The organism is Streptomyces sp. NRRL S-87, from assembly GCF_000719335.1.
GTDB lineage: Bacteria > Actinomycetota > Actinomycetes > Streptomycetales > Streptomycetaceae > Streptomyces.
Genome location: NZ_JOGB01000027.1, coordinates 55,544 through 112,543, shown reverse-complemented (window position 1 = coordinate 112,543; position 57,000 = coordinate 55,544). Strand labels below are relative to the sequence as shown.

The 57,000-nt window shown below is 72.9% G+C and carries 52 protein-coding genes (2 of these 52 only partly in view); 35 read left to right on the top strand and 17 right to left on the bottom strand.

The window, feature by feature from the left end; all coding sequences use genetic code 11:
* On the bottom strand, positions 1-271 hold the 5' portion of the coding sequence (locus IF43_RS0118995) for a GNAT family N-acetyltransferase (RefSeq protein WP_030201813.1). The gene continues 233 nt to the left of window position 1, outside the view; 271 of the gene's 504 nt are visible here — the first part of the coding sequence; the start codon lies at positions 269-271; its stop codon lies off the left edge, out of view.
* A 101-nt stretch (positions 272-372) separates the two neighbouring features.
* On the opposite strand from IF43_RS0118995, the gene IF43_RS0118990 reads away from it, so the two are divergent.
* Positions 373-1,656 (top strand): geranylgeranyl reductase family protein, encoded by a 1,284-nt coding sequence (locus IF43_RS0118990; protein ID WP_030201810.1) that lies wholly within the window; start codon positions 373-375, stop codon positions 1,654-1,656.
* A 348-nt stretch (positions 1,657-2,004) separates the two neighbouring features.
* Here the strand turns inward: IF43_RS0118990 and IF43_RS0118985 are convergent, their stop codons facing one another.
* The 4 genes from IF43_RS0118985 to IF43_RS41695 are packed head-to-tail and all read right to left on the bottom strand — an operon-like array spanning position 2,005 to position 5,976.
* Positions 2,005-3,285 (bottom strand): ABC transporter permease, encoded by a 1,281-nt coding sequence (locus tag IF43_RS0118985; RefSeq protein WP_030201806.1) that lies wholly within the window; start codon positions 3,283-3,285, stop codon positions 2,005-2,007.
* On the bottom strand, positions 3,282-3,998 hold the full coding sequence (locus tag IF43_RS0118980) for an ABC transporter ATP-binding protein (RefSeq protein WP_051795615.1): 717 nt from the start codon (positions 3,996-3,998) through the stop codon (positions 3,282-3,284). The genes IF43_RS0118985 and IF43_RS0118980 overlap by 4 nt, the downstream gene beginning before the upstream one ends.
* The gene (locus IF43_RS43510; RefSeq protein WP_037889114.1) at positions 3,995-5,524 is read right to left on the bottom strand and encodes a hypothetical protein; all 1,530 of its coding nucleotides are present in this window, start codon (positions 5,522-5,524) and stop codon (positions 3,995-3,997) included. The genes IF43_RS0118980 and IF43_RS43510 overlap by 4 nt, the downstream gene beginning before the upstream one ends.
* Positions 5,521-5,976 (bottom strand): hypothetical protein, encoded by a 456-nt coding sequence (locus IF43_RS41695; protein ID WP_158939397.1) that lies wholly within the window; start codon positions 5,974-5,976, stop codon positions 5,521-5,523. Before IF43_RS41695 ends, IF43_RS43510 begins: the two co-directional genes overlap by 4 nt.
* 213 nt (positions 5,977-6,189) lie before the next feature.
* Between IF43_RS41695 and IF43_RS0118960 the strand changes: the two genes are divergently transcribed.
* Positions 6,190-6,603: a peptidase inhibitor family I36 protein gene (locus IF43_RS0118960; RefSeq protein ID WP_051795613.1), complete on the top strand. Its 414-nt coding sequence runs from the start codon at positions 6,190-6,192 to the stop codon at positions 6,601-6,603.
* Between the two features lie 23 nt (positions 6,604-6,626).
* Positions 6,627-7,637 (top strand): hypothetical protein, encoded by a 1,011-nt coding sequence (locus tag IF43_RS38155; RefSeq protein ID WP_051795611.1) that lies wholly within the window; start codon positions 6,627-6,629, stop codon positions 7,635-7,637.
* Between the two features lie 115 nt (positions 7,638-7,752).
* On the opposite strand, the gene IF43_RS0118950 is transcribed toward IF43_RS38155, so the two are convergent.
* Positions 7,753-8,601: a C40 family peptidase gene (locus IF43_RS0118950; protein ID WP_030201787.1), complete on the bottom strand. Its 849-nt coding sequence runs from the start codon at positions 8,599-8,601 to the stop codon at positions 7,753-7,755.
* 952 nt (positions 8,602-9,553) lie between these two features.
* Here IF43_RS0118950 and IF43_RS0118945 point away from each other — a divergent pair.
* Genes IF43_RS0118945 through nuoN form a run of 14 tightly spaced genes read left to right on the top strand, consistent with a single transcriptional unit; the run spans position 9,554 to position 25,506 of the window.
* Entirely contained in the window at positions 9,554-9,913 is a 360-nt protein-coding gene (locus IF43_RS0118945; protein WP_030201784.1) for an NADH-quinone oxidoreductase subunit A, read from the top strand.
* 10 nt (positions 9,914-9,923) lie between these two features.
* Positions 9,924-10,478, top strand: coding sequence for an NADH-quinone oxidoreductase subunit B family protein (locus tag IF43_RS0118940; protein WP_030201780.1), 555 nt, complete (start codon positions 9,924-9,926; stop codon positions 10,476-10,478).
* Positions 10,475-11,200, top strand: coding sequence for an NADH-quinone oxidoreductase subunit C (locus IF43_RS0118935; RefSeq protein WP_030201777.1), 726 nt, complete (start codon positions 10,475-10,477; stop codon positions 11,198-11,200). The genes IF43_RS0118940 and IF43_RS0118935 overlap by 4 nt, the downstream gene beginning before the upstream one ends.
* Positions 11,200-12,561 (top strand): NADH-quinone oxidoreductase subunit D, encoded by a 1,362-nt coding sequence (locus IF43_RS0118930; RefSeq protein WP_030201773.1) that lies wholly within the window; start codon positions 11,200-11,202, stop codon positions 12,559-12,561. Before IF43_RS0118935 ends, IF43_RS0118930 begins: the two co-directional genes overlap by 1 nt.
* Complete coding sequence (gene nuoE, locus IF43_RS0118925) at positions 12,558-13,298, top strand: NADH-quinone oxidoreductase subunit NuoE (RefSeq protein WP_030201772.1); 741 nt, start codon at positions 12,558-12,560, stop codon at positions 13,296-13,298. Before IF43_RS0118930 ends, nuoE begins: the two co-directional genes overlap by 4 nt.
* A complete protein-coding gene (gene nuoF, locus IF43_RS0118920; RefSeq protein ID WP_030201769.1) occupies positions 13,298-14,665 on the top strand; it encodes an NADH-quinone oxidoreductase subunit NuoF in 1,368 nt (455 codons plus the stop codon). Before nuoE ends, nuoF begins: the two co-directional genes overlap by 1 nt.
* The gene (locus IF43_RS0118915) at positions 14,662-17,172 is read left to right on the top strand and encodes an NADH-quinone oxidoreductase subunit G (protein ID WP_030201766.1); all 2,511 of its coding nucleotides are present in this window, start codon (positions 14,662-14,664) and stop codon (positions 17,170-17,172) included. The genes nuoF and IF43_RS0118915 overlap by 4 nt, the downstream gene beginning before the upstream one ends.
* Entirely contained in the window at positions 17,169-18,536 is a 1,368-nt protein-coding gene (gene nuoH / locus IF43_RS0118910) for an NADH-quinone oxidoreductase subunit NuoH (protein WP_030201763.1), read from the top strand. Before IF43_RS0118915 ends, nuoH begins: the two co-directional genes overlap by 4 nt.
* Complete coding sequence (nuoI, locus tag IF43_RS0118905) at positions 18,529-19,152, top strand: NADH-quinone oxidoreductase subunit NuoI (RefSeq protein ID WP_030201760.1); 624 nt, start codon at positions 18,529-18,531, stop codon at positions 19,150-19,152. Before nuoH ends, nuoI begins: the two co-directional genes overlap by 8 nt.
* Entirely contained in the window at positions 19,149-19,994 is an 846-nt protein-coding gene (locus IF43_RS0118900) for an NADH-quinone oxidoreductase subunit J (RefSeq protein WP_030201757.1), read from the top strand. The genes nuoI and IF43_RS0118900 overlap by 4 nt, the downstream gene beginning before the upstream one ends.
* Positions 19,991-20,290: an NADH-quinone oxidoreductase subunit NuoK gene (gene nuoK, locus IF43_RS0118895; RefSeq protein ID WP_030201756.1), complete on the top strand. Its 300-nt coding sequence runs from the start codon at positions 19,991-19,993 to the stop codon at positions 20,288-20,290. Before IF43_RS0118900 ends, nuoK (IF43_RS0118895) begins: the two co-directional genes overlap by 4 nt.
* A 14-nt stretch (positions 20,291-20,304) precedes the next feature.
* The gene (nuoL, locus tag IF43_RS0118890; RefSeq protein WP_030201753.1) at positions 20,305-22,245 is read left to right on the top strand and encodes an NADH-quinone oxidoreductase subunit L; all 1,941 of its coding nucleotides are present in this window, start codon (positions 20,305-20,307) and stop codon (positions 22,243-22,245) included.
* 1 nt (position 22,246) lies between these two features.
* Positions 22,247-23,818: an NADH-quinone oxidoreductase subunit M gene (locus tag IF43_RS0118885; protein ID WP_030201750.1), complete on the top strand. Its 1,572-nt coding sequence runs from the start codon at positions 22,247-22,249 to the stop codon at positions 23,816-23,818.
* Positions 23,819-23,871: 53 nt separating this feature from the next.
* Positions 23,872-25,506 carry an NADH-quinone oxidoreductase subunit NuoN gene (gene nuoN / locus IF43_RS0118880; RefSeq protein ID WP_030201748.1) on the top strand — a complete coding sequence of 545 codons (1,635 nt, stop codon included), beginning with the start codon at positions 23,872-23,874 and terminating at the stop codon, positions 25,504-25,506.
* A 167-nt stretch (positions 25,507-25,673) separates the two neighbouring features.
* Here the strand turns inward: nuoN and IF43_RS0118875 are convergent, their stop codons facing one another.
* Positions 25,674-26,291 (bottom strand): hypothetical protein, encoded by a 618-nt coding sequence (locus IF43_RS0118875; protein WP_063753363.1) that lies wholly within the window; start codon positions 26,289-26,291, stop codon positions 25,674-25,676.
* A gap of 391 nt (positions 26,292-26,682) precedes the next feature.
* Positions 26,683-27,903, bottom strand: coding sequence for a fumarylacetoacetase (gene fahA, locus IF43_RS0118870; protein WP_030201741.1), 1,221 nt, complete (start codon positions 27,901-27,903; stop codon positions 26,683-26,685).
* A 161-nt stretch (positions 27,904-28,064) separates the two neighbouring features.
* On the opposite strand from fahA, the gene IF43_RS0118865 reads away from it, so the two are divergent.
* A complete protein-coding gene (locus tag IF43_RS0118865) occupies positions 28,065-28,871 on the top strand; it encodes an HAD family hydrolase (RefSeq protein WP_030201738.1) in 807 nt (268 codons plus the stop codon).
* On the opposite strand, the gene IF43_RS0118860 is transcribed toward IF43_RS0118865, so the two are convergent.
* Positions 28,872-30,908: a CocE/NonD family hydrolase gene (locus tag IF43_RS0118860; RefSeq protein ID WP_234332314.1), complete on the bottom strand. Its 2,037-nt coding sequence runs from the start codon at positions 30,906-30,908 to the stop codon at positions 28,872-28,874.
* Positions 30,909-31,086: 178 nt separating this feature from the next.
* On the opposite strand from IF43_RS0118860, the gene IF43_RS0118855 reads away from it, so the two are divergent.
* The 4 genes from IF43_RS0118855 (at position 31,087) to IF43_RS0118840 (ending at position 34,366) form a co-directional block, all read left to right on the top strand.
* On the top strand, positions 31,087-32,097 hold the full coding sequence (locus IF43_RS0118855) for a polyprenyl synthetase family protein (protein WP_030201733.1): 1,011 nt from the start codon (positions 31,087-31,089) through the stop codon (positions 32,095-32,097).
* A 205-nt stretch (positions 32,098-32,302) separates the two neighbouring features.
* Entirely contained in the window at positions 32,303-33,637 is a 1,335-nt protein-coding gene (locus IF43_RS0118850) for a membrane protein (RefSeq protein ID WP_030201732.1), read from the top strand.
* 148 nt (positions 33,638-33,785) lie between these two features.
* Positions 33,786-33,989, top strand: coding sequence for a hypothetical protein (locus IF43_RS0118845; protein WP_107048526.1), 204 nt, complete (start codon positions 33,786-33,788; stop codon positions 33,987-33,989).
* Positions 33,986-34,366, top strand: a complete 381-nt coding sequence (locus tag IF43_RS0118840; protein ID WP_234332309.1) for a hypothetical protein — start codon at positions 33,986-33,988, stop codon at positions 34,364-34,366. The genes IF43_RS0118845 and IF43_RS0118840 overlap by 4 nt, the downstream gene beginning before the upstream one ends.
* A gap of 29 nt (positions 34,367-34,395) precedes the next feature.
* Here IF43_RS0118840 and IF43_RS0118835 read toward each other — a convergent pair whose 3' ends face one another.
* Both IF43_RS0118835 and rarD read right to left on the bottom strand, forming a co-directional pair.
* Positions 34,396-35,715: a M28 family metallopeptidase gene (locus IF43_RS0118835; RefSeq protein ID WP_030201723.1), complete on the bottom strand. Its 1,320-nt coding sequence runs from the start codon at positions 35,713-35,715 to the stop codon at positions 34,396-34,398.
* 289 nt (positions 35,716-36,004) lie between these two features.
* The gene (gene rarD, locus IF43_RS0118830; RefSeq protein WP_030201720.1) at positions 36,005-37,039 is read right to left on the bottom strand and encodes an EamA family transporter RarD; all 1,035 of its coding nucleotides are present in this window, start codon (positions 37,037-37,039) and stop codon (positions 36,005-36,007) included.
* A 200-nt stretch (positions 37,040-37,239) separates the two neighbouring features.
* Between rarD and IF43_RS0118825 the strand changes: the two genes are divergently transcribed.
* Entirely contained in the window at positions 37,240-38,094 is an 855-nt protein-coding gene (locus IF43_RS0118825) for an NAD(P)H-binding protein (RefSeq protein WP_030201717.1), read from the top strand.
* A gap of 117 nt (positions 38,095-38,211) precedes the next feature.
* On the opposite strand, the gene IF43_RS0118820 is transcribed toward IF43_RS0118825, so the two are convergent.
* The 5 genes from IF43_RS0118820 to IF43_RS0118800 all read right to left on the bottom strand — a co-directional run bounded on the left by IF43_RS0118820 (position 38,212) and on the right by IF43_RS0118800 (position 44,957).
* Positions 38,212-39,294, bottom strand: a complete 1,083-nt coding sequence (locus IF43_RS0118820; protein ID WP_030201714.1) for a 2-oxoacid:ferredoxin oxidoreductase subunit beta — start codon at positions 39,292-39,294, stop codon at positions 38,212-38,214.
* Positions 39,287-41,242, bottom strand: a complete 1,956-nt coding sequence (locus tag IF43_RS0118815) for a 2-oxoacid:acceptor oxidoreductase subunit alpha (protein WP_030201711.1) — start codon at positions 41,240-41,242, stop codon at positions 39,287-39,289. The genes IF43_RS0118820 and IF43_RS0118815 overlap by 8 nt, the downstream gene beginning before the upstream one ends.
* 172 nt (positions 41,243-41,414) lie before the next feature.
* Positions 41,415-42,074, bottom strand: a complete 660-nt coding sequence (locus tag IF43_RS0118810; protein ID WP_030201708.1) for a response regulator transcription factor — start codon at positions 42,072-42,074, stop codon at positions 41,415-41,417.
* Between the two features lie 230 nt (positions 42,075-42,304).
* On the bottom strand, positions 42,305-43,549 hold the full coding sequence (locus IF43_RS38150) for a sensor histidine kinase (protein ID WP_051795628.1): 1,245 nt from the start codon (positions 43,547-43,549) through the stop codon (positions 42,305-42,307).
* Positions 43,550-43,784: 235 nt separating this feature from the next.
* Positions 43,785-44,957 carry a sensor histidine kinase gene (locus IF43_RS0118800; protein ID WP_030201702.1) on the bottom strand — a complete coding sequence of 391 codons (1,173 nt, stop codon included), beginning with the start codon at positions 44,955-44,957 and terminating at the stop codon, positions 43,785-43,787.
* A 147-nt stretch (positions 44,958-45,104) separates the two neighbouring features.
* Here IF43_RS0118800 and IF43_RS0118795 point away from each other — a divergent pair, with 147 nt between their 5' ends.
* From IF43_RS0118795 to IF43_RS0118740, 12 genes are all read left to right on the top strand, one after another.
* Positions 45,105-45,512, top strand: coding sequence for an NADH-quinone oxidoreductase subunit A (locus IF43_RS0118795; protein ID WP_030201698.1), 408 nt, complete (start codon positions 45,105-45,107; stop codon positions 45,510-45,512).
* Complete coding sequence (locus IF43_RS0118790) at positions 45,503-46,183, top strand: NADH-quinone oxidoreductase subunit B (RefSeq protein ID WP_030201696.1); 681 nt, start codon at positions 45,503-45,505, stop codon at positions 46,181-46,183. The genes IF43_RS0118795 and IF43_RS0118790 overlap by 10 nt, the downstream gene beginning before the upstream one ends.
* Positions 46,180-47,439 (top strand): NADH-quinone oxidoreductase subunit C, encoded by a 1,260-nt coding sequence (locus IF43_RS0118785; RefSeq protein WP_030201691.1) that lies wholly within the window; start codon positions 46,180-46,182, stop codon positions 47,437-47,439. The genes IF43_RS0118790 and IF43_RS0118785 overlap by 4 nt, the downstream gene beginning before the upstream one ends.
* Positions 47,436-48,395 carry a complex I subunit 1 family protein gene (locus tag IF43_RS0118780; protein ID WP_030201688.1) on the top strand — a complete coding sequence of 320 codons (960 nt, stop codon included), beginning with the start codon at positions 47,436-47,438 and terminating at the stop codon, positions 48,393-48,395. Before IF43_RS0118785 ends, IF43_RS0118780 begins: the two co-directional genes overlap by 4 nt.
* A gap of 128 nt (positions 48,396-48,523) precedes the next feature.
* Positions 48,524-49,042 (top strand): 4Fe-4S binding protein, encoded by a 519-nt coding sequence (locus IF43_RS0118775; protein WP_051795626.1) that lies wholly within the window; start codon positions 48,524-48,526, stop codon positions 49,040-49,042.
* Entirely contained in the window at positions 49,039-49,653 is a 615-nt protein-coding gene (locus tag IF43_RS0118770) for an NADH-quinone oxidoreductase subunit J (protein WP_030201684.1), read from the top strand. Before IF43_RS0118775 ends, IF43_RS0118770 begins: the two co-directional genes overlap by 4 nt.
* Positions 49,653-50,030 (top strand): NADH-quinone oxidoreductase subunit NuoK, encoded by a 378-nt coding sequence (nuoK, locus tag IF43_RS0118765; protein ID WP_030201682.1) that lies wholly within the window; start codon positions 49,653-49,655, stop codon positions 50,028-50,030. Before IF43_RS0118770 ends, nuoK (IF43_RS0118765) begins: the two co-directional genes overlap by 1 nt.
* A complete protein-coding gene (locus tag IF43_RS0118760) occupies positions 50,027-52,048 on the top strand; it encodes an NADH-quinone oxidoreductase subunit L (RefSeq protein ID WP_030201680.1) in 2,022 nt (673 codons plus the stop codon). The genes nuoK (IF43_RS0118765) and IF43_RS0118760 overlap by 4 nt, the downstream gene beginning before the upstream one ends.
* 14 nt (positions 52,049-52,062) lie before the next feature.
* A complete protein-coding gene (locus tag IF43_RS0118755) occupies positions 52,063-53,646 on the top strand; it encodes a NuoM family protein (RefSeq protein WP_078910278.1) in 1,584 nt (527 codons plus the stop codon).
* Positions 53,643-55,151, top strand: coding sequence for an NADH-quinone oxidoreductase subunit N (locus tag IF43_RS0118750; RefSeq protein ID WP_030201674.1), 1,509 nt, complete (start codon positions 53,643-53,645; stop codon positions 55,149-55,151). Before IF43_RS0118755 ends, IF43_RS0118750 begins: the two co-directional genes overlap by 4 nt.
* Before the next feature lie 152 nt (positions 55,152-55,303).
* Positions 55,304-56,167, top strand: coding sequence for a zinc metalloprotease HtpX (htpX, locus tag IF43_RS0118745; RefSeq protein ID WP_030201671.1), 864 nt, complete (start codon positions 55,304-55,306; stop codon positions 56,165-56,167).
* On the top strand, positions 56,164-56,556 hold the full coding sequence (locus IF43_RS0118740) for a YccF domain-containing protein (RefSeq protein WP_030201668.1): 393 nt from the start codon (positions 56,164-56,166) through the stop codon (positions 56,554-56,556). Before htpX ends, IF43_RS0118740 begins: the two co-directional genes overlap by 4 nt.
* 267 nt (positions 56,557-56,823) lie before the next feature.
* On the opposite strand, the gene IF43_RS0118735 is transcribed toward IF43_RS0118740, so the two are convergent.
* Positions 56,824-57,000 carry the end of an APC family permease gene (locus tag IF43_RS0118735; RefSeq protein WP_267884792.1) on the bottom strand. It continues 1,056 nt past the right edge of the window, so the window shows 177 of its 1,233 coding nt (coding positions 1,057-1,233); its start codon lies off the right edge, out of view; the stop codon is at positions 56,824-56,826.

Below are 57,000 nucleotides of genomic sequence, written 5' to 3'. Positions count from 1 at the left end.
CTATGCCGCCCACCGGGCCCCACTCGCGCGGCCACGGCTGCGCACCGGTGAACCCGATGACCTCGCCGGCCTCGTCGAGCATCGTCCAGAAGCAGAAGCCCAGCTGGGCGTCGTGCATCCGCTGGCGCGCGGTCAGCTCCTCGTACACCGAGAGCTCGGCGGGCCCGCCCTGGAAGCGCATCACCTCGGGATCGTTGAACACCCGGTGCCAGGCGTAGGCGTCCTCCTCGGTCGGCACGCGCAACTGGACGTCGGGGAGCAGCTTGGTCATCGGGGCGGCCCTTCTCGGTGGTGATCGCTCGTCGCTGCATAGACTGCCCATGTCCTGTGCCTTCGGCACGCAGAAATTTCGAGTCGTCGGGAGAACCCGCCGTGGCCGAGTCACTCTCCGAGCACACCGCTGATGTGATCGTCGTCGGGGCCGGGCCGGCCGGCTCCGCCACCGCGTACCACCTGGCCAAGGCCGGACTCGACGTCCTGCTCCTGGAGAAGACGGCCTTTCCGCGCGAGAAGGTCTGCGGCGACGGCCTGACCCCGCGCGCGGTCAAGCAGCTCGTGGCCATGGGCATCGACATCTCGGAAGAGGCCGGCTGGCTGCGGAACAAGGGCCTGCGCATCATCGGCGGTGGGGTGCGGCTCCAGCTGGACTGGCCCGATCTTGCGTCGTTCCCCGACTACGGTCTGGTGCGCAAGCGCGACGACTTCGACGAGCAGCTGGCCCGCAACGCGCAGAAGGCGGGCGCGCGGCTCTACGAGCGGTGCAACGTGGGCGAGCCGATCCGCGACCCGCGCACCGGGCACATCACGGGCGTGCACGCGAAGCTGGGCGACGAGAAGACCCCGGTGACCTTCCACGCCCCGCTGGTGGTCGCGGCCGACGGCAACTCCACGCGCCTGTCGCTGGCCATGGGCCTGCACCGGCGCGAGGACCGGCCGATGGGCGTCGCCGTCCGCACGTACTTCGAGTCCCCGCGGCACGACGACGACTACCTGGAGTCCTGGCTGGAGCTGTGGGACCGGCGCGGCCCGCAGGACCGGCTGCTGCCCGGGTACGGCTGGATCTTCGGCATGGGCGACGGCACGTCCAACGTGGGCCTGGGCATCCTCAACTCCTCCAAGGCCTTCCGGGAGCTGGACTGGCGCGAGGTGCTCAAGGCCTGGTGCGCGTCGATGCCGGCGGACTGGGGCTACACGCCGGAGAACATGACGGGCCCGATCCGCGGTGCCGCGCTGCCGATGGCCTTCAACCGCCAGCCGCACTACACCAAGGGCCTGCTGCTGGTCGGCGACGCCGGCGGCCTGGTGAACCCCTTCAACGGCGAGGGCATCGCCTACGCGATGGAGTCGGGCGCGATCGCGGCCGAGGTCGTCGTCCAGGCGCACGCGCGGTCCACCCCGGCGCAGCGCGAGCTGGCGCTGCACCACTACCCGCGGATCCTCAAGGACACCTACGGCGGCTACTACACGCTGGGCCGCGCCTTCGTGAAGCTGATCGGCAACCCGAAGGTGATGCAGATCGCGGCGCAGCGGGGGCTGACGCACCCGATGCTGATGAAGTTCACGCTCAAGATGCTGGCGAACCTGACCGACCCGTCGGGCGGCGACGCGATGGACCGCATCATCAACGGCCTCTCGAAGGTGGCCCCGAAGGCCTGACGCCGTCCGGGCCACGGCTCCGTCCGCGGGCTCCCGTCCGCCGGGTGCGGGCCGTTGCCCTGCGGGGCCGCTCCCCTACCCGCCCTTTCACCGTTCCCGGGGCTCCGCCCCGGACCCGTTCCGGCGCTCCGCGCCGGTTCGCCTCAAACGCCGGCGGGGCTGGAAATCCAGCCCGCCGGCGTTTGAGGCGCGGGGGTCCGGGGGCGGAGCCCACGGTTTCGGGAAGGGGCGGGGAGGGGAGCCGGCCCCGCAGGGCAACGGCCCGCGGGCGGGCGGCGGGCGGGCGGGCGGCCGGTCGGGCCGGAACCGGCCCGGGACCCGACCGGCCCGGGCCCGGCCCTGGACCGGTCAGCGGCGGAGGGCTTCGGCGGGGGCGACGCGCGCCGCCCGCACCGCGGGGTGCACCCCCGCGAGGAGCCCCACCCCCAGCCCGACCAGCGGCGCGAACCCCACGACGTACCCGGGCACGACGGGGGTCCACGACCGCACGACCGCGACGAGCACCACCGTCACCACCCCCACCGACGTCCCCACCAGCCCCCCCAGCGCACCGAGCACCCCCGACTCCGCCAGGAACTGCGCCGCCACGTGGCGCCCCCGCGCCCCCAGCGCCCGTCGCAGCCCGATCTCCGCGCGCCGCTCCAGCACCGCCACCAGCGTCGTGTTGGCGATCCCGACCGCGCCGATGACCAGGCACACCGAGGCCAGCAGCAGGAACAGCGCCCCCAGGTCCGAGGTCACCGTGGTCCGCAGGGCCCGCGGGTCGGGCGGCGGCACCGCCCGCAGGTACTCGGGGTGGTCGGGCCGCAGCGCGACCGGCGCGAGGGACGCCACCTGCCGCGCCGCGCCCAGCTGCGTGGCGATCAGCATGCGCGCGCTCCCCGGCGCGGGCGGCCCCCACAGCTCCTCGGCGGTGGACCGCGGCACCAGGACGGACAGCAGCGCGTCCGGCTGCCGGCGTACGTCGGCCAGGATCCCGGCCACCAGGAACGGCTCGCCCCCGATGCGCACCGCGGGCCGGGCCGCGAGCGTGGTGATGCCGAGCCGGTCGGCGACCCCGGGGCCGATGACGGCCACCCGCTGCCGGGTCCGCTCGGCGAACCCGTCGTACAGCCGGCCCTCGCGCAGCCGCGGGACGGTCGCCCGGACGGCGCCGGGCGAGGCGGCGAGCACGGGGGCGCTGGCATCGCCGCCGGCCCCGTCGCCCGCGTCGGCGCCCGTTCCGGTGCCGCCCGCACCGTCCCCGCCCGGCCCCGGCAGCCGTACGGGCCACCAGACGCCCGCGTCGCGGATGCCGGCCAGCACGCCGATGCGGCGCTCCGCGTCCGCGGGGAAGCCGGGTCCGGCGAACCCGTCCTGCTGCACGGCCACGTCCTCGACGGTCACCGCGGTGGCGGTGAGCGCGTCGAACCGCCCGTCGATGCGGGCCGCGAGGGTCGCCGTCAGCCCCAGTACCGCCACCAGGCTGCCCACGCCGAGCACCGTCCCGAGCGCGGTGAGCGCCGCGCGGCCGGGCCGGCGCAGGATCCCCGCGAAGGCCTCGCCGAACAGGTCGCGGACGGTCATCCGGGTGCGCTCGGCGCCCCCGGTGTCCCGGTCCGTCCCGGGCCGGGTCGCGGTCGTCGTCATGTCCCCACCCGCCCGTCGCGGATGGTCAGGGTCCGGTCGGCCCGGGCGGCCACGGCCGGGTCGTGGGTGATGACGACCACCGTCATGCCGGCGGCGTGCAGTCCCTCCAGCAGCCCGAGGACGGAGGCCGCGTTGGCGGAGTCGAGGTTGCCGGTCGGCTCGTCGCACAGCAGCAGCGACGGCCGCCCGGCGAGGGCCCGGGCGATGGCGACCCGTTGCTGCTCACCGCCCGAGAGCCGGCCGGGCGGGGCGTCGGTGCGGTGCCCGAGGCCGACGCGGTCGAGGGTGTCGCGGGCGTGCACGAGGCGTTCGGCGCGCGGGAGTCCGGTGTAGAGCCGGGCGAGGGCGACGTTCTCCAGGGCGGTGAGGTGGGGCAGCAGGTGGAAGGCCTGGAACACGAACCCGATGCGCCGGCCCCGCAGCGCGGTGCGCGCGGCGTCGCCGAGCGCGCCGGTGTCGATCCCGTCGAGGAGGTACCGGCCGCGGGTGGGGGAGTCGAGCAGCCCGGCGACGTTGAGGAAGGTCGACTTCCCGGAGCCCGAGGGGCCGACGACCGCCACGAACTCCCCACGCCGGACGGCCAGGTCGCAGTCCGCCAGTGCTTCGACGGGCGGCGGCCCCGGGTACGTGAGGCCGACGCCGCGGAACTCGATGACGGGGGCCCCGGCCGGGGCGGCGGCGCCGGGGGCGGCCCGGCGCCGCAGCAGCCTCATCGGGGCGCTCCCGGGGCGGTGCCGGTGACGACCCGGGTGCCGGGGACGAGGGCGCCCGGCACGGCGGGGGCCACCTCGACGAACCCGTCGCCGGTGGTGCCGGTGCGCACCTCGACCCGGCGCGGGTCGCCGGCGGCGTCGACCGCCGTGACGACCGTACGGCCGTCGGCCCCGGCCGACACGGCGGTGACGGGCACGACCAGGGCGGGCCCCTGGGTGGCGGCGGCCTCGACGGTGAGCCGGACGTCCTGCCCGGCGAACTCGGCGGGCAGCGGGCGGTCCGGGCGGACCACCATCCGGTAGCCGAGGTCGACGGGACCGCCGCCGGCGCCGTCCCCCGGGCCGGTGCCCGCGCCCGGGTCCGCCGCCCCGGCGGCGGACGGGGGCCGGCCCGTGGTCCGCTCGGTGGCGACCAGCCGGACCGTGCCGCGGACGTCCTTGCCGGCGGCCTCCGAGGACACGGTCACGGGCTGCCCGGGCCGCAGCAGCAGCCGCTTGTCGTCCTTGAGGTAGGCCTCGACCACGAGTTCGCCCGCGGAGAGGGTGAGGACCGGACCGGTGGCCGGTGCGCCGACGGCGGCCGCGATCCGGCTGACCCGGGCGGGGAAGGACCGTACGTAGACCACCTCGGCGGCGGGCAGCATCGGCCCGGCGGCCGCCTCGGCCGCCGCCAGCTCGGCCCGCGCGGCGGCGAGCGTCTCGCGCGCCCGGGCCACCTCCCGGCGGAGGCTGCCCTTGGCCCTCCGCTCCGGCGCGCCCGCGCCCGGCCCGGGCGAGCCGGGCGAGCCGCCGGGGCCCGGGGAGCCGGGGGCGGTGGGCCGCCCCGGTCCGGGGACGGTCGGCGCGGGCGTACCCGGGCTGTCCGGCCCCGTGCCACCACCGTCCGGTGCGGCGGCCGCCGCCGCGACGGCCTCGGCGTCCTCCAGGGCCCACCGGGCGTCGCGCACCGCGGTACGGGCGGCCGCCACGGCGGCCCCGCCGTCCGCGACCGCGGGCAGGGGGTCGTAGCCGACGGCCCGGTAGTGCGCCGCCAGGGCGGCCTTCGTGCCGGCGCCGAACACGCCCGCCGGGTCGCCGCCCGTGGGGTGGCCCAGCCCGCGCAGGGCCCGCTGGAGCTGCGCCACGTCGGCGCCCACGGCCCCCGGGCGCAGGTCCCGGTAGCCGGGGAGGGCGCCGGGCAGCGCGCACACGGGCCGGCCCGAGACCTCGGCCACCACCTGCCCGGCCCGCACCGGTGCCCCGGCCGCCACCGGCAGCCGGGTCACCACGGCCCGGCCCTCGCCGCCCTGCGGGGCGACCTGCACCGTCTGCCCCGCCACCACGGTGCCGCGCATGACCACGGTCTCGGCGAGCACCCGGCGCTCCACCTCCGCGAGCAGCGGCCCCTGGGGCGGGGGCCCGGTCTCGGCGGCGAGCTGGGCGGGGGACTTCACGAACGCGGTGGCCAGCAGGCCGCCGGTGGTCATCAGGGCCGCCCCGGCGGCGATGCCGAGTACCGCGCGCCGTCCCCGGACGAGCGTGCTCATCCGCCCAGGACGCCTTCCCCGTCGTCGCTCCCGCCCGGCCGCCGGCACTTGCGCAGCTGCTCGGCGTACGTCGTCTTCAGGCTGTGCACCTGTTCCCGGGTCAGCTTCGTGTCGTCGAACTCGCCCGTGACGGGTTTCGGGTCCGGGTACCAGGTGACGCCCTCGCGGCGCATGCAGGCGGTCTCCTCGCGGGCCGCGGCCATCTCCTCGGGCGGGACCGGCTGGGGGCTGGGCGGCGGGGGCAGGAGGGCGAAGCAGGCCTTCTCGGCGGCCGCGACCTCGTCCGGCGGCTGGGACTTGTCCAGCCGGGGGGCTCCGGAGTCCGTGTGCCAGATTTCCAGCCCCTGCCCTTTCAGACAGTCGTAATACGCGATTTCCTCCGCGGTCGGCGGCGGACCGTCGCTCTCCGCAGGGTCATTCCCACCGGTACACGCGGCGAGCGAAAGGGACATAAGGAGGACGGCAGTCGCAATTCGCGGCCGCATCGGGGCGCTTGGCATGGACGTGAAGGTTATGAGGGGATTCCAGGGTGCCCCAGACGACTATCGGCCAACCTCGAAAGCCCGCTTGTGCGCGGATAGCGCAGCCCGTTTAATCCCGGGGCGGCACTGCCGTGTCACGCGATGCCTGTGAGCCCAAAAACCCCCAACGGTGAGGAATAGGCGATGAATCAGACACTTCGCAGACTGGCTTCCGCTTCGGTCGCGGCCGCCGCCCTCGGCGCCGTCGCGCTCGCCGCCGCGACCCCCGCGGCCGCCTACGCGAAGAACGGCTACCTGGAGGCCGACGAGTTCGGCCTCTATTACGAATCCGGCACCGTCGGCTGCGTATTCGACCTGAGCGGCGCGGACGTGAACTTCACCGACGACGCGTTCCGCGGCCCGTCCGGTTGCCTCGGATACGGGCGCAACGTCAACGACAACACGGAGTCCTACCGGAACCGCGACGTGGTCACGTGGGAGGTCTGGACCGACACGTACTACGACGGAAGTCTGGGCTACATACCCAAGGGGTATAGCGGGGACGCGTCGAGCACGTTCAAGAACCGGATCTCGTCGTCCGTCTACAAGTTCGGTTGATCGGCCGGACGGAAAGCACGCGCATGAGCAGGAATTTCCCGGTCCGCGCCCGCCCCGTCCCGGCGGGCCTCGCGGCCGCCCTCACCGCCGTCCTCGTGCTGACCGGCTGCTCGGGGTCGGGGCCCGGCGACGCGGAGGGGGCGGCCGAGCCGCCGCTGGGCACCGTGGCGGTCAATCCCGCCACCGCCTCGCTCGCCCTCCCCCTGGACGCGTACCAGGACACGGCGGAGGAGAACCGGCGGATGGACGCCGTCCAGGACCGGCTCACGGCGCGCTGCATGGCCCGGTACGGCTTCGGGTACGCGGCACCGCCCGCCCCGCCCGCCCCGCCCGCCCCGCCCGCCCCCGCGGCGGCCGCGGCGGCCGCCGGGGACCGGCACCGGTACCTGTACGGCCTCGCCGATCCGGCGTACGCGGCGGCGCACGGGTACGACAAGGACGCCGGCGCGCCCCGACCGCCCAAGCCGCACGGGCCGCCGCTCGGCGACAGCGCGTACACCGTGATGTACGGCGAACGGCCGGGCGTCCCCGGCACGTCGGGCCCGGACCCGCGCACCCAGGAGGAAGCGGACGAAACGCCCAGCGGGATCACGGTGGGCGGCCGACCGGTGCCGCCGGGCGGCTGCCAGCGCGAGGGGTACCGCAAGCTCTACGCGCCCGCCAAGGACAGCGTGGACCTGCTGTACGCGTTCGGGCTGGCCTCCGAGGCGCACACCCGGGCCGGACGGGACTCGCGGGTGCGGGCCGTGCTCGCGAAGTGGTCGGCGTGCATGGCGCGGGGCGGCTACCCGGACCTGCCGGGCCCGTACGACGTGCAGCGCAGGCTCGGCCTGGCGGCGGACCCGGGCGGACCCCGGGCGGTGCGGGCGGCCGTGCGCGACGTGGCGTGCAAGCGCGAGGTCAACCTGGTCGGCGTGTGGGCGGCGGCCGAAGCGGCCTACCAGCAGCGCCTGATCGAGGAGCACGCCGAGACGCTGGCCCTCTACGCGCGGCAGCGCGAGCAGCGGTTCAGGCTGGCCGCCACGTTCGCCTGAGGGCCGGGCCGCGCCGGACGCGTCCGCGCCGGCACGCCGGAGGCCGCGCCGGACGTGCCGGAGGGCCGGCACTCCGCCCCCGAGCGGGGGAGTGCCGGCCCTTCCGGTCCGTGCGTCAGAGGACGCGCACGGCGCCCGACGGGGCGTCGTAGCTCAGCGAGCGCTCGACGATGCCCGTGCTGGGGTTCTGCGCGCCCACGAACTTGCCGCCGCCGATGTAGACGGCCACGTGGTAGGCGCTGCCCGCGCCGCCCCAGTACAGGATGTCGCCGGCCCGGAGGTTGCTCAGCGAGACCTGGGTGCCGGCCGTGGACTGCTCCTGCGAGGTCCGCGGCAGGGAGATGCCCGCCTGCCGGAACGCGGCCTGGACCAGGCCCGAGCAGTCGTAGGCGGAGGGGCCGGTGGCACCCATCACGTACGCCTTGCCGACCTGGGCCAGTGCGAAGTCGACGATCGCCGCGGCGGAGCCGGTGGCGGTGCTCGACGATCCGGAGTCCGAGGAGCCGGAGTCCGAACCGGAGCCGGAGGAGCCCGAGCCCGAGTTCCCGGTCAGCTTGGTGCGGGTGGAGGTGCGGGAGGCGCGCTCGGCGGCGGCCTTGCGCTCGGCCTCCGCCTTCTTCTCCGCCTCGGCCTCGGCGCGGGCCGCGGCCTTGGCCTTCCTGGCCTCGGCGGCGGCGCTCTTCTCGGCGGCGTGCTCGTGGGCGGTGAGCTCGCCGTCGAGGGCGGCCGCGAAGGTGGCGTCGGCCGACTCGGTCACGGCCGAGGAGACGTCGGCGGCCACGTCCAGCTTGAGGACCGGCATCTCCTGAGTGTCGGTCACCGGCTCGGAGGCCGGGGCCGCGCTCGCCGGCCCCGTCATCGCCAGGGTGCTGAGGACGCCACCGGCAACTCCGGCGCGCACCGCGAGCCTCGCGAGGCGGGGGCGGGGCTTCCGGTGGCTGGGTATGTGAGCGGTATGGGACATGGGGACAACCGCTATCAGCCGTTCGCGGTTCCCTTCAAGAAACGTGGTCTCCGCCACAGTTGGCCGCGCCGTGGCGCGAACCGGGCGTGTCGGATGGCTCATTGACGCCGTAACGGACGAATCGGACAGTCGCCTGCAAGGCTCTGATCTTTGCCTTTGATCAATACGCCCGAATTGCCCCGGCGCCTACCATCCGACGGCACCGATGGCCAAGCCCCCTTTCGCGGAAGCGAATTCCGCGTGGTCGAGCTCACAGGACCGTCACGTTTGCGCCACTGCGGACGAGTTCGGTGCGGGGGTCCGGGCGGGCCGGCGTGCGAGCCGCCCGCCTGCCGCCCGCCGCCTGCCGCCCGCCGCCTGCCGCCCGCCGCCCTCCGCCCGCCGTCGGCCGCCCGTCACCGTCCGCCCGCCTGCCGCCACCCCGCCGCCTGCCGCCGTCGTCCACCCGACGCGCGCTCGTGAACCGGTGCACGCGGTCCCGCTCGCCGTTGCCGCGGATGCCCCGGGGCGCACCGGACCCCGGTGCGCGGTGATCACCGCGGCCCCGACGCATCGGCGTCCACTCGCGTACGCACGGACTCCCCCTGCCGGGCGACGCGGGTTCCTATACCACTGCGGTACCCCGTGGGCCAATTTGCGTGCAGGCTCCATCGTTTGATAGTACGCCCCCACCCCCACCTGCGAAAACACCCTCGGATGTCACCTATGGTGACCACTTGTGTGCTTCCGGTATGAAGATCACCCCTGATCGGGCTTCATGATCCTTCGTCTCGTGGTGGAGATCACAAACTCGGTCCTGTTACCCGTGTCGCAGATCACAGACGGGCGGGCATAAGATGCGCAGCAGTCCGGCTTGTGAACTGCCTCACATGTGCATGATCTTCGCGAGGTGGGACATCCCCGTCGGGCTCAGCGGTCGAACGGTCAAGGACGACTGGAAGGAGCGGGGAGCGTGAATGCGTACGCGCCCATCCTCGTGCTCGGCGCCCTCGGGGCAGGGTTTGCGATCTTCTCCGTGGTCATGGCCACGCTGATCGGCCCCAAGCGCTACAACCGGGCGAAGCTCGAAGCCTACGAGTGCGGCATCGAACCCACCCCGGTTCCGGCCGGCGGGGGCCGCTTCCCCATCAAGTACTACCTGACGGCGATGCTCTTCATCGTCTTCGACATCGAGATCGTCTTCCTCTACCCCTGGGCGGTCACCTTCGACGCCCTGGGGATCTTCGGGCTCGTCGAGATGCTGCTCTTCGTGCTCACCGTCTTCGTCGCGTACGCGTACGTGTGGCGGCGCGGCGGCCTGGAATGGGACTAGGGGCTCACACATGGGACTCGAAGAGAAGCTGCCGAGCGGCTTCCTGCTGACGACGGTCGAGCAGGCCGCGGGCTGGGTGCGCAAGGCCTCCGTCTTCCCGGCCACCTTCGGACTGGCGTGCTGCGCCATCGAGATGATGACCACGGGCGCGGGCCGCTACGACCTCGCCCGCTTCGGCATGGAGGTCTTCCGCGGCTCGCCGCGCCAGGCCGACCTCATGGTCGTGGCGGGCCGGGTGAGCCAGAAGATGGCGCCGGTGCTGCGGCAGGTCTACGACCAGATGCCCAACCCGAAGTGGGTCATCTCCATGGGCGTCTGCGCCTCCTCCGGCGGCATGTTCAACAACTACGCGATCGTCCAGGGCGTGGACCACATCGTCCCGGTCGACATCTACCTGCCCGGCTGCCCGCCCCGCCCCGAGATGCTGATGGACGCGATCCTCAAGCTCCACCACAAGATCCAGACCTCCAAGCTCGGCGTGAACCGGGAAGAGGCGGCCCGCGAGGCGGAGGAGGCGGCCCTCAAGGCCCTCCCCACCATCGAGATGAAGGGGCTGCTCCGGTGAGCGAGACCCACGAGCCGACGCCCGAGAACGGCAACAACGTTCCTGCCCCGCGCGACGCGGGCGGCGAGGTCATCGGCGTCCGCAAGGGCATGTTCGGCGCCCGCGACGGCGGCGACACCTCCGGGTACGGCGGCCTGGTCCGACCGGTCGTGCTGCCCGGCGCTTCCAGCCGGCCGTACGGCGGCTGGTTCGACGAGGTGGCCGACGAGCTGGAGGGGGCGCTGGAGGAGCAGGACCTGCTCCCGGCGAACGCCATCGAGAAGACGGTGGTCGACCGCGGCGAACTGACCTTCCACATCGCCCGCGAGCACCTCGTGCGCGTCGCCCGCACCCTGCGCGACGACCCGGCCCTGCGCTTCGAGCTGTGCACGGGCGTCTCCGGCGTCCACTTCCCCGAGGACAAGGGCCGCGAGCTGCACGCCGTCTACCACCTGCGCTCGATCACCCACAACCGGTTGGTCCGCCTGGAGGTCTCGGCGCCCGACGCCGACCCGCACGTGCCGTCCCTGGTCGAGGTGTACCCGACCAACGACTGGCACGAGCGCGAGACGTACGACTTCTTCGGCCTCGTCTTCGACGGCCACCCGGCGCTGACGCGGATCATGATGCCGGACGACTGGCAGGGCCACCCGCAACGCAAGGACTACCCGCTCGGCGGCATCCCCATCGAGTACAAGGGCGCCCAGATCCCGGCTCCCGACCAGCGGAGGTCGTACAGCTGATGTCCACCTCGAACCACACCTCCGACCACGCGGCCGACGCCGCCGCCGAGAGCGCGGCGGCGCGCGAGACCACCGAGGGCACCGTCTACACGGTCACCGGCGGCGACTGGGACGAGATCGTCGCCTCCGCGGCCAAGGCCGACGACGAGCGCATCGTCGTCAACATGGGCCCCCAGCACCCGTCCACCCACGGCGTCCTCCGCCTCATTCTGGAGATCGAGGGCGAGACCGTCACCGAGGCGCGCTGCGGCATCGGCTACCTGCACACCGGGATCGAGAAGAACCTCGAGTTCCGCAACTGGACGCAGGGCACGACCTTCGTGACGCGCATGGACTACCTGACGCCGTTCTTCAACGAGGCCGCGTACTGCCTCGGCGTGGAGAAGCTCCTGGGCATCACCGACCAGGTCCCCGACCGGGCCTCGGTGATCCGCGTCCTGCTGATGGAGCTCAACCGGATCTCCTCGCACCTGGTCTGCATCGCCACCGGCGGCATGGAGCTGGGCGCGACCACGATCATGATCTACGGCTTCCGCGACCGCGAACTGATCCTCGACGTCTTCGAGCTGATCACCGGCCTGCGGATGAACCACGCGTTCATCCGCCCCGGCGGCCTCGCCCAGGACCTGCCCCCGGGCGCCGTCGACCAGCTCCGCGACTTCGTGAGGACCTTCAAGAAGAACCTGCCGGAGTACGACAAGCTCGCCACCGGCAACCCGATCTTCAAGGCCCGCATGCAGGACGTCGGCTACCTCGACCTGGCCGGCTGCATGGCGCTCGGCGCCACCGGCCCGATCCTGCGCTCCGCGGGCCTGCCGCACGACCTGCGCAAGTCCGACCCGTACTGCGGCTACGAGACCTACGAGTTCGACGTGCCGACCGCCGACAGCTGCGACTCCTACGGGCGGTTCCTGATCCGCCTGGAGGAGATGCGGCAGAGCCTGCGGATCGTCGAGCAGTGCCTGGACCGGCTGGAGCCCGGCCCGGTCATGGTCGCCGACAAGAAGATCGCCTGGCCCGCCCAGCTCGCCCTCGGCCCCGACGGCCTGGGCAACTCGCTCGACCACATCAAGAACATCATGGGCACCTCCATGGAGGCCCTCATCCACCACTTCAAGCTGGTGACCGAGGGCTTCCGCGTGCCGGCCGGCCAGGTGTACACCGCCGTCGAGTCCCCCAAGGGCGAGCTCGGCGTGCACGTGGTCTCCGACGGAGGCACCCGCCCCTACCGGGTCCACTTCCGCGACCCGTCCTTCACCAACCTGCAGGCCATGGCGGCCATGTGCGAGGGCGGCCAGGTCGCCGACGTCATCGTCGCCGTCGCCTCCATCGACCCCGTGATGGGAGGCGTCGACCGATGACAGACGTCAGCCTGGGGATGCCCCAGCTGCCCGCCCCCGACTTCCCGGCCGAGGTCCGCGCCCGGCTGGAGGCCGACGCGGCGGAGGTCGTGGGCCGCTACCCCGACAGCCGCTCCGCGCTGCTGCCGCTGCTGCACCTGGTGCAGTCGGAGGAGGGGTACGTCTCCCGCACCGGCATCCGCTTCTGCGCGGAGGTACTGGGGCTGACCACCGCAGAGGTCACCGCGGTCGCGACCTTCTACACGATGTACCGGCGCAAGCCGTCGGGCGAGTACCAGGTCGGGGTGTGCACCAACACCCTGTGCGCGGTGATGGGCGGCGACGCCATCTTCGAGGAGCTGAAGCAGCACCTCGGGGTGGGCAACAACGGGACCACCGAGGACGGCAAGGTCACGCTGGAGCACATCGAGTGCAACGCGGCCTGCGACTTCGCCCCCGTCGTGATGGTCAACTGGGAGTTCTTCGACAACCAGACCCCGGGGTCCGCGAAGGACCTGGTCGACGACCTGCGCGCGGGCCGCCCGGTGTCGCCGACCCGGGGCGCGCCGCTGTGCACGTACAAGGAGACGGCGCGCATCCTGGCCGGCTTCCCCGACGAGCGCGAGGGCGCCGTCGCGGCGAGCGGCGGCGCGGGCCCCGCCTCCCTGACCGGGCTGCGCCTGGCCCGCGGCGAGGCGGCCCCGCACAGCAAGGTCGTGCACCCGCGCGGCGAGGCCGCGGGCGAGGAGGGGGAGTGATGACCGTGACCGCCGAGTCCAACGACGGGGGAACCTCCCAGCCGGGGGCCGGGAACGCCGACAAGCTGTTGGCGCCCGTGCTCTCCGCGTTCTGGGACGACCCGGAGTCGTGGACGCTCGAGACCTACCGGCGCCACGAGGGCTACGAGGGCCTGCGCAAGGCGCTCGCGATGTCCCCGGACGACCTCATCGCGTACGTGAAGGACTCCGGACTGCGCGGCCGCGGCGGCGCCGGCTTCCCGACCGGGATGAAGTGGCAGTTCATCCCGCAGGGCGACGGCAAGCCGCACTACCTCGTCGTCAACGCCGACGAGTCGGAGCCCGGGACCTGCAAGGACATCCCGCTCCTCTTCGCCAACCCGCACTCCCTCATCGAGGGCATCGTCATCGCCTGCTACGCGATCCGCTCCGAGCACGCCTTCATCTACCTGCGCGGCGAGGTCGTGCCCGTCCTGCGCCGGCTGCACGAGGCGGTGCGCGAGGCGTACGAGGCGGGCTACCTGGGCGAGAACGTCCTCGGCAGCGGCCTGAACCTCCAACTTACGGTGCACGCGGGCGCCGGCGCGTACATCTGCGGTGAGGAGACCGCGCTGCTCGACTCGCTCGAAGGGCGCCGCGGCCAGCCCCGGCTGCGTCCCCCGTTCCCCGCGGTCGAGGGCCTCTACGCGTGCCCCACCGTCGTCAACAACGTCGAGTCCATCGCCTCGGTTCCCGCGATCCTGAACCGGGGCAAGGACTGGTTCAAGTCGATGGGCACGGAGAAGTCCCCGGGCTTCACCCTGTACTCGCTGTCCGGGCACGTGGCCAACCCCGGCCAGTTCGAGGCCCCGCTCGGGATCACCCTGCGCCAGCTGCTCGACATGAGCGGCGGGATGCGGCCCGGGCACCGGCTGAAGTTCTGGACCCCGGGCGGCTCGTCCACCCCCATGTTCACCGACGAGCACCTCGACGTGCCGCTCGACTACGAGGGCGTGGGCGCGGCCGGCTCGATGCTCGGCACCAAGGCCCTGCAGTGCTTCGACGAGACCACCTGCGTGGTCCGCGCGGTCACCCGGTGGACCGAGTTCTACGCCCACGAGTCCTGCGGCAAGTGCACGCCGTGCCGCGAGGGCACGTACTGGCTGGTCCAGCTGCTGCGCGACATCGAGGCCGGCAAGGGCGTGATGTCCGACCTCGACAAGCTGAACGACATCGCCGACAACATCAACGGCAAGTCGTTCTGCGCCCTCGGCGACGGTGCCGCCAGCCCCATCTTCTCCTCGCTCAGGTACTTCCGCGAGGAGTACGAGCAGCACATCACGGGCGGGGGCTGCCCCTTCGACCCGGCGAAGTCGACCCTGTGGGCCGACACGGAGGTGACCGCATGACCGTGACCGGCAACGCCCCGGCCGGAGGGGGCGCCGCGGCGGTCCCGCCGCAGGACCTGGTGTCGCTGACCATCGACGGGGTCCAGGTGTCCGTACCGAAGGGCACCCTCGTCATCCGCGCCGCCGAGCAGATCGGCGTGGAGATCCCGCGGTTCTGCGACCATCCGCTGCTCGACCCGGCCGGCGCCTGCCGCCAGTGCATCGTCGAGGTGGAGGGCCAGCGCAAGCCGATGGCCTCCTGCACGATCACCTGCACCGACGGCATGGTCGTGAAGACCCAGCTCACCTCGCAGGTGGCGGACAAGGCGCAGCGCGGCGTGATGGAGCTGCTGCTGATCAACCACCCGCTGGACTGCCCGGTCTGCGACAAGGGCGGCGAGTGCCCGCTGCAGAACCAGGCGATGTCGCACGGCAACGCCGAGTCCCGCTTCGAGGGGCGGAAGCGGACGTACGAGAAGCCGGTGCCGATCTCCACGCAGGTGCTGCTGGACCGCGAGCGGTGCGTGCTGTGCGCGCGCTGCACCCGCTTCTCCAACCAGGTCGCCGGCGACCCGATGATCGAGCTGCTGGAGCGCGGTGCGCTGCAGCAGGTCGGCACCGGCGAGGGCGACCCGTTCGAGTCGTACTTCTCCGGGAACACCATCCAGATCTGCCCGGTGGGCGCCCTGACCTCGGCGGCGTACCGGTTCCGCTCCCGCCCGTTCGACCTGGTCTCCTCGCCGAGCGTGTGCGAGCACTGCGCGGGCGGCTGCGCCACCCGCACCGACCACCGGCGCGGCAAGGTGCTGCGCAGGCTGGCCGCGGAGGACCCGGAGGTCAACGAGGAGTGGGTGTGCGACAAGGGCCGGTTCGGCTTCCGGTACGCCCAGCGGCCCGACCGGCTGACCACGCCCCTGGTCCGCAACTCCGCGACGGGTGAGCTGGAGCCGGCGAGCTGGCCGGAGGCGCTGGACGCGGCCGCGCGCGGACTGGCGGCCGCGCGCGGCCGGGCGGGCGTGCTGACGGGCGGCCGGCTGACGGTCGAGGACGCGTACGCGTACGCCAAGTTCGCCCGGACCGTGCTGGAGACCAACGACATCGACTTCCGGGCCCGGGTCCACTCGGCGGAGGAGACGGACTTCCTGGCCGCCACCGTCGCCGGGCGCGGCACGGACCTGTCGGGGACCGGTGTCACGTACGCGTCTCTGGAGCAGGCGCCCGCGGTGCTGCTGGCCGGCATCGAGGCCGAGGAGGAGGCCCCCGGGGTCTTCCTGCGGCTGCGCAAGGCCTGGCGCAAGCGCAAGCAGCGGACCTTCGCGCTGGCGCCGTTCGCGACCCGGGGCCTGGAGAAGGCGGGCGGCACGCTGCTGCCGGCCGCCCCCGGCACCGAGCCGGAGTGGCTGGCGGCGCTGGCGTCCCGGACCGGCCTGGAGGCGGGCGGCGAGGAGGCGGCCGAGGCGCTGCGGCGGCCGGGCGCGGTGATCGTGGTCGGCGAGCGGCTGGCGGCCGTGCCGGGCGGGCTGACCGCGGCGGTACGGGCGGCCGCGGCCACCGGCGCCGAGCTGGTGTGGATCCCGCGGCGGGCAGGTGAGCGGGGTGCGGTCGAGGCGGGCGCCCTGCCGTCGCTGCTGCCCGGGGCCCGGCCGGCCACGGACCCGCGGGCCCGCGAGGAGGTCGCGGCCGTCTGGGGCCTGGACGAGCTGCCGCACCGGTACGGGCGCGACACCGGCCAGATCGTGGAGGCCGCGGCCACCGGTGAGCTGGGCGCGCTGCTGGTCGGCGGCGTCGAGGTGGCGGACCTGCCGGACCCGGCGCGGGCGCGCGAGGCGCTGTCGGAGGCGTTCGTGGTGTCGCTGGAGCTGCGGCCGAGCGAGGTCACCGAGCGGGCGGACGTGGTCCTCCCGGTGGCGGCCGCGGCCGAGAAGGCCGGGGCGTACGTCAACTGGGAGGGACGGCTGCGGCCGTTCGAGGCGGCCCTCAAGCCCGACCAGATGACCCGGCCGTCGGCGCCGGCCGACGGCCGGGTGCTGCACATGCTGGCGGACGCGGACGGCCGCGCGCTGGGCCTGCCCGACGTGCACGCGGTGCGCGCGGAGCTGGACCGGCTCGGGCACTGGGCCGGGGAGCGGGCCACCGAGCAGTCCGCGGACACCCGGGCGGTGCCCCGGCCGGCCGCCGGCGAGGCGGTGCTGGCCGGGCACCGGCTGCTGCTGGACCTCGGCCGGCTCCAGGAGGGCGACGAGGCACTGGCGGGCACCCGGCACGAGGCGAGCGCCCGGCTGTCGGCGGCCACCGCGGCCGAGACGGGCGTCAAGGACGGCGACGCCCTGGCGGTCACCGGCCCGGCCGGCACCGTCGAACTGCCGCTGCGGATCACGCAGATGCCGGACCGGGTGGTCTGGCTCCCGCTGAACTCCGCCGGCGGCGGCGTCCTCTCCGACACGGGTGCCCAGCCGGGCTCCCTGGTCCGTATCGGCCCGTCCGTGGCGGACGGTGCCGGCGACACGACGCCGGAGGTGCGCGCGTGAACGCGGTACAACTCGCGGCCGAGGACCTTTCGCTCTTCGGCCGTGACCCCTGGTGGCTGGTCCTGCTGAAGGCGGTCTTCTGCTTCGCCTTCCTGATGGTGACCGTGCTCGTCTCCATCGTCATGGAGCGCAAGGTCGTCGGCTGGATGCAGCTGCGCATCGGCCCGAACCGGCACGGACCGTGGGGCTTCCTGCAGTCGCTGGCGGACGGCATCAAGCTGATGCTGAAGGAAGACCTGATCGTCAAGCGGGCCGACAAGGTCGTCTACGTCCTGGCTCCGGTCATCGCGGCGATCCCCGCGTTCATGGCGATCGCGGTGATCCCGTTCGGGCCCGCGGCCGACGAGGTCTCGATCTTCGGCGTCCGCACGACGATGCAGCTGACCGACCTGCCGATCGCGATGCTGTACGTCCTCGCGGTGGCCTCGGTCGGCATCTACGGCATCGTGCTGGCCGGCTGGTCGTCCGGGTCGACGTACCCGCTGCTCGGCGGCCTGCGCTCGTGCGCGCAGATGATCTCGTACGAGATCGCGATGGGCGCGGCCTTCGCCTCGGTCTTCCTCTACTCCGGCTCGATGTCGACCTCGGCGATCGTGGAGGCGCAGGCGGACCGCTGGTACATCGTGCTGCTGCCGGTGTCCTTCATCATCTACGTCGTCACGATGGTCGGCGAGACGAACCGGGCCCCGTTCGACATGCCGGAGTCCGAGGGCGACCTGGTCGGCGGCTTCAACACCGAGTACTCGTCCATCAAGTTCGCGATGTTCATGCTGGCCGAGTACGTCAACATGGTCACCGTCTCGGCCGTGTCGGTCACCCTCTTCCTGGGCGGCTGGCGGGCCCCGGCGCCGATCTCCACGTACTGGGAGGGCGCCAACCACGGCTGGTGGCCGCTGCTCTGGTTCGTCATCAAGGTGCAGCTGCTGCTGTTCTTCTTCGTCTGGGTGCGCGGCACGCTCCCGCGCGTGCGCTACGACCAGCTGATGAAGCTCGGCTGGAAGGTGCTCATCCCGGTCTCGGTGGTGTGGCTGATGCTCGTCGCCACCGTCCGGGCGCTGCGCAACGAGAACTACGACTTCGGCCGGATCGTGCTCTACGTGGGCAGCGCGGTGATCGTCGTGCTGCTGCTGTCCTTCGTCGCCGACCTCTTCCGCGACCGCAGGTCCAAGGCGGCGGAGGCCAGCGCGAAGGCCGCCCCGCCGGCCGCCTTCGACCCGATGGCGGGCGGGTTCCCCGTACCGCCGCTGCCCGGGCAGACCCTTCCGCCGGTACCGCGCCGACGGCCGCGCAGCGAGCGCGAGCTGATTGTCAGTGGCGGAACCAATACTGACAGTGACCGAGAGGAGGGTGCTGAGAATGTCTGACGAGAAGTGGCAGAACCCGGTGGCCGGCTTCGGCGTGACCTTCAAGGCCATGTTCAAGAAGCGGCTGACCGAGCAGTACCCGGAGCAGCCGAAGACCACCGCCCCGCGGTTCCACGGACGACACCAGCTCAACCGCCACCCCGACGGTCTGGAGAAGTGCATCGGGTGCGAACTGTGCGCCTGGGCCTGCCCCGCCGACGCCATCTACGTCGAGGGCGCGGACAACACGGAGGAGGAGCGCTACTCCCCGGGCGAGCGGTACGGGCGCGTCTACCAGATCAACTACGCCCGCTGCATCCTGTGCGGGCTGTGCGTCGAGGCGTGCCCCACGCGGGCGCTGACGATGACGAACGAGTTCGAACTGGCCGACGCCAGCCGCGAGTCGCTCATCTACACCAAGGAGCAGCTGCTCGCCGGCCTCACCGAGGGCATGGTCGAGGCGCCGCACGCGATGTACCCCGGCACGGACGACCAGGACTACTACCGGGGCCTGGTGACGGGCGCGGCGCCGGGGACCGAGCGGCAGGTGGCCGTCTCCAAGGGCGAGGGCCCGCAGGAGTCCGCCTCCACCTTCGGGCCCTCGGAGCCCGCGTCGGAGAAGGTGGTCGGCCGATGAGCGCGCTCCTGACGACCGCGGCCGGCGCCTCGGTGACCTCCACCGGCGAGGCCGTGCAGTTCTGGGTCCTCGGCACGGTCGCGGTGATCGGCGCACTGGCCACCATCCTGATGAAGAAGGCCGTGCACAGCGCACTGAGCCTCGCTGCGACGATGATCATCCTGGCGGTGTTCTACCTGGCCAACGGGGCGTACTTCCTGGGCGTCGTCCAGGTGATCGTCTACACCGGCGCGATCATGATGCTGTTCCTGTTCGTGGTCATGCTCGTCGGCGTCACCGCCGCGGACTCCCTGAAGGAGACCATCAAGGGTCAGCGGTGGCTGGCCGCCGCGGCCGGTCTGGGCTTCGGCATCCTGCTGATCGCGGGCATCGGGCACGCGGGGCTGACGTCCTTCACGGGCCTGGGCCGGGTCAACTCCGGCGGGCACGTCCAGGCGCTGGCCGAGCTCATCTTCACCAAGTACGTCTTCGCGTTCGAGATCACCGGCGCGCTGCTGATCACGGCGGCCGTCGGCGCGATGGTGCTCACGCACCGGGAGCGCACCGAGCGGGCCGCGACCCAGCGCGAGCTGGCCGAGCAGCGGGTCCGCGAGGGCAAGCAGCTCCCGCCGCTGCCGGCGCCGGGCGTGTACGCGCGGCACAACGCGGTGGACGTCGCGGGCCTGCTGCCCGACGGCACCCCGTCGGAGCTGACCGTCAACAAGACGCTGCGCTCGCGCGGCCAGGTCCGCGACGTCTCGGCGCAGGCGCTCAAGGACCTCAAGACGCTGGAGCAGCGGTCCGCGGAGCGGCTGGGCCGGGAGCTCGGCCAGGGCGCCGGGCGTGAGGAGGCGTCCAAGTGAACCCCGTCAACTACCTCTACCTCTCGGCCCTGCTGTTCACGATCGGCGCGGCCGGGGTGCTGATCCGGCGCAACGCGATCGTGCTGTTCATGTGCGTCGAGCTGATGCTGAACGCCTGCAACCTCGCGTTCGTCACCTTCTCGCGGATGCACGGCAACCTCGACGGCCAGGTCATCGCGTTCTTCACGATGGTCGTCGCCGCCGCGGAGGTCGTGGTCGGCCTCGCGATCATCGTGTCGCTCTTCCGTACCCGCCACTCGGCCTCGGTCGACGACGCCAGCCTGATGAAGCTGTAAGGGGTCGATCAACAGTGGAGAACCTGATTGCGCTGCTGGTAGCGGCGCCCCTGCTCGGAGCGGCGGTGCTGCTCTGCGGCGGCCGCCGGCTCGACCGGGCCGGCCACTGGCTGGGCACCCTGCTCGCGGCCGTCTCGTTCGGCGTCGGACTGGCGCTGTTCGCGGACATGCTGGGCCGCTCCGGCGAGGACCGGACGATGACCCAGCACCTGTACAGCTGGATCGCGGTGGGCGACTTCCGGGCCGACGTCGGCTTCCAGCTCGACCAGCTGTCGATGACCTTCGTCCTGCTGATCACCGGCGTCGGCACGCTCATCCACGTGTACTCGATCGGGTACATGGAGCACGACGAGCGCCGCCGCCGCTTCTTCGGCTACCTCAACCTGTTCCTCGCGGCGATGCTGCTGCTCGTCCTCGCCGACAACTACCTGCTGCTGTACGTCGGCTGGGAGGGCGTGGGCCTCGCCTCGTACCTGCTGATCGGCTTCTGGCAGCACAAGCCCAGCGCGGCCACCGCCGCGAAGAAGGCCTTCCTGGTCAACCGGGTCGGCGACATGGGCCTCTCGATCGCGGTCATGCTGATGTTCACCACCTTCGGCACCTTCGCCTTCGAGCCGGTGCTGAAGGAGGCCGGCGAGGCCACCGAGGGCAAGCTGACGGCCATCGCCCTGATGCTCCTGCTGGCCGCCTGCGGCAAGTCGGCCCAGGTACCGCTGCAGTCCTGGCTCGGCGACGCGATGGAGGGCCCGACCCCGGTCTCGGCCCTCATCCACGCCGCGACGATGGTGACCGCGGGCGTCTACCTGATCGTCCGCTCCGGCGCGATCTTCAACGGGGCTCCCGACGCGCAGCTCGTCACCACCGTGGTCGGCGCCGTCACGCTCCTCTTCGGTGCGATCGTCGGTTGCGCGAAGGACGACATCAAGAAGGCGCTCGCCGGCTCGACCATGTCGCAGATCGGCTACATGGTGCTGGCCGCCGGACTCGGCCCGATCGGCTACGTGTTCGCCATCATGCACCTGGTGACGCACGGCTTCTTCAAGGCCGGGCTGTTCCTCGGCGCGGGCTCCGTCATGCACGGCATGAACGACGAGGTCGACATGCGCAAGTACGGCGGCCTGCGCACGTACATGCCGATCACCTTCGTCACCTTCGGCCTCGGCTACCTCGCCATCATCGGCTTCCCGTTCCTGTCGGGCTTCTTCTCCAAGGACGCCATCATCGAGGCCGCCTTCGCCAAGGGCGGCACCGAGGGCTGGATCCTCGGCGGCGTGACCCTCCTGGGCGCGGCCATCACCGCGTTCTACATGACCCGCGTGATGCTGCTGACGTTCTTCGGCGAGAAGCGCTGGCAGCCGGCCCCCGACGCGGACAAGGCTGCCGGCGTCGAGCCGGCCGCCGAACACCACGCCGGCGAGCTGCCGCACCCGCACGAGTCGCCGAAGGTCATGACGATCCCGATGGTCCTGCTGGCCTTCGGATCCGTCTTCGCGGGCGCGTTCTTCGCGGTCGGCGACCGGTTCCTCACGTGGCTGGAGCCCGTCACCGGGCACGAGCACGGCAACCCGCCGGTCAGCGCGATGACGGTCACGCTCGCGACGATGGTCTGCCTGGTCCTCGGCGTCGCGATCGCCTGGTCGATGTACGGCCGCCGGCCGGTCCCGGTCACCGCCCCGCGCGGCTCGCTGCTCACCCGCGCCGCCCGCCGCGACCTGTTCCAGGACGACTTCAACCACGTCGTGCTGGTGCGCGGCGGCGAGCACCTGACCCGCTCGCTCGTGTACGTCGACCACAGCCTGGTCGACGGGGTCGTCAACACCACGGCCGCCGCGGTCGGCGGCGCCTCCGGCCGGCTGCGCCGGCTGCAGAACGGCTACGCCCGCTCCTACGCGGTCTCGATGTTCGGGGGCGTGGTGGTCCTGATCGCCGCGACCCTGCTGATGAGGGCGGTGTGAAATGAGTTTCCCGCTTCTGACGGCGACGGCCGCGCTCCCCGCGGCCGGCGCGATCCTCACGGCGGCCGTACCGGCGGCCCGCAGGACCGCCGCCAAGTGGCTCGCGCTGCTCTTCTCCCTGGCGACGCTCGCGCTGGCCGCGGTGGTCGCGGTCCGCTTCGAACCGGGCGGCGCGCGCTACCAGCTCACCGAGTCCCACGCCTGGATCGAGGACTTCGGCGTCCGGTACCAACTCGGCGTCGACGGCATCGGGGTGGCGCTGATCGCGCTCACCGCGCTGCTGATCCCGTTCGTGATCGCGGCCGGCTGGCACGACGCCGACCCGCTGGAGACGCAGTCCACCCGCTGGCGGCCGACGCAGGGCTTCTTCGCCCTGATCCTGATGGTCGAGGCGATGGTGATCATCTCCTTCGAGGCCACCGACGTCTTCCTCTTCTACGTCTTCTTCGAAGCCATGCTCATCCCGATGTACTTCCTCATCGGCGGCTTCGGCGACCGCGCGCACAGCGGGACGGACGACAACGCGGCGGCCCAGCGGTCGTACGCGGCGGTCAAGTTCCTGCTCTACAACCTGGTCGGCGGCCTGATCATGCTGGCCGCGGTGATCGGCCTGTACGTGGTCACCCACACCTTCTCCCTCACGGAGATCGCCGACCTGCGCGCCGCCGGCAAGATCGACATGGCTACCAACACCGAGCGGCTGCTGTTCCTCGGCTTCTTCTTCGCCTTCGCGGTGAAGGCCCCCCTGTGGCCGCTGCACACCTGGCTGCCCAACGCGATGGGCGAGGCCACGGCCCCGGTCGCCGTCCTGATCACCGCGGTGGTCGACAAGGTCGGCACCTTCGCGATGCTCCGCTTCTGCCTCCAGCTCTTCCCCGAGGCCAGCAAGTGGGCGACCCCGGTGATCCTGGCGCTCGCCCTGATCAGCATCGTGTACGGCGCGCTCCTCGCGGTCGGGCAGCGCGACATCAAGCGGCTGGTCGCCTACGCGTCGATCTCGCACTTCGGCTTCATCATCCTGGGCATCTTCGCGATGACCACCCAGGGCCAGTCCGGCGCCACGCTCTACATGGTCAACCACGGCCTGTCGACGGCGGCGCTCATGCTGGTGGCCGGCTTCCTGATCTCGCGGCGCGGCTCCCGGCTCATCGCCGACTACGGCGGCGTGCAGAAGGTGGCCCCGGTGCTGGCCGGCACGTTCCTGATCGGTGGTCTGGCGACCCTGTCGCTGCCGGGCCTGGCGCCCTTCGTGAGCGAGTTCCTGGTCCTGGTCGGCACGTTCGCCCGGTATCCGGCGGTCGGCGTGATCGCCACCTTCGGCATCGTGCTCGCGGCGCTGTACACGCTGGTGCTGTACCAGCGCACCATGACCGGTCCGGTCAAGGACGAGGTCCGGGCGATGCCCGACCTGCGCCCGCGCGAACTGCTGGTGGTGGCCCCGCTGATCGCGCTGCTGATCTTCCTGGGCGTCTTCCCGAAGCCGCTCACGGAGATCGTCGACCCGGCCGTCCGCCACACGATGTCCGACGTGCAGCAGCACGACCCCCGGCCCGAGGTGGAGGCGGCCAAGTGAGCACGAGCATGGTGGGCATGGCGGGCATGCTGGACATGGCCGGCAGGGTGGGCATGGCGGGTCATGCGGCCGCGGCCGTCGACCCCGTCGAGCGGATCCCCGCCCCGCACATCGAGTACGCCCAGCTGTCCCCCACTCTGATCGTGGTGGGCGCGGCGGTCATCGGCGTCCTGGTCGAGGCGTTCGTCCCGCGCAAGTACCGCCACTACACGCAGGTGTTCCTGACGATCGCCGCGCTGGCCTCGGCCTTCGCGGCGGTGGTCGGGCTCGCCGCCGCCGGGTACGGCACGACCAAGGCGCACATCGCGGCCATGGGCGCGATCGCCGTGGACGGCCCGGCGCTGTTCCTGCAGGGCACGATCCTGCTGGCCTCGATCGTGGCCGTGTTCACGTTCGCCGAGCGCCGTCTCGATCCGGCCGCGCACGGCAACAAGGTGGACTCCTTCGCCGCCCAGGCGGCCTCGGTCCCGGGCAGCGACAGCGAGAAGGCCGCGGTCCGGGCCGGGTTCACCACCAGCGAGGTCTTCCCGCTGGTCCTGTTCGCGATCGCGGGCATGCTGGTCTTCCCCTCGGCGAACGACCTGCTGACCCTGTTCGTGGCCCTGGAGGTCTTCTCGCTGCCGCTGTACCTGCTGTGCGCCGTGGCCCGCCGCCAGCGGCTCATGTCGCAGGAGGCCGCGGTCAAGTACTTCCTGCTCGGCGCCTTCTCGTCGGCGTTCCTGCTGTTCGGCATCGCCCTGCTGTACGGGTACGCGGGCACCGTCACGTACGCCGGCATCGCCGACGTCGTCGACGGCACGGTGGCGACGATCGACCCGACGCTGGCCGCCACGATGGGCAACGACGCGCTGCTGCTGATCGGCGGTGCGCTGGTGGTGATGGGCCTGCTGTTCAAGGTCGGCGCGGTCCCGTTCCACATGTGGACCCCGGACGTGTACCAGGGCGCCCCGACCCCGGTGACCGGCTTCATGGCCGCCGCCACGAAGGTCGCCGCGTTCGGTGCGCTGCTGCGGCTGCTGTACGTGGTGCTGCCGGGGCTGCGCTGGGACTGGCGGCCGGTGATGTGGGGCGTCGCGATCATCACGATGCTGGCCGGTGCGGTCATCGCGGTCACCCAGACCGACGTCAAGCGCCTGCTGGCCTACTCCTCGATCGCGCACGCCGGGTTCATCCTGGCGGGCGTCATCGCCACGACCCCGGACGGCATCTCCTCGGTGCTGTTCTACCTGGGTGCGTACTCGTTCGTGACGATCGGCGCCTTCGCGGTGGTCACGCTGGTGCGCGACGCGGGCGGCGAGGCCACGCACCTGTCCAAGTGGGCCGGGCTCGGGCGGCGTTCGCCGCTGACGGCGGCGGTCTTCGCGGTCTTCCTGCTGGCCTTCGCGGGCATCCCGCTGACGTCCGGTTTCGCCGGGAAGTTCGCGGTGTTCTCGGCGGCCGCGGAGGGCGGGGCCGGGGTGCTGGTCGTGGTGGGTGTGCTCTCGTCCGCGATCGCCGCGTTCTTCTACATCCGGGTCATCGTGCTGATGTTCTTCAGCGAGCCGAAGGCGGACGGGCCGTCGGTGGCGGTCCCGTCCCCGCTGACGATGACGACGATCGCGGTGGGGGTGGCGGTCACGCTGGTGCTGGGGCTCGCGCCGCAGTACTTCCTGGATCTGGCCAGTCAGGCGAGTGTGTTCGTGCGGTGAGTTTGTTCGTGCGGTGAGTGGGTTCGTGCGGTGAGTGTGTCCGCGCGGTGAGTGGGTGGCGCTGGGAGGTGCAGCGCTGAGCGTGCCGGGGCCCGGTCATCCCGTTGGGGTGGCCGGGCCTCGGTGCGTGGGGGCTGGTGGGTGGGTGGGCTGGGGTGGGTGGGGGCTCAGTGCGGGGTGGTGCTGCCCGGTTTGCAGGCGATCGCTGGGTTCCAGGTCTTGTACATGCCGTCCGGGTTGTCCTTCCACAGCCACACGTGCAGGTCGTAGTGCACCGGCTGGCCGGGCTTGTGGCCGGGCATGGGGCCGTTGAACGGCTGCCCGAAGATCGTGGGGCGGTCCTGCGACGTGGTGAGGTCGCCGTCCTTGTCGGGGACCAGCCACTCGGCGCCGACCAGCTCGCGCTCTCCGGTGCGCGGGTCGTCCTCGTAGAGGAGGGCGGCGGGGCGGCTCGGGTCGGTGGAGCCGATGTTCTCGGGCTTCCAGTAGTGGATGCCCATGGCGCCGCCGCCCTTGGGGTCCGTCATGCAGAAGGTGTCCGGCTGCCAGCCGTCGTTGAGGGCGTAGGGCTCCCAGACGTACCGCTCCGTGGCGGCGTAGGCCTTCGTGAGATCGGCCCAGGCTGCGGGGTCGGGGGGCTCGGAGCCGCCCGGGCCCGCCGCGGCGGCGGGGCCCGCCGTCAGGGCCAGGGATGCGGTGGCCGCGAGGGGGAGCAGGGCGCGGAGGCTGCGGGGGCTGCGGGGGCTGCGGGGGCTGTGGGGGCTGCGGGGCGAACGAGCGGACATGCTTACTCCTCGGGGTCCGCGGTCCTCCTCTGACCGCCACGCAGCAGCATGGCCCGCGGTTCGGTGCGCCGCCACCGGGGGTGGGCCGGCGGGGGGCCTCGGGGGGCCCTCGGGGGGCTCTCGGGGGCGGGCCATCGCGCCGAAGGGTGGGGGCAAGGGGCTTCGCCCTGGCCTGCGGCCACCCCTGGCCCGGGCCTGCCTCCGGTCCAGCCTGCCACCCCTGTCAAGCGCCTCCCCCACACACCACGGGACCCACCAGGCATTGCCAAGGATGTGCCTAGCGGGTCGCACGGGAGGCGTAGGCGCGGACCCGGTGTCCCAGTGGGTGGACGTCCCGCGGCGCGTGGCCGGCCGGGCGGCCCGCCCGCGCCGCGGGGCGTCGGGGAACGGTCTAGCGGGCGGGGGTGATGGTGCCGGTGACCTCGCCGAGGGCGGTGCGGGTGCCGTTCGGGCCCGGGGCCCAGGCGGTGAGGGTGACGGTGTCGCCGTCCTCCAGGAAGGTCCGCTTGCCGTCGGTGAGTTCGAGGGCGTCGCGGCCGTTCCAGGTCAGCTCCAGGAGGGAGCCCCGCTGGGCCGTCTCGGGGCCGCTGACGGTGCCGGAGCCGTAGACGTCGCCGGTGCGCAGGGAGGCGCCGTTGACGGTCATGTGGGCCAGCTGCTGGGCGGCGGTCCAGTACATGGTGGCGAACGGCGGGTGGGCCACCTCCTGGCCGTTGATCGACACCGTGATGTGCAGGTCGTAGCCGGCCGGCTCGGTCTCGGCGTCGTCGAGGTAGGGGAGCAGCGGGAAGTCGCGGGCCGGGGGCGCGATACGGGCGTCCTCCAGGGCGTCCAGCGGGGTGACCCAGGCGGAGACCGAGGTGGCGAAGGACTTGCCGAGGAAGGGGCCGAGCGGCACGTACTCCCAGGCCTGGATGTCGCGCGCGGACCAGTCGTTGAGGAGGAAGAGGCCGAAGACGTGCTCGCGGAAGTCGGCCAGGGCGACGGGCTCGCCGAGTGCGGAGGGGGTGCCGACGACGAAGCCGACCTCGGCCTCGATGTCGAGCTTGACCGACGGGCCGAAGACGGGGGCCGGGTCGGTGGGGGCCTTGCGCTGGCCGGAGGGGCGGACGACGTCGGTGCCGGAGACGACGAGGGTGCCGGAGCGGCCGTGGTAACCGATCGGCAGGTGCTTCCAGTTGGGGGTGAGCGCGTCGCCGTCGGGGCGGAACATGCGGCCCACGTTGGTGGCGTGGTGCTCGCTCGCGTAGAAGTCGACGTAGTCGGCGACCTCGTACGGCAGGTGCATCGTGACGGAGGCGAGGGGGTGCAGGAGCGGCTCGACGGCCTCGCGGTGCTGCGGGTCGGTGACCGCGGAGGTCAGGGTGCGGCGCACCTCGGTCCACACGGTGCGGCCGGCGGCGAGCAGCGGGTTGAGCACGGGCCGGTCGAGCAGGTCGGCGTGCGCGGAGCGCAGGGCGCGGGCTGCCGCCGCCGCGTCGAGGACGTGGTCGCCGAGGCGGACGCCGATGCGGCGGGTGGAGCCGTCGCCGGTGGAGAACACGCCGTAGGGCAGATTGTGCGGACCGAAGGGGTCGCCCTCGGGCAGGTCGAGGGGGCTCTGCTCGGGCATGGGGTGCTGCCTCGCTTTCCGCGCGGTCCGGGGGTGTCCCGGCGTATCACAGTGCGGAGCACACGTTACGTGGGGGACGGGCGGGGCGGGAGGCCGGATTCGGTGTCTCTTTATATGACTTGTCCATAAGGGTCCCGGTAAAGATCCGTATCCTTGACGCCGTGACTTCGGCCCTCCCGTACGCCCTGATCGCCACGGACCTCGACGGCACGCTGCTGCGCGCCGGAGACACCGTCTCACCCCGCTCGTACGCGTCGCTCGCGCGGGCGCGCGCCGCGGGCGCGCGGCACGTGGTCGTCACCGGACGCCCGGTCCCGCAGGTCCGGCACGTGCTCGACGGGCTGGGCTACGCGGGGCTCGCGGTGTGCGGGCAGGGGGCGCAGCTGTACGACGCGGCGGAGGGGCGGATGCTCAGCTCGACGGCCCTGGACCGGGAGCTGGCGGAGGTCGCGCTCGGCAAGATCGAGGCGGAGATCGGCGAGGTCTACGCGGCGGTCGACCGGGACGGGGTCGACGGCGCGATGGTGATGGCGCCGGGCTACCGGATGCAGCACCCGCACCTGCCGGTGGTCCGCGCCCGGGGGCGGGCGGAACTGTGGGCCGAGCCGATCCTCAAGGTGCTGCTGCAGCACCCGCGCCTGGACGACGACGAGCTCACGCGGGTGGCCCGGGAGGTGGTCGGGCACCTGGTGAACGTCACCATGGCGGGGGAGCACACCGTGGAGCTGCAGCCGCCGGGCGTGACCAAGGCGAGCGGGCTCTCCCTGGTCGCGGGGGCGCTCGGGCTGTCGCCGTCCTCGACGATCGCCTTCGGTGACATGCCGAACGACATCCCGATGTTCGCCTGGTCGGGCCACGGCGTCGCCATGGCCAACGCCCACCCCGAACTCCGCGCCGTCGCCGACGAGATCACCCTGTCGAACGAGGCGGACGGCATCGCGGTGGTGCTGGAGAGGCTGTACGCCTAGCTAGCCGGCATCGCGGGGGAGGCGGCGTTCCCAGGTGCGGTGGAAGAGCACCTCCTCGCCCTCCCGGCAGACGACCTCGTTCGAGACGGTGAACGCGGACGAGTCGCAGGACGTGGACGAGCGGGTCTCGATCCGGACGTCCCACGCCTCTTCCGGTCGGTGCAGGCGGATGCGCCACTCGGAGGCGGCACGGGCGGAGAGCGCGTCCGCCGACCGGATCTCGTACACGTCCCGGGCGTCCTCCGTGTACTCCAGCCCGTCCGGGTACGCCCGCGTCCCGGAGGGCGGGGCCACCTCCAGCCGCCAGGACCCGGCGGCCACGTCGCGGACCACGAGCCGCTCGGGCCGCGGCTCGTCGAAGGTCTCGGGGACGGCGACGCCGAGCGGCGGAGCCTGCTCCGGGGGCTCGAAGGCCACCCGGTCCGCCGTGGGGGCCCGTACCGGCAGCGTCAGGGCGCTGGCGGCCGGCCGCACCGTCCAGCCGGCCTCCGATCCCGGCCGGGGCCAGATCCAGGGCCAGTACGCGGAGGACAGCGCGAGCCGGATGCGGTGCCCGGGCGGGAACCGGTACCCGACGGCGTCCAGCTCGAAGGACACGTCCCCCGCCGCCCCGGGGGGCCAGGCCACGGACCGGTCCTGCCCCTCGCGCGCCCCCAGGTTCAGCGCCCCGCGCGCCACCAGCGTCGAGGCCCCGTCGGGCGCGACGTCGCACAGCCGGGCGACGACCTGCCCGTGCGGTACGTCCATCCGCAGCCGGAGCCGGACCGCCGGCGACCCGAGCACCTCGACCGGGGCGGCCCCCACCGCGAACTCGAAGCAGGCCGACTTCGCGTCCTCCTCCCGCTGGTCGGGCGGCAGGTCGGCGGCGCCGCCGCAGGGGCGGAAGCGCCCCGCGTCCAGCCCGGTGTGCTGCGGCGAGGCGACCGCCACCTCCTCGCCCTGGAGGCCGTACACCACGGGGGTGACGTGTGGCGAGGGCCAGGCCGGGTCGCCCACCCAGCGGCCCTCGCTCCGCTCGTACGTGGTGGCCGGCGGCCGGGACGCGCCGATCCACGACCGCAGCAGCGGCTCGGCCATGACGCCGGTGTCCGCGTCCTTGAGCCAGTGGTCCCACCAGCGCAGGGTCTCCTGGAGGAAGCCGATCGCCGGGCCCGGCGGCCGGTCCCCGTCGGGGTACTGGTGCGACCAGGGGCCGACGATCCCGCGCACCCGGTCCGGCGGCAGGGCGGCGACCAGCCGCAGCACGGTGTCCCGGCACGGGTCGTGCCAGCCGCCCACCGCGAGGACCGCGGCGCCCGCGGCGAGGGCCGGGTAGGCCTCCCGGAGGCTGCCGTGCCGCCAGTACGCGTCCCGGGTCTGGTGCGCCAGCCAGCGGTGGGCCGGCGGCTCCACGGACTCCAGCCGGTCCAGCCACTGCTCCCGCCAGCCCTCGCCCGCGTACGCGGGGTCCGGGGGCCGGCAGGCGGCGGCCAGCAGGGCGGCGGCGCGGGCGTGCGCGCCCACGCCCAGTACGGAGCCGCCGAGGTGGTGCGCGTCGCCGTCGTACCGGTCGTCCGCCGCGCCGACCGCCACCACCGCCTTCAGCGGCTCCGGCCCGAGCGCGGCGATGCGCAGCGCGTTTCCGCCGCCGCGGCCGATCCCGAACATCCCGACCCGGCCGTCGCACCAGGGCCGGGCCGCCAGCCACTCGACCACCGCGACCCCGTCGGCCAGCTCCCGCGCGTCGTGCACGTCGCCCGGGTGGCCGCCGCTGTTGCCGTGACCGCGCACGTCCACCCGTACGGACGCGTAGCCGTGACCCGCGTACCAGGGGTGCCTCTGCCGGTCCCGCGGGCCGCTGCGGTCGGTCAGGCGGTCCGGGGCGTACTCCAGGAGGGCGGGCACCGGCCGGTCGGTCAGCGGGCGCCAGATCCGGGCGTACAGTTCCACCCCGCGACCGGTGCCGCCGGCCCGGGAGGCGCCCCCGTCCACGGGGATCCGGACGTCCTCGTGCACGGTCTCGTACGGGAACACGGTGCGGATCGTCGTTCTGGACAAAAATCGCTCCCCGCTGGTGATCGACTTAAAACGAACATACCGGGGCTCTTCGGGCGGTGCGTCCGCGCTGGCGTCCGGGCCCTCTCGGTGATCGAAAATGGACCGGATACGCTGACTTGAGTGAAGGCAGCGACACATCGACAATCCGTGTGATCGTCAGCAGACAGGAGTACCCCTCGTGACCGTCGTCGGGCCGTTCGGACTGAGCGTGCGGGACCAGGCTCTTGAGAGCGACGTCCAGGCCGGCCTGGCCGCCGTCGAGGAGGGTCTGCTCGAAGCCTGCAAGAGCGAGGTCCCCTTCATCACCGAGGCCGCCCAGCACCTCGTGCGCGCGGGCGGCAAGCGCTTCCGCCCCCTGCTGGTGCTCCTCGCGTCGCGCTTCGGCGACCCGTACGCGCCCAAGATCGTGCCCTCCGCCGTCGTGGTGGAGCTCACGCACCTGGCGACGCTGTACCACGACGACGTCATGGACGAGGCCGAGGTCCGCCGCGGCGTGCCCAGCGCGAACACCCGCTGGGGCAACTCCGTCGCCGTCCTCACGGGTGACTTCCTCTTCGCCCGCGCCTCCCACATCCTGGCGGACCTCGGCCCCGAGGCCGTGCGCATCCAGGCCGAGGCCTTCGAGCGGCTGGTCACCGGCCAGATCCTGGAGACCGCGGGACCGCGCGACGGTCGGGACCCGGTCGAGCACTACCTGGAGGTCATGGCGGGCAAGACCGGCTCGCTGGTGGCCGTCTCCTGCCGGTTCGGCGCGATGATGTCCGGCGCCGACGAGCGGACCGTCGACATCCTCACCCAGTACGGCGAGCGGCTCGGCCTGGCCTTCCAGCTGGCCGACGACGTCCTCGACGTGGCCTCGGACTCCCACGAGTCGGGCAAGACCCCCGGCACCGACCTGCGCGAGGGCATCCCGACCCTGCCCGTGCTGCTGCTGCGCGAGCTGGCCGAGCGCGACGCCGAGGCCGACGACCTCGACCTGGTCGCCCTGCTCGACGGCGACCTCACCGACGACGCCCGGCACGCCGAGGCGCTGGCCCGGCTGCGCGTCCACCCGGCGCTGGAGCAGGCCCGCCGCGTCACCGTGCGGTACGCGGAGGAGGCCCGGGCGCTGCTCGCCCCGCTGCCCGAGTGCTTCGCGAAGTCCGCGCTGGAGGAGCTGTGCGACGCGGTGGTCCACCGCGCGGGCTGAGCCTCCCCACGACGTACGCCGGCCTCCTCCGTCCCCTACGGGACGGGGGAGGCCGATCCGTTTTGTGTCATACCTGCGTCGTACGCGGAGTTGAATCCACGGGCTGACGCCCCGGAGCCTGCCGTTTGGTCAGATTGATGCACGGTCCCCCACCACATCGGGTGACGCGACGGGGACACAACGGGTGACACGGAGGCAGGACGACATGGCACCGAACGCAAGCGGTACTCCCGAGGGCACGCCGGCCGACGACGCCGCGGAGCTCCGCCCGAGCCGCCGCAAGGCCGCCCGCTACGCCGTACCGGTCGCGGTGGCGGGCGTGGCCGCCGCCACGATCGGCCTGGTCCCCGCCCTGGCGGCGAACGGCAGCCCCGACCTGCCGAAGATCTCGGCGCAGGAGCTCCTGGAGAAGATCGCCGCCTCGGACACGGAGCAGCTGTCCGGCACCGCCAAGGTGAGCGTGGACCTCGGGCTGCCGTCCTTCACGGACGGTCTGCTCGGCGGCGCCCTGGCCGGCGCGACGGGCGGCGGGGGCAAGGGGTCGGCCTCCGCCGACCCGCAGAGCAAGCTGACCCGGCTGGCGTCCGGCACGCACACCTTCAAGGTCGCGGCCGACGGCCCGGACCGGCAGAAGCTGACGCTGGTCGAGGGCAAGGAGGAGTACAGCCTGATCCACGACGGCAAGGACGTCTGGGGCTTCGACAGCGCCTCGAACCAGGTCTTCCACGAGACCGCCGACGAGGCCGGCGCCGGCAGGGACGGCAAGGGGCGCGCCCACCGGGGCGACCACGCGCCGGCCACGCCGAAGGAGTTCGCGCAGGAGGTGCTCAAGGCCGCCGGGCCGACCACCGACGTGCGGGTCGGCGACACCGCGCAGGTCGCGGGCCGGGACGCGTACGTGCTGGTCCTCGAGCCCAAGCAGAGCGGCTCCACGATCGACTCCATCAAGATCGCGGTGGATGCGAAGACTTCCACCCCGCTGCGCGTGCAGGCGCTCTCCAGCGAGGGTGGCAAGCCCATCGTCGAGGCCGGGTTCACGAAGGTGTCCTTCGGCAAGCCGTCCGCCGACGAGTTCGACTTCACCCCGCCGCCCGGCGCGAAGGTGACCGAGGGCAAGGACGCCGGGAAGGAGTTCGGCGGCCCGGACGGCAAGGGCGGCAAGGACTGGGGCAAGGGCTGGGACGAGGGCCGGGACAACCCGTTCAAGGGCCTGGACATGCTGCCCGGCCTGGGTGACCTGACCGGCGGGGCGAAGGGCGGGGACGCCACCACCCGCACCATCGGCGAGGGCTGGGCCACGATCACCGAGATCACCGTCCCGGGCGGCAAGGGCCTGGGCACCGCCAAGGGCGACAAGAACGTGCCGAAGGAGGCGCAGGGCTTCCTCGACTCGATCGGCGACAAGGTCTCGGGGAAGTTCGGTCAGGGCAGGGTCTTCTCCACCCGCGTCATCAACGTCCTGATGACGGACGACGGCAAGGTCTACGTGGGCGCGGTCACGAAGGACGCGCTCGTGAAGGCGGCCGACGCGGCGAACTAGCGGCCGACGCGGCGAACCGGCGGGCCGACGCGGCGAACCGGCCGTAGGCCCGGCGTCGGGCTGAGGGGCGGTCCGGGACGTGTGTCCTGGACCGCCCCTTCACCCGTTCCGGTGTTCCGTGCGCGCGGGCGGCGGTACCGTGTGCGGCATGTCGAGACACGTCACCATCCGCCTGGACGAGGAGTTCCACGAGCGCCTCAAGGCGCGCGCGGCGGCCCTGGGGACGACCGTCACCGCCCTGATCACCGAGGTGACCGAGCGCGAACTGGACCAGGACCGGCGCGACTTCCTCGCCGGTATCGAGGAGTTCGCCGTCCACTGGGGCTACTTCCAGGAGCGCTTCGGGACATGATGAAGATCACCGAGGAGTGGGCCTGGACCGCGCTGGCCCACCATCTGCCGTCCGATCCCGCGGTCTGGGACCCGTCCGGGATCGTGGCCGCCGTGGCGCGCCACCAGAGCGACCTGGTGCTGCTCCCGGACGCGCCCGCCCCGGACATCGCGTGGCGGGCCGCCGCCTTCCTGCACACCCTCGCCGTCTGCCCGGCGCTGGAGTCGCCGATGAACGAGTTCTACGCCGCTGCCGCCACCCGCTCGTACCTGCGGGTGGCGGGAGCGAAGCAGCTGCCCTCTCCGGAGCTCCTCGGGGACCTCGTCGAGGCGGCCAAGCTCGGCAACGCCGACACCGCCTCGATCGCCGGGGAGCTCCGGGCCGTCATGGGCGCGTAGGCCCGGTCGGGTCCTGGGGGCCGTCGGAGCTAGAAGGTCAGCTTCCAGCTGTTGATGTAGCCGGTGTCCTGCGCGGCCACGTCCTGCACCTTCAGCTTCCAGATCCCGTTCGCGACCTCGCTGGAGGCGTCGACGGTGTACGTCGCCACCACGTTGTCGGCCGAGTCGTTCGAGGAGGAGTTCTTCAGCCGGTACGCGGTCCCGTCCGGCGCCACCAGGTCGACGACCAGGTCGCCGCGCCAGGTGTGGACGATGTTGACGTCCACCTTCAGGGTCGAGGGCGCGTTGCCCGCGACGCCCGAGACGGTGATCGGCGAGGTCACGGCCGCGCCGGGGGAGTCCGGGACGGCCACGTCGGTGGTGTTCTCGAACGACGGGCCCGGCGGGACGGTCGTACCGGCGCCCAGGGTCCAGATCGCGTAGGCGATGGCGTCGCTGTTGCGGTCCAGGGCGGTGTCGTTGATGTTCGCCGAGGTGTCGCAGGAGGAGTGGTAGCAGCGGTCGAAGGCCTGGCCGGCCGTGCCGCCCCACTTCTGGGCCTGCGCCGAGGTCTTGGTGTAGTCGGCGCCGGAGAACAGGCCGCCGACCGGGATGCCCACGTTCTTGAACGGAGCGTGGTCCGAGCGGCCGTCGCCCTCGGTCTCGATCTCGGTCGGGATGCTCAGGGTGGCGAAGTAGTCCTTGAAGACCTTCTCCAGGGCGGGGTCGTCGTCGTAGACGAAGTAGCCCGGGTTCGGCGAGCCGATCATGTCGAAGTTGAGGTAGCCGGAGATCTTGGCGCGCTCGGCGCTCGGCAGGTTGTTCACGTAGTACTTCGACCCGATCAGGCCCAGCTCCTCCGCTCCCCACCAGCCGAAGCGCAGGTGCTTGGTGGGCTGGAGCCCGGCGCGGGAGACGGCCAGCGCGCTCTCCAGGACGGCCGCCGAGCCGGAGCCGTTGTCGTTGATACCGGGGCCGGAGGTCACCGAGTCGAGGTGGGAGCCCGCCATCAGGACGGAGTTGGGGTCGCCGCCGGGCCAGTCGGCGATCAGGTTGTAGCCGGTGGCGCCGCTGGAGGTGAAGGTCTGCAGCGTGGTCGTGAAGCCGGCGGCGTCCAGCTTGCCCTTCACGTAGTCGATCGAGGCCTTGTAGCCGGTGCGGCCGTGGGCCCGGTTGCCGCCGTTGGCCGTGGCGATGGACTGCAGCTGGGACAGGTGCGCCTTGACGTTGGCGAGCGGGATGTCCGGCGGGGTGGGCGCGGCGGCCGCGGACGCGGGGACGGCGAGCGCGGCGGGCGCGGTGGCGGCGAGCAGGCCGGCGACCGTGAGCACGGTCGTGGCGGCCAGCCGCCGTGAGGCGGAGAGGCTCATGTGGGGGCTCCGAAGTGATTCCGTACAGGGACAGGACGGAACGTGCGTGATCAGTGCGAGACGAGCTGGCGGAGCTGTTCTTGCTGACGGCGCGGTGGAGCGTGGAGCGTGGAACGGCACGGCTGGGGATCGGCGCGGGGTCGTGGAGCGTTCGCGCTGCTGTGCGAGCCGATGGTCAGCGAGGGCCTGACTCTGCGTCAAGAGCGCAATTCGGTCAGAGCCGTTCGACATACGGACGAGCGCTCGTAACCTGGGCGGTTACGAGCGCTCGTCCTGGGATGCTCGAGGGTTACGCGTGTTCCGCGCGAGGCGCGGGGGCCGTTCCGGGTGCGGGCGCGGGGACGGCCGGCCGGGCCGGGGCGGGCCTGGCCGCCCGGTCGGAGGGCGCGGACCGGGCGGCGAGGTCGGCCGTGCGCAGCACCTCCTGGGCCCGGGCCCGGGACCGGCGGGAGGTGCGCAGCGCGTCCCACGTCAGCAGGACGAGGGCTGCCCACACGAGACCGAAGCCGGCCCACCGCTCGGGCGGCATCGCCTCGTGGAAGTACAGGACGCCGAGCGAGAACTGGAAGACCGGCGCGAGGTACTGGAGCAGCCCCAGCGTGGACAGCGGCACCCGGATCGCGGCGGCCCCGAAAAAGATCAGCGGGATGGCGGTGACGACACCGGTGGAGGCCAGCAGGGCCGCGTGCCCGGGCCCGCCGGAGGCGAAGGAGGAGTGGCCGGTGGAGCCCAGCCACAGCAGGTAGCCGAGGGCGGGCAGGAACTGGACCGCGGTCTCGGCGGCCAGCGACTCGAGCCCGCCGAGGCCCACCTTCTTCTTGATCAGGCCGTAGGTCGCGAACGAGAAGGCGAGGGTCAGCGCGATCCAGGGCGCCCGCCCGTATCCGATCGCGAGCACGAGCACCGCGGCGGCGCCGATGCCGACGGCCGCCCACTGGGCGGGCCGCAGCCGCTCGCCGAGCAGCAGGACGCCCATGGCGATGCTGACCAGCGGGTTGGTGAAGTAGCCGAGCGAGGCCTCGACCACGTGCCCGTTGTTGACCGCCCAGATGTACAGGCCCCAGTTGACGGTGATGACGGCGGCCGCCGCGGCCAGGAGCGCGAGCCGGCGCGGCTGGCGCAGCAGCTCGGAGATCCACCCCCAGCGGCGTATCGCCAGCAGGCCCAGGGCCACCACGGCCAGGGACCACACCATCCGGTGCGCCAGGATCTCCACCGACCCGGCCGGCTGCAGCAGCGGCCAGTAGAGCGGGACCAGTCCCCACATCCCGTACGCGCCGAAGCCGTAGAGCAACCCCGCGCGCCGCTCGCTGCCTGTCTCCACGGATCCTCCTGACCGCCGTACGCCGACCTCACGACGGTAGCTTCAGGACACCTCTCGTGTCATGTCCGTTGACGCGTGATGCTCCTGACTGTCCGCGGAGGCTCCCTGGTACTCCCGGGGCGTGGAGGCACTCAAGGCACTTTCCAAAAGTTAGCGCTTTCTGTAAGGTAGTGCTCATCCGCTACCGAAGGAGTCCCGCCATGAGCATCGTCGTCACCGGAGCCACCGGAGCCCTCGGCCGCCTGGTCATCGAGGAGCTGCTCGCCCGCGTCCCCGCCGCCGAGGTCGTCGCCGTGGTCCGCGACGAGCGCAAGGGCGCCGAGCTGGCCGCGCGCGGTGTCGAGCTGCGGATCGCCGACTACGACGACCCCGAGAGCCTCGCCGCGGCCTTCCGCGCCGGCGACCGCGTCCTGCTGATCTCGGGCAACGAGGTCGGCCGCCGGGTGCCGCAGCACACCGCCGTGATCTCGGCGGCCAAGGCGGCGGGCGTGGCCCAGCTCGCCTACACGGGCATCCTCGGCGGTCCCGACGCGGACTTCGACCTGGCCGCGGAGCACAAGGTCACCGAGCAGGCCGTCCTGGACTCCGGCCTGCCGTACACCTTCCTGCGCAACGGCTGGTACCACGAGAACTACACGGGCAACCTGGCGGGCGTCCTCGCGCACGGCGCGGTCGTGGGCAGCGCGGGCGGGGGCCGGATCGCCTCCGCCGCCCGCGCGGACTACGCGGCGGCCGCGGCCGCCGTCCTGACCGGGGACGGGCACCTGAACGCGGTGTACGAGCTCAGCGGCGACCACGCCTGGAGCCTGGCGGAGTACGCGGCCGAGGTGGCGGCGCAGACCGGCAAGGACATCGCGCACGCCGACGTGCCGGCCGGGGACCACCTGGAGATCCTCAAGGGTGCGGGCGTGCCCGAGGGCTTCGCCGCGATCCTGGTGGACGTGGACGCCGCCATCGCCCGGGGCCGCCTCGCCGGCACCACCGGCGACCTGGCCCGCCTGATCGGCCGCCCGACCACCCCGGTCGCCACGGCCATCGCCGCCGCGCTGGCCTGAGCACCGCCCCGCCGCTGCGTGGAACGCCCCGGCGGCGGCGCCGACGACGAGGCCCGGACCCCGGCACCCCCAGGTGCCGGGATCCGGGCCCGTGCGCGTCCGGCGGCCCGCGGCGTACTAGCCGACGACCGTCCAGGTGTCGTTGCCGGCGAGCAGGGCGGACAGGTCGCCCTTGCCCCTCTGCTCGACGGCCGCGTCCAGCTGGTCCGCCATGAGCGTGTCGTACACCGGCCGCTCGACGCTGCGGAAGACGCCGATGGGCGTCTGGTGCAGCGTGTCGGGGTCGGCCAGGCGGGAGAGCGCGAAGGCCGTGGTGGGCGAGTCCGCGTGGGCGTCGTGCACCAGGATGCGGCCCTCGTTCTCGGGCGTGACCTCGACGACCTTGAGGTCGCCGGTGGCGGGGTCGCGGACGACGCCGTTGCGCAGGTCGGTGCCGAAACGGATCGGCTGCCCGTGCTCCAGGCGGATCACGGCCTCCTGGGCCTGGTCCTTGTCCTTGAGGACCTCGAAGGCGCCGTCGTTGAAGATGTTGCAGTTCTGGTAGATCTCCACCAGCGCGGTGCCGTCGTGCCCGGCCGCCTGGCGCAGCACCTCGGTGAGGTGCTTGCGGTCGGAGTCGACCGTGCGGGCCACGAACGACGCCTCGGCGCCGAGCGCCAGCGAGACGGGGTTGAACGGGGCGTCCAGAGAGCCCATCGGCGTCGACTTGGTGATCTTGCCGAGCTCCGAGGTGGGGGAGTACTGGCCCTTGGTGAGTCCGTAGATCCGGTTGTTGAAGAGCAGGATCTTGAGGTTGACGTTGCGGCGCAGCGCGTGGATGAGGTGGTTGCCGCCGATGGAGAGGGCGTCGCCGTCACCGGTGACGACCCAGACCGACAGGTCGCGGCGGGAGGTGGCCAGACCGGTGGCGATGGCCGGGGCGCGGCCGTGGATGGAGTGCATCCCGTAGGTGTTCATGTAGTACGGGAAACGGGAGGAGCAGCCGATGCCCGAGACGAAGACGATGTTCTCCTTCGCCAGGCCGAGCTCGGGCATGAAGCCCTGGACGGCGGCGAGGACCGCGTAGTCGCCGCAGCCCGGGCACCAGCGCACTTCCTGGTCGGACTTGTAGTCCTTCGCGGACTGGGGTCCGTCGGCCTTCGGGACGAGGGAGAGCAGGGAGCGGGGCGCCGGTTCCGTACGAGCCGTCGTCTCAGTCATTGGTGGCCTCCTTGAGGGCCTTGGCGAGCTGCTCGGCCTTGAAGGGCATGCCGTTGACCTGGTTGTACGACCGGGCGTCGACCAGGTACTTCGCGCGCAGCAGCATCGCGAGCTGCCCGAGGTTCATCTCCGGCACCACTACCTTCTCGTAACGCTCCAGGACCTCACCCAGATTCCGCGGGAAGGGGTTGAGGTGGCGCAGGTGGGCCTGCGCGATGGGGGTGCCGGCCAGGCGCAGGCGGCGGACGGCGGCGGTGATCGGCCCGTAGGTGGAGCCCCAGCCGAGGACGAGGGTGCGGGCGCCGTCCGGGTCGTCGACGGTCAGGTCGGGGACCTCGATGCCGTCGGTCTTGGCCTGGCGGGTGCGGACCATGAAGTCGTGGTTGGCCGGGTCGTAGGAGATGTTCCCCGTGCCGTCCTGCTTCTCGATGCCGCCGATCCGGTGCTCCAGCCCCGGCGTGCCCGGCACCGCCCAGGGGCGGGCCAGGGTCTGCGGGTCGCGCTTGTACGGCCAGAAGACCTCGGTGCCGTCGGCCAGGGTGTGGTTCGGGCCGCTGGCGAACTGCGTGCGCAGGTCGGGCAGCTCGTCGGGGTCGGGGATCCGCCACGGCTCGGAGCCGTTGGCCAGGTATCCGTCCGAGAGCAGGAACACCGGAGTGCGGTACGTCAGCGCGATCCGGGCCGCGTCCAGGGCGGCGTCGAAGCAGTCCGCCGGCGTCTTCGGCGCGACGATCGGCACCGGGGCCTCGCCGTTGCGCCCGTACATCGCCTGCAGCAGGTCGGCCTGCTCGGTCTTGGTCGGCAGGCCGGTCGAGGGGCCGCCGCGCTGGATGTCCACGACCAGCAGGGGGAGCTCCAGGGAGACCGCCAGGCCGATGGTCTCCGACTTCAGGGCCACGCCCGGGCCGGAGGTGGTGGTGACGGCCAGCGCGCCGCCGAAGGCCGCGCCCAGGGCGGCGCCGATGCCGGCGATCTCGTCCTCGGCCTGGAACGTGCGCACGCCGAAGTTCTTGTGCTTCGAGAGCTCGTGCAGGATGTCGGAGGCCGGGGTGATCGGGTAGGAGCCCAGGTAGAGGGGCAGGTCCGCCTGCCGGGCCGCCGCGATCAGGCCGTACGACAGGGCCAGGTTCCCCGAGATGTTGCGGTAGGTGCCCGCGGGGAAGGCCTTCGTCGCGGGGGCGACCTCGTAGGAGACGGCGAAGTCCTCGGTCGTCTCGCCGAAGTTCCAGCCGGCCCGGAAGGCGGCCACGTTCGCCTCGGCGATGTCGGGCTTCTTCGCGAACTTCTGGCGCAGGAACGCCTCGGTGCCCTCGGTCGGCCGGTGGTACATCCACGACAGCAGGCCCAGCGCGAACATGTTCTTGCTGCGCTCGGCCTCCTTGCGGGACAGGCCGAACTCCTTCAGCGCCTCGACCGTGAGCGTGGTCAGCGGTACGGGGTGCACGGAGTAGCCGTCGAGCGAGCCGTCCTCCAGCGGCGAGGTCTCGTAGCCGACCTTCGCCATCGGGCGCTTGGTGAACTCGTCGGTGTTGACGATGATCTCCGCGCCGCGCGGGACGTCCCCGATGTTGGCCTTCAGGGCCGCCGGGTTCATCGCCACCAGCACGTTCGGCGCGTCACCCGGAGTGAGGATGTCGTGGTCGGCGAAGTGCAGCTGGAACGAGGAGACGCCCGGCAGGGTGCCTGCGGGGGCACGGATCTCGGCGGGGAAGTTCGGCAGGGTGGAGAGGTCGTTGCCGAACGACGCCGTCTCCGAGGTGAAACGGTCACCCGTCAGCTGCATGCCGTCACCGGAGTCACCCGCGAAGCGGATGATCACACGGTCGAGCCTGCGGACTTCCTTCTCACCCTTCGCGCCGGCGGCGTCCGCGGGCGTGCGCTGTTCGCCGACGACGGCCTCCTCGGCGCCGTCGGCCTGCTCGGCAGGGCTACTGACCTGGCTGGTCACTGAACTGGACCTCCTTCGAGGCGTGCGCGTCCCAAGGCCAACCCTACGTCGGTAAGGGTGCCCTTCCTCGGGCCTCTCACATGCTGGACGCAAAAGTGAGACGGGCCCCGCTGGGACGCCTGGCCTACGGCGTGTGTTCCGGCTCTCGACTGCCTGACAGAGTGTCAGGCAGTCATGAATTCAGATAGGTGAGGACGGCGAGCACCCTGCGGTGATCCCCGTCACTGGGTGACAGCCCGAGCTTCATGAAGATGTTGCTGACGTGCTTCTCCACCGCCCCGTCGCTGACGACCAGCTGTCGGGCGACGGCCGAGTTCGTCCGGCCCTCCGCCATCAGGCCCAGCACCTCGCGCTCGCGGGGCGTCAGGCCCGCCAGCACGTCCTGCTTGCGGCTGCGGCCCAGCAACTGGGCGACCACCTCGGGGTCGAGCGCCGTGCCGCCCCGGGCGACCCGGACCACGGCGTCGGTGAACTCCCGTACCTCGGCTACCCGGTCCTTGAGCAGGTAGCCCACACCCGTGCTGGATCCGGCCAGCAGCTCGGTGGCGTACCGCTCCTCGACGTACTGCGACAGCACGAGGACGCCGAGATCGGGATAGGCGGCACGCAGCCGCACCGCGGCCCGGACGCCCTCGTCGGTGTGGGTAGGCGGCATCCGTACGTCGGCCACCACCACGTCCGGCAGGGACCCCTCGGCGGCGAGGTCCGCCATCGTCTTGACCAGCGCGTCGGCATCACCGACGCCGGCTATCACCTCGTGGCCCCGGTCGGTCAGCAGCCGCGTCAGCCCCTCCCGCAGCAGCACCGAATCCTCGGCGATGACCACCCGCACCTTGTCCTGCTCCACTACAGCAGCTCCCCGCTCGGCTCTTCGGCTCGTTCCGGCGTGTCCGGTACAGCCAAGCATGCCGTTCCAGGGGCTCGGTTGAGGCCAGGCTCAGCCTTCGGGTCCGCGGCGGTGGAGGCCTGCCGCGGATGCCGCCGTCACCCGGGCCGGGGGAGGCCCGCCGTCACCCGCGCCAGGGGAGTTCCGCCGTCACCCGCGCCAGGGGAGTTCCGCCGTCACCCGCGCCAGGGGAGTTCCGCGGTCACCCGCGTGCCCCCGCCGACCGGGGACCGTACGTCGAGGACGCCGTCGACCGCGCCGATCCGGCCGGCCAGCCCCGCCAGCCCGGTGCCCGCGCCCGGGACCCCGCCCGCCTCCGGGGCCGGGTCCGCCGCGGCCCCGCCCCGGCCGTCGTCCGTGACCTGCACCATCAGCCGGTCGCCGGCCCGCCAGACGTCCACGCCCGCGGACCGGGCCCCGGCGTGCCGGCTGACGTTCTCCAGCAGCTCCACCACGGTGACGTACGCCAGGCCCTCGATCGCCGGGGCCGGCCGGCCCGGCAGGTCCACCCGCACCGTGACCGGGACGGCGCACCGCGCGGCCACCGCCGACAGGGCCGCGTCCAGGCCCCGGTCGGTCAGCACCGCGGGGTGGATGCCCCGGGCCAGGTCGCGCAGCTCCCGCAGGGCGGTCTTCACCTCGCCGTGCGCCTCGTCGACCAGGCGGGCGGCGGCCTGCGGGTCCCGCGCGAGCGCGTCCTTGGCCAGGCCCAGGTCCATGGCCAGGTTCACCAGCCGGGCCTGGGCCCCGTCGTGCAGCTCCCGCTCGATGCGCCGCAGGTCGGCGGCGGCGGTGTCGGCCGCCGCCCCGCGGTCCGACTCCAGCTCGGTGACGCGGGTGACCAGCCGGGACGGCCCGAGCAGGCCCGCGACCAGCACCCGGTCCACGGTCGTCAGGGCGCGCAGCACCCAGGGGGTCACGAGGACGACGAGGACGCCGACGAGGCAGGTGACGGTGATGCGGTACGGGGTGTCGAGGTAGAAGCCGTCGCCGGGGCCGTCGTCGTACAGCTGCAGGCCGGGCTGGTCGGTGAAGGTCGGGAGGACCCAGTGCCAGGCGGGGTAGAGGGCCGTCGCCCAGCCGTACGTCATGAAGGTGATCGCCACGACGAAGGAGAACACCGCCCACGGGAAGTGCACGATCATGTACAGCGCGTGCCGCCAGTTGGCGCCGCTCTTGAGCATCGCGCCCATCCAGGCCGTCGCGCCCCGCCGACGCCGGAGGGCCGGCTCCGGCGCCGCCACCTCCAGGCCGAGCAGCAGCCGGGCGCGGGTGCGCTCCAGGGTCCCGAAGCCGCGGCACACGCCGAGCGCGACGGCCAGGACCGGCACGCCGACGAAGGTGACGAGCAGGCCGGCCCCGACCGAGAGCATGGCCACCGTCAAGGAGAAGTACAGCGCCGCGAGCGGGAACCCGGTCATCAGATGCCCGAACTCGCGCCAGGTCCGCCCCGCGAACGGCGCTCCCAGCACCCCGCCCCGCCGCCCCGCGAACGGCGTCCCCGGCACCCCGCCGAGCCGCTCCCCGATCGCCATGTCCCACTCCCGTCCCGGTCCGGTCAGTACCCCTCCACCCTCCCGTCGGGCCGCCCCCGGAACCATCCGGTCCGTCGGCCTCCCGAACGGGGGGTTATCCCCACCCCGTACGACCCCGGGGTCACCCCCGGTCCCGCCACGGCAACTCCGCCGTCACCGTCGTCCCGCCCCCCTCGGGCGAGGTCACCACGAAGACCCCGTCCACCGCGGACAGCCGCTCCGCCAGCCCCGCCATCCCCGTCCCGTGCCCGGGGTCCGCCCCGCCGACCCCGTCGTCCGCCACCCGCAGCAGCAGCCGGCGTCCGTCCCGCCACACCTCCACGCTCGCCGCCGTGGCGCGCGCGTGCTTGCTGACGTTCTGCAGCAGCTCGGAGACCGTGAAGTACGCGATCCCCTCGATGGCCTCCGCCGGGCGGCCCGGCAGGTCCACGGACACCTTCACCGGCACCGTGCAGCGGGCAGCCACCGACGACAGGGCCGCGTCCAGGCCCCGGTCGGTCAGCACCGCGGGGTGGATGCCCCTGGCCAGGTCCCGCAGCTCCTGGAGGGCCAGCTTCACCTCGCCGTGCGCCTCGTCGACCATCGCCGCCGCCGTGTCGGGGTCCTCCAGCAGCTTCTCCTTGGCGAGCCCGAGCCCCATCGCCAGGTTCACCAGGCGCGCCTGGGCCCCGTCGTGCAGGTCCCGCTCGATGCGCCGCAGGTCGGCGGCCGCCGTGTCGACCACGACCCCGCGCCCCGACTCCAGCTCGGCGATCCGCCGCTCCAGCTCGTCGGAGGGCGCGAGCAGCCCCCGGACCATCGCGCGGTCCGCGTTCGCCAGCAGCCGGGCGATGTACGGCAGCACCGGCCAGAGGACGAACAGCCCGGTCAGTGCGATGGTGAAGGTGAGGACGCCCCACGGGAGCCGGATCGCGCAGTACAGCACCGCGCGCCAGCCCACGGGATCCTTCAGACTTGTCCACAACCAGGGGAAGAAGCCCCCGCGGGTGGGGATCGCCGACGGCTCGTCCACGTGCGTGCCGAGCAGCAGCCGCGCCCGCACCCGCTCCGCCCGGCCGAGCGCCCGCATCCCGAGCAGCCCGGCGGCGAGCAGGGGAAGTCCTACGGCGGTCACGGCGAGGCCGCCGGAGACCGAAACCATGAACACCGTGTAAACAAAGCCGATCAACGCCATCGGCAGGTTCGCCAGCAGATGTCCGATTTCCCGCCACGTCACCGCGTCGAAGGCGGGCCGGACGGACGGGAGCGGACGGTCGCCGCTGGTCGCGAGTGGGTCCGAGCTGCTCGTACTCATGACCGACAGCCTGCCCAATCGGGTGCGGCCCGTGCCATGGGGTGGCCGGGTGTCGGTGAACGGGGGATAACCCCACCCCGCTTTTAGCAGGGCCTAGACTCCCGTGCGTAACAGATCGTCGACAGTGGCCGAGAACGAGGAGCGGACGTGCCCGAACGGACGGTGGCGGCCGTGACCGTAACCGCGGCCGACTATTTCGAGAGCTATTCGGTCGTCGGACTGCTCGCGCTCATCGGCGTGCTCTTCGTCGCCGTGGCCTTCGGCGCCGGACGCCTGCTGCGCCCCGTCGTGCCCACGCCCGAGAAGCTCCTGACGTACGAGTGCGGCGTCGACCCGGTGGGCGAGGGCTGGGCGCACACCCAGGTCCGCTACTACGTGTACGCGTTCCTCTACGTGATCTTCGCGGTCGACTCGATCTTCCTCTTCCCCTGGGCGACGGTCTTCGCCGCCCCCGGCTACGGGGCCACCACCCTGGTCGAGATGTTCATCTTCCTGGGCTTCCTCGCCGTCGGCCTGCTGTACGCATACAAGAAGGGCGTCCTCGAATGGACGTGACCAGCCAGAGCCAGAACGCGGGCGCCGCCCCGGACGCCGGAGCCGCCGCCCCGCAGCTGCTGCCGGAGCCCAGGCGGCTGGGCGCACTCGCCCGGCTGGCGCCGGAGCCGATGAAGGTCGTCCTCAACTGGGGACGCCGCTACAGCCTCTGGGTCTTCAACTTCGGCCTGGCCTGCTGCGCGATCGAGTTCATCGCCGCGTCCATGGCGCGGCACGACTTCATCCGGCTGGGCGTGATCCCCTTCGCGCCCGGTCCGCGCCAGGCCGACCTGATGATCGTCTCGGGCACCGTCACGGACAAGATGGCCCCGGCCGTGAAGCGGCTCTACGAGCAGATGCCGGAGCCGAAGTACGTCATCTCCTTCGGTGCCTGCTCCAACTGCGGCGGGCCCTACTGGGACTCGTACTCCGTCACCAAGGGCGTGGACCAGATCATCCCGGTCGACGTCTACGTGCCCGGCTGCCCGCCGCGTCCGGAGGCGCTGCTCCAGGGCATCCTCAAGCTCCAGGAGAAGATCGCCCGGGAGTCGCTCGAGGAGCGCTACGGTGCGGTCCGCCCCTCGGTCACCGAGCTGACCAGCGGTCTGGTCACGGCCCCCGCGGCGAAGCCCGGCACCCCCGCGACGCCGCCCGGCACCGCCGCCGGCGAGGACCAGGGGGAGGGCCGGTGACGCACCCCTACGACCTGCTGCCCGAGGCCGTCACCGACCTCTTCGGCGCCGAGGCCACCGCCGAGGCGGCGTACGACCTGCTCACCGTCGACGTGCCCACCGCGTCGTGGATCTCCGCGCTGGAGACCGCCCGCGACAAGCTCGGCTGCACCTATTTCGACTGGCTGAGCGCGGTCGACGAGCCCGGCACCGGTTTCCGCGTCGCCGCCCACGTCGTGGCCCTGGAGGCCGGACGGGTACGGCGCCTGCTGCTGCGCACCACCGTCCCGCACGAGGCGGCCGCGCTGCCCTCGGCCGTCGCGGTGTACGCGGGCGCCGCCTGGCACGAGCGCGAGACGTACGAGATGTTCGGCGTCACCTTCACCGACCACCCGCACCTGGTGCCGCTGCTGCTCCCCGAGAACTTCGAGGGCCACCCGCTGCGCAAGGACTTCGTCCTCGCCGCCCGGGTCGCCAAGGCCTGGCCGGGAGCGAAGGAGCCGGGCGAGGGCGCGGCCGACCACGCCGGCCCCAAGCGCCGCACCATGCTGCCGCCCGGCGTGCCCGACCCGAACGACTGGGGCCCGATGAAGGGCCAGCTGCCGCCGGCACCCACCCGCCCGGCCCGCACCCCGCGGGCCGCCGGCGAGGCTCCGGCCCGGCGCGCCCGTACGGCCGCGGCCGGCTCCGCGAGCCAGCCGGCGACCGAGGGCGCGGAGGCCCCGGTCCGACCGGTCCGCCGGGCCCGTACGGCGGCCCAGGGCTCGGCCAGCCAGGCGGCCGAGGCCACCGCCGGACCCGAGGTCACTCCCGGCCCCGGTACCCCGGCCGGACCCGCGGCCCCGGCAGCTCCCGAGGCCACCGCCGGGCCCGCCGCGGCCGCGGGACCCGCCGGACCCGAAGCGGCCGCGGCCGGCGAGGGCCCGTCCCGGCCGGCACGCCCGCCGCGGCGCAGCCGCAGCGCGGCCGACGGCTCCGCGAGCCAGGCCGCGGCGGAGACCGCCGGAACGGACACCCCCGGAACGGACACCCCCGCCGCCCCGCCGGTCCGCAGTTCGGACGCCCCCTGGCACAACCCGCGCCCGGCGTTCGACGATGCGGCCCAGGCCCCCGCCCCGCAGCCCGGGGCGGAGCGGCCCGAGCCTGAGCCGAAGCCCGAGCCCGAGGCCGGGCCGGAGCCCGAGCCCGAGGCCGCGCCGGAGCCCGCCGCCGGGCCGGAGCCCGAGCCGCGGAAGCCCACCACCGACCCTGACAACGACACCGGAGGCGACGCGTGAACGACGTCCTCGACGTCGCGCTGCGACTGATCGTCGTCTTCGCCGTCTTCCTCGTGCTCCCGCTCGTGATCGGGCAGACCGAGCACAAGGTGATGGCCCACATGCAGGGCCGCCTCGGCCCCATGTACGCCGGCGGCTTCCACGGCTGGGCCCAGCTCGTCGCCGACGGCGTGAAGTTCGCGCAGAAGGAGGACGTGGTCCCGGCCGGCGCCGACCGCCGCATCTTCCAGCTCGCCCCCGCCGTCGCGCTGCTGCCGTACCTGCTCGTGCTCGTCGCGATCCCGGTCGGCCCGCACGAGGGCGCGGTCGGCCAGGTCCTCGACGCGGGCCTGTTCTTCGTGCTCGCCGTCATGGGCGTGGGCGTGCTCGGCAGCCTCATGGCCGGCTGGGCGTCCGCCAACAAGTTCTCCCTGCTCGGCGGTCTGCGCACGGCCGCCCAGCTGCTCGCCTACGAGCTGCCGATGCTGCTGGCCGCCGCCTCCGTGGCGATGGCCGCCGGCACGGTCTCGCTGCCCGGCATCGTCAACGCCTTCGAGTGGTGGTGGCTGCCCTGGCAGATCGTCGGCGCCCTGGTGTTCTTCACCGCGGGCCTCGCCGAGCTCCAGCGCCCGCCGTTCGACATGCCGGTGGCCGACTCCGAGATCATCTTCGGCGCGTACACCGAGTACACGGGTCTGCGGTTCGCCCTGTTCCTCCTCGCCGAGTACGCCGGCATCGTCGTGCTCTGCGCGCTGACCACGGTCCTCTTCCTCGGCGGCTGGCACGGCCCGTTCGTCGACGGCTGGGCCTGGACCCTGCTGAAGACCGCGCTCCTCGCGTTCGCCGTCATCTGGCTCCGGGTCACCTACCCGCGCCTGCGCGAGGACCAGCTCCAGAAGCTGTCCTGGACCGTACTCATCCCGCTCGCGCTCGCCCAGATCGCGCTCACCGGCATCGTGAAGGTGGCGATCCAGTAATGCCCGACCCGTCGCCCCGCCCGTCGGACGCCGCCGCGCCCGACCACCGCCACCCGGCCGTGCCCGTGCCCAAGAAGTCCTTCCCCGGCGCCGGCCTGGCCAAGGGCCTAGCGGTCACCCTGCGCACGATGACCAAGCGCTCCCACACTGCGCAGTACCCGGAGGTCCAGCCCGTGCTGCCCCCGCGCACCCGCGGGGTCATCGGGCTGTTCGAGGAGAACTGCACCGTGTGCATGCTCTGCGCGCGCGAGTGCCCGGACTGGTGCATCTACATCGACTCCCACAAGGAGACGGTCCCGGCCGCCGCCCCCGGCGGACGCGAGCGCAGCCGCAACGTCCTCGACCGGTTCGCGATCGACTTCTCCCTCTGCATGTACTGCGGCATCTGCATCGAGGTGTGCCCCTTCGACGCCCTGTTCTGGTCGCCGGAGTTCGAGTACGCCGAGACGGACATCCGCGAACTCACGCACGAGCGCGACAAGCTGCGCGACTGGATGTGGACCGTGCCGGCGCCCCCGGCGCTCGACGAACGTGCCGAGGAGCCCAAGGAGCTCGCCGCCGCCCGCAAGGCCGCGGAGAAGGCCGAGGCCGCGGCCCAGGCCGCCGCGGCCCCCCGACCGCCCGCCACCCCGGAGGGAGACGCGTGACCCTCGCAGCCGCCGCTCTGGCCGCAGCCGGGAGCCACCCCGGATTCCTCTCGCCCTCCGGCGTCGAGATCGCCTTCCTGCTCGTCGGCATCGCCACCTTCGGCGCCGCCCTCGTCACCGTCACGACCAAGCAGCTCGTGCACGCCGCGCTCTGGCTCGTCGTCGCGCTGGGCGGGGTCGCCGTCGAATACCTGCTGCTGACCGCCGAGTTCATCGCCTGGGTCCAGGTCCTGATCTACGTCGGCTCGGTCGTCGTCCTCCTCCTCTTCGGCCTGATGCTCACCAAGGCCCCCATCGGCCCCTCCCCGGACGCCGATTCGGGCAACCGGTGGGCCGCGCTCGCCGTCGCCACCGCCGCCGCGGGCGCCCTCGTCTGGGTGGTCGTCGACGCCTTCCGCACCACGTGGATCGACCTCGACGGGCCCGTCCAGGGCTCGACGAAGGTGTCCGGCGAGATCCTCTTCCGCCACTGGGTGCTGCCCTTCGAAGCGCTGTCCGTGCTTCTGCTGGCCGCCCTGATCGGGGCCATCGTGCTGTCCCGCAAGGCGGCCCCCGGCGAGGAGGCCACCACCCCGGCCCCTGCCCCGACCGACGGTAAGGAGCAGGGCTGATGCACCTCGCCTACCCCGCCGTGCTCGCGGCGCTCCTCTTCTGCACGGGCCTGTACGGCGTACTGGCCCGCCGCAACGCCATCCTCGTGCTGATGTCCGTCGAGCTCATGCTCAACGCCGTCAACCTCAACCTGGTCGCCTTCGACGTGTGGCTGCGCGACCAGCTGCACGCGGGCCAGGCCCTGACCCTCTTCACCATCGCCGTCGCCGCGGCCGAGATCGGCATCGGCATGGCCATCGTGCTGATGGTGTACCGCAACCGCGGCACCGCCGACATCGACCGGCTGCGCGACAACGCCGAGCGCCCGACCGACGCCGACGGGCCCGCCCCGACCCCCGCCGCCAGCGCGGAGAGCGCGACCGGAGCCGCCGCGTGACCACCACGACCCTCGCCGCCCTCGTCCCGGCCCTCCCGTTCGCGGGCGCGGTCGGCGGACTGCTCCTCGGCCGCAAGGCCCCCGGGTTCGTCCGGCCGCTCGCCGTGCTCCCCGCCCTCGCCGCGGCGGTCCTCGCCGTGGTCGTGGCGGTGCAGCAGGGCGGCGGCCCGCCCGTCACCGCCGCGACCGAACTGACCCCGACCGGCTCGGTCCCCGTCTACCTGGCCCTCTACCTGGACGGCTTCGCCGCCCTCGTCGCGGTCCTCGTCGGCGTCGTCGCCACCTGCGTCCAGCTGTACTCGACCGCGTACCTGCGCGAGGACCCGCGCTACCCGTCGTACGCCGCCCTGGTCTCCCTCTTCACCTCCGCCATGCTGCTCGTCGTCTACTCCGGCGACCTGATGGTGCTGCTGGTGGGCTGGGAAGTCATGGGCATCTGCTCGTACTTCCTGGTCGGCCACTACTGGGAGACCGAGGCCGCCCGGTCCGCCTCCCTCAAGGCCTTCCTCGTCACCAAGCTCGGCGACGTGCCGTTCCTCTTCGGCCTGTTCGCGCTCGCCGTCGACGCCGGCTCCTTCCAGATCCCCAAGATCCTCGGCGCCGTGGCCTCCGGCGGGCTGGACCACCCGACCCTGATCGCCCTCCTGCTCCTGGCGGGCGTCGCGGGCAAGTCGGCCCAGTTCCCGCTGCACACCTGGCTCCCCGACGCCATGGCCGGCCCGACCCCCGTCTCGGCCCTCATCCACGCCGCGACCATGGTCGCGGCCGGCGTCTACTTCATCGCCCGCCTGCTGCCGGTCTTCACGGCCTCCGCCGCGGCACTGGTCGTCATGGCGGTCATGGCGGCCGTCACCATGATCGGCTCGGGCCTCGCCGCCCTCGCCCAGGACGACATCAAGCGCGTCCTCGCCTACTCCACCGTCGGCCAGCTCGGCTACATGGTCGGAGCCCTGGCCGTCGCCGACCGCGGTGCCGCGGTCTTCCACCTGATGTCCCACGGCGCCTTCAAGGCGCTCCTCTTCCTCGGCGCCGGCGTGATCATCCACGCGGCGGGCACGAACTCCCTGTCCGCCATGGCCGACATGAGCGGACTGGCCAAGCGGATCCCGGACGCCTTCTGGACGATGACGGTCGCGCTCCTCGCGCTCGCCGCCGTCCCGCCGTTCGCCGGCTTCTTCTCCAAGGAGGCCGTCCTGGTCGCCGCCGAGGACGCCGCGGCCGGGCACTCCGCCCTCGCCCCGGCCGGCGCCGGCTGGACCGTCCTGGTCGCCGGCGTCCTCACCGCCCTGCTGACCGCCGCCTACGCCACCCGGCTGTGGCTCATGGCCTTCCGGGGCCGCGGCGCCGCCGCCCCCGACCACGGCAAGGAGCCGCTCGCCATGACCGGCGTGCTGTGGCTCCTCGCGATCCCGTCGATCGCCTTCGGCGCCGTCGCCCCCTGGCTCGACGACTGGTTCGACTCCCACGAGCTGACCCCGACCGTCCTGACGTCCGTGCTCGGAACCGGCGCCGCCGTCGTCGGCGGGGTGCTCTCCTACGCCCTGTGGCAGCGCGCCTCCGCCACCGCGGCCCGCCGCGCGGCCGCCGCCGTCACCCCGGCCGCGGGCGGCGCCGAACCCGCCTCCGAGGCCGCGGCCGAGTCCGCCGCCCAGGCCCCCGAGGTCGCCGAGGTCACGCACGACCACCCGGTCGTCCCCGCCGCCCCCGCGCCGGACCCGGGCCGGGCGCTGCTGGGCCCGCTGCACCCGCACGCCGCGGCCGGCTTCCACCTCGACGCCGTCTACCGCGCCGTGTTCGTACGCCCCGTGCTGGCCGCCGCCGGCCTGGTCCGCTTCCTCGACCGCGAGGTCGTGGACACGTACGTGCGCGCCGCCGGCGCCGCGCCCCGGCTGCTCGGCAGCCTCGTCCGCCGCGCCCAGACCGGCAACGTGCAGACCTACCTGAGCGCGCTGCTCGGCGGCTCCGTGGTGCTGGCGGTCGCCGTCGCCGTCCTTGCCAACGTCAACGCCGGATCGTGAGCCGTGAGTCAGTCGTGATCGATATCAGCGCATCCGTGATGCAGTTCCTCCTGGCGTTCGTCGTGGCCGTCCCCCTGATCGGCGCGGCCGCCGCCCTGCTGCCGGCCCCGCCCGGTCTGCGGGGCCGGAGCCCCGAACAGGCCGTCCTGCGGCACGGCGTCACCGTCACCGGCGCGGTCCTGGCCGCCGCCGCGGTCCTCGCCCTCGGCTTCGACCACGACGCCCCCTCGACCATGCAGGCCACCACCGACATCAGCTGGATCCCGGCGCTCGACGTCCGGATCCACCTCGGGGTCGACGGCATCTCCCTGCCCCTCGTGGTGATGACCGCGCTGCTGTTCTTCCTCAGCGCGCTCTACTCGTACTTCAAGATGCCCGCGGGGCCCTCCCCGAAGGCCTTCGTCGCGCTCCTGCTCGTCCTGGAGTTCGGCACCCTGGCGACCTTCGCCGTCCTCGACCTGCTGCTGTTCTTCCTGGCGTTCGAGACGGTGCTCATCCCGATGTACTTCCTCATCGCCCGCTGGGGCGGCGTCCAGCGGCAGGCCGCCGCCTGGAAGTTCATCCTCTACACGCTTCTCGGTTCAGTGGTCATGCTGCTGGGCCTCCTGCTCATCGGGCTGAACAGCGGCACGTTCGACATGGTGGCACTGGCCGCTGACAACGGCCGCGGACTGAGCCACACCGTCCAGCTGCTGGCCGTCCTCAGCATCGGCATCGGACTCGCCGTCAAGACCCCGATGTGGCCGCTGCACAGCTGGCTGCCCGAGGCCCACACCGCCGCCCCCACCGTCGGCTCCGTGCTGCTGGCCGGCGTCCTGCTGAAGATGGGCACCTACGGGTTCGTGCGGATCCTGCTGCCGATGGCCCCCGGCGGCATGCACACCTTCGCCCCGTACCTCGCCGGCTTCGCCGTGGTCGGCATCATCTACGGCTCCCTCGCGTGCCTCGCGCTGGCGAGGAACGGCGCCAAGGGCGACCTCAAGCGCCTCATCGCCTACTCGTCCGTCGGCCACATGGGCTTCGTCCTGCTCGGCATCGCCACCCTGACCCCCACCGGCGTCAACGGCGCGCTGTTCGCGAACATCGCCCACGGCCTGATCACCGGCCTCCTCTTCTTCCTGGTCGGCGCCCTCAAGGACCGCTACGGCACCAGCGACCTCGACACCCTCGCCGGCGCCACCGGCGCCGCCCTCTACGGCCGCGCCCCGCGCCTGGGCGCCCTGCTCGCGTTCGGCGCCGTCGCCTCCCTCGGCCTGCCCGGCCTGGCCGGGTTCTGGGGCGAGATGCTCGCCCTGTTCGGCGCCTTCGACCCGGCCGAGGGCCTGAACCGGGCCGCGTACCTCACCTTCATGGCCATCGGCGGCCTCGGCACCCTGCTGACCGCCGCGTACCTGCTGGTCGTCGTCCGCCGCGTCTGCATGGGCGACCCGAAGGCGCACGCCGAGCCCGCCGTGGTGCTCGCGGACGTCCAGTCGTACGAGTTCGCCGCCTGGACCCCGCTCGTCGCCCTCACCGTCCTCGCCGGGCTCTGGCCCGCCGTCCTCCTCGGCCTCACCGACCCGGCCGTCCAGAAGCTCCTCGCAGGAGGCAACGCATGACGAGCCTCGTCCAGAACGTCGACTGGGTCGCCGTCGCCCCGCCGACCATCGCGGCCGCCGTCGGCCTCGTGGTGCTGGTCGCGGACCTGTTCGTACCCGAGCGGCACAAGGCCGTCCTCGGCTGGACCTCCGTCGCCGGCCTCGCCGCCGCGACCCTGGCCCTGATCCCGCTGCGCTCGGCCGACCGCCACACCTTCTGCCTCACCGGCGACCCCGGCGCGTGCAGCTACACGGTCGACGGGTTCACGCTGGTCATCCAGTTCCTGGTCCTCGCGGGCGCCCTGCTGACCGCCCTGCTCTCCCTGACCGCGGTCAAGGAGACGAGGCTGCCCGCGGGCGAGTACTGGTTCCTGCTGCTGTCCTCCGCCGCCGGCGCCGCGCTGCTGCCCGCCGCCCGTGACCTGGCCACCCTGATCGTGGCCCTGGAGGTCGCCTCGCTGCCCGCGTTCGCCCTCGTCGGCATGCGGCGCGGCGACCGGCTCTCCTCGGAGGCCGCGCTCAAGTTCTTCCTGTCCTCCGTGGCCGCCACCGCCGTCTCCCTGATGGGCGTGAGCTTCGTCTACGCCGTCACCGGCTCCCTGCACCTGACGCAGGTGGCGGAGCGGCTGGAGCACGTGCCCGGGCAGCTCGACACCCTCGCCGTGGCGGGCGTCGCGCTCACCCTCGTCGGCTTCGCCTTCAAGACGGCCGCGGTGCCCTTCCACTTCTGGGTGCCCGACACCTACGTCGGCGCCCCCCTGCCCATCGCCGCGTACCTCTCGGTGATCGGCAAGGCCGTCGGCTTCACCGGCCTCATCCTCGTCACGGTGATCGGCTTCCCGGCGTACTCCGACATCTGGGGCCCGGCGCTGGCCGTGCTCGCCGCCCTCACGATGACCATCGGCAACGCCGCCGCCCTCCGGCAGTCCCCGGACCGCGCCCACAGCGCCGTCCGCCTGCTCGCCTGGTCCTCCGTCGGCCAGGCCGGGTACCTGCTCGTGCCGATCGCCGCCGCCGCGTACACCGAGCGCGACGAGATCGGCTCCACGGTCGCGTACGCCCTGATGTACGCCGCCGTGAACCTCGGCGCCTTCGCCGTCGCCGCCCTCGTCGGCCGCACCAGCCCGCAGCACCGGATCAGCGACTACCGCGGCCTCTACCACCGCCGCCCCGCGGCAGCCCTGGCGATGGCCTTCTTCCTGCTCTGCCTGGCCGGCCTGCCGCCGGGCGTCATCGGCCTCTTCGCCAAGGTCACGGTCTTCCAGTCCGCGGTGGACGCCGGCCTGGGCTGGCTCGCCGTGGTCATGGCCGTGAACGTCGTGATCGCCCTCTACTACTACCTTCAGTGGACGGCGCTCCTCTTCCGCGCGCCGGAGCCCGCGCAGGACGGCGCCCCCGCGCCCGTACGGGCCGCCGTACCGGCCCCCGTCACGCTGGCGATCGCGGTGACCGGCGTGCTCGCGGTGGTCCTGTCCGGGGCCCCGCAACTGGTGCTGCGGTACGCCACCACCGGCCTGTTCCAGTAGCGGCTCACCCGTACGGAGCAACGGCCCCGCCGGTCGCCCCCGGCGGCGGCCGGGAACCCGGTCTCCCCGCCTGGCGTTGACCAGGAAGGGAGGGTCCACTGGACCGTAGACCCCTGCCGGGTCTCCCTGCCGCACCACTTGGAGGGCGTACCGTGCACCGCCGGCACAACGGGCTGAAGACCGCCGTACTCCTCGGCGGGCTGTCCGCGATCATCATCGTCATCGGCAGCTTCTTCGGACGGGTCGGCCTGATCGTCGCCCTCCTGGTCGCGCTGGGGACGAACGCCTACGCGTACTGGAACAGCGACAAGCTGGCCCTGCGCGCGATGCGCGCCCGCCCGGTGAGCGAGTTCGAGGCCCCCGCCCTCTACCGCATGGTCCGCGAGCTCTCCACGGCCGCCCGCCAGCCGATGCCCCGCCTGTACATCTCGCCCACCGAGGCGCCGAACGCCTTCGCCACCGGCCGCAACCCGCGCAACGCCGCGGTCTGCTGCACCGAGGGGATCCTGCGCATCCTCGACGAGCGCGAGCTGCGCGGGGTCATCGGCCACGAGCTCAGCCACGTCTACAACCGGGACATCCTCATCTCCTCGGTCGCGGGCGCCCTCGCCTCGGTGGTCATGTTCCTGGTCAACTTCGCCTGGCTGATCCCCGTCGGCCGCTCCGACGACGACGAGGGCCCGGGCCTCGTCGGCATGCTGCTGATCATGCTGCTCGGCCCGATCGCCGCCTCGATCATCCAGCTGGCCGTCAGCCGCTCCCGGGAGTACGAGGCGGACGCCTCCGGCGCCCAGCTCACCGGCGACCCGCTCGCCCTCGCCGGCGCCCTGCGCAAGCTGGACGCCGGCACCAAGCAGCTCCCGCTGCCGCCCGAGCCCCGCCTGGAGACCGCGAGCCACATGATGATCGCGAACCCCTTCCGGCCCGGCCAGGGCCTCTCGAAGCTCTTCTCCACCCACCCGCCCATGGCCGAGCGCATCGCCCGGCTCGAACAGATGGCAGGACGGACGCAGTGAAGACGATCCTCAACATCATCTGGCTGGTCCTGAGCGGCTTCTGGCTGTTCCTGGGCTACTGCCTCGCGGGCCTGATCCTCTGCATCACCATCATCGGCATCCCCTTCGGCATCGCGGCCTTCCGCATCGCGCTCTACGCCCTGTGGCCCTTCGGGTACACCACGGTCGAACGACACGACGCCGGCGCCGGATCGGCCATCGGCAACGTGCTGTGGCTGGTGCTGGCGGGCTGGTGGCTGGCCATCGGCCACATCGTCACGGGCCTCGCGCTGTGCATCACCATCATCGGGATTCCGTTCGGCATCGCGAACTTCAAGATGATCCCGATCTCCCTGCTCCCCCTGGGCCGGGAAATCGTCCGCACGGACGCCCCGTTCGCCTCCCACTGACCCCGTCCCCGCGACCCCGGCCCCCCGGCACAACTCGATCCCGCCCGGCACGACTCAATCCCGCCCGGCACAACTCAAGCCCGCCCGGCGTTTGAGGGCGACTCAGCCTGCCCGGCGTTTGAGGGCAACGGGGTCCGGGGCGGAGTCCCGGGAAACGGTGAAAGGGCGGGTAGGGGACCAGCCCCGCAGGGCAACGGCCCGCACCCCGGCTCAAAGGAACCCGCACCCGCCGCCCCGGCAGCCGCACCCGCACCCCGCCCACCCACCTCACCCCCCGCCGACGAACCGCTTCCGCACCCCGAACACCCCCGCCCCCACCCCGAGCACAAGCCCACCCAGCAGCACGGCCTCGCTCGGCAGCGCGAACGCCAGCAGCACGCACCCGCACAGCCCCACCCCCGTCACGACCCGCCCCCACACCCCCGGACCGAGCGTCCACGCGGA

Bases quoted from the DNA above. Each gene is read 5' to 3' on its own strand.
- IF43_RS0118985 (WP_030201806.1), bottom strand. From the start codon at position 3,285: ATGACGACGACCGCGACCCGGCCCGGGACGGACCGGGACACCGGGGGC.
- IF43_RS0118980 (WP_051795615.1), bottom strand. From the start codon at position 3,998: ATGAGGCTGCTGCGGCGCCGGGCCGCCCCCGGCGCCGCCGCCCCGGCC.
- IF43_RS43510 (WP_037889114.1), bottom strand. From the start codon at position 5,524: ATGAGCACGCTCGTCCGGGGACGGCGCGCGGTACTCGGCATCGCCGCC.
- IF43_RS41695 (WP_158939397.1), bottom strand. From the start codon at position 5,976: ATGTCCCTTTCGCTCGCCGCGTGTACCGGTGGGAATGACCCTGCGGAG.
- IF43_RS0118960 (WP_051795613.1), top strand. From the start codon at position 6,190: ATGAATCAGACACTTCGCAGACTGGCTTCCGCTTCGGTCGCGGCCGCC.
- IF43_RS38155 (WP_051795611.1), top strand. From the start codon at position 6,627: ATGAGCAGGAATTTCCCGGTCCGCGCCCGCCCCGTCCCGGCGGGCCTC.
- IF43_RS0118950 (WP_030201787.1), bottom strand. From the start codon at position 8,601: ATGTCCCATACCGCTCACATACCCAGCCACCGGAAGCCCCGCCCCCGC.
- IF43_RS0118940 (WP_030201780.1), top strand. From the start codon at position 9,924: ATGGGACTCGAAGAGAAGCTGCCGAGCGGCTTCCTGCTGACGACGGTC.
- IF43_RS0118930 (WP_030201773.1), top strand. From the start codon at position 11,200: ATGTCCACCTCGAACCACACCTCCGACCACGCGGCCGACGCCGCCGCC.
- nuoE (WP_030201772.1), top strand. From the start codon at position 12,558: ATGACAGACGTCAGCCTGGGGATGCCCCAGCTGCCCGCCCCCGACTTC.
- nuoF (WP_030201769.1), top strand. From the start codon at position 13,298: ATGACCGTGACCGCCGAGTCCAACGACGGGGGAACCTCCCAGCCGGGG.
- IF43_RS0118915 (WP_030201766.1), top strand. From the start codon at position 14,662: ATGACCGTGACCGGCAACGCCCCGGCCGGAGGGGGCGCCGCGGCGGTC.
- nuoI (WP_030201760.1), top strand. From the start codon at position 18,529: ATGTCTGACGAGAAGTGGCAGAACCCGGTGGCCGGCTTCGGCGTGACC.
- IF43_RS0118900 (WP_030201757.1), top strand. From the start codon at position 19,149: ATGAGCGCGCTCCTGACGACCGCGGCCGGCGCCTCGGTGACCTCCACC.
- IF43_RS0118885 (WP_030201750.1), top strand. From the start codon at position 22,247: ATGAGTTTCCCGCTTCTGACGGCGACGGCCGCGCTCCCCGCGGCCGGC.
- nuoN (WP_030201748.1), top strand. From the start codon at position 23,872: ATGGCGGGTCATGCGGCCGCGGCCGTCGACCCCGTCGAGCGGATCCCC.
- IF43_RS0118875 (WP_063753363.1), bottom strand. From the start codon at position 26,291: ATGTCCGCTCGTTCGCCCCGCAGCCCCCACAGCCCCCGCAGCCCCCGC.
- fahA (WP_030201741.1), bottom strand. From the start codon at position 27,903: ATGCCCGAGCAGAGCCCCCTCGACCTGCCCGAGGGCGACCCCTTCGGT.
- IF43_RS0118850 (WP_030201732.1), top strand. From the start codon at position 32,303: ATGGCACCGAACGCAAGCGGTACTCCCGAGGGCACGCCGGCCGACGAC.
- IF43_RS0118845 (WP_107048526.1), top strand. From the start codon at position 33,786: ATGTCGAGACACGTCACCATCCGCCTGGACGAGGAGTTCCACGAGCGC.
- IF43_RS0118840 (WP_234332309.1), top strand. From the start codon at position 33,986: ATGATGAAGATCACCGAGGAGTGGGCCTGGACCGCGCTGGCCCACCAT.
- IF43_RS0118835 (WP_030201723.1), bottom strand. From the start codon at position 35,715: ATGAGCCTCTCCGCCTCACGGCGGCTGGCCGCCACGACCGTGCTCACG.
- IF43_RS0118825 (WP_030201717.1), top strand. From the start codon at position 37,240: ATGAGCATCGTCGTCACCGGAGCCACCGGAGCCCTCGGCCGCCTGGTC.
- IF43_RS0118820 (WP_030201714.1), bottom strand. From the start codon at position 39,294: ATGACTGAGACGACGGCTCGTACGGAACCGGCGCCCCGCTCCCTGCTC.
- IF43_RS38150 (WP_051795628.1), bottom strand. From the start codon at position 43,549: ATGACCGGGTTCCCGCTCGCGGCGCTGTACTTCTCCTTGACGGTGGCC.
- IF43_RS0118800 (WP_030201702.1), bottom strand. From the start codon at position 44,957: ATGAGTACGAGCAGCTCGGACCCACTCGCGACCAGCGGCGACCGTCCG.
- IF43_RS0118790 (WP_030201696.1), top strand. From the start codon at position 45,503: ATGGACGTGACCAGCCAGAGCCAGAACGCGGGCGCCGCCCCGGACGCC.
- IF43_RS0118775 (WP_051795626.1), top strand. From the start codon at position 48,524: ATGACCAAGCGCTCCCACACTGCGCAGTACCCGGAGGTCCAGCCCGTG.
- nuoK (WP_030201682.1), top strand. From the start codon at position 49,653: ATGCACCTCGCCTACCCCGCCGTGCTCGCGGCGCTCCTCTTCTGCACG.
- IF43_RS0118750 (WP_030201674.1), top strand. From the start codon at position 53,643: ATGACGAGCCTCGTCCAGAACGTCGACTGGGTCGCCGTCGCCCCGCCG.